Here is a 55,500-nt window from a genome sequence, read left to right as displayed (position 1 = left end):
GCGTGCCCCGCGCACCCTGCGCAGCGACCGCGCGGGCAGCGACAGCAGGTCGACGCCGTCGAGGAGGACCTGCCCGGTCACCGACATGCCCTCGGGGACCAGCCCGAGGACCGCGAGCGCGGTGAGCGACTTGCCCGAGCCGGACTCGCCGATGATGCCGAGGCGCTCACCGGCGTCCAGGCTCCACGTCACGCCGTCGACGACGGCGCGGCCGTCGGCGGTGCGCACGGTGAGGTCGCGGACGTCGAGGAGGGTCATCGGGCCAGCTCCGGGTCGCGTCGCTCACGGATGCCGTCGCCGAGGAGGTTGAGGCCGAGGACGAAGGTGGCGACCCCCAGGCCGGGGAGGACGGCGCTCGTCGGGGCGGTGGCGATGGTGCTCTGCGCCTCGCGCAGCATCCGGCCCCACGTCGGGTCCGGCGGCGGGGCGCCGAGGCCGAGGTAGGACAGCGAGGCCTCGGCCAGGACGGCGCTGCCCGCGAGGAGCATGAGCTGGACGAGGAGCGTGGGCGCGATGTTCGGCAGCACGTGCCGCAGCACGACCCCCAGGTGACCGGTCCCGGCCGCGCGTGCTGCGGTCACGTAGTCCTCGCGCAGCACCCGGGCGGCGTTGACCCGGGTGACGCGCGCGATGACGGCCGAGCCGGCGATCCCGATCGCCGCCACGACCGAGGCCGTCGAGGCGCCGCGGACGGTGACGATGAGCATGGCGAGCAGCAGGGTGGGGAAGGCGATGAGGAGGTCGACGACGGTCTGCAGGGCGGCGTCGAGCCAGCGGGTCGCGCTCGCGGCCAGCACCCCGACCGTCACCCCGATGGCGGCGGCGAGGACCGTGGTGAGGAAGGCGACGACGACGGCGGCACGGGCCCCGAGCATGAGCTGGGTGAGCAGGTCGCGCCCGAGGCGGTCGGTGCCGGCCCAGTGCTCCGCCGTCGGCCCGCTGAGCCGGGGCCCGGAGCCGTCGGTGAGCGGGTAGGGCGTCCACAGCAGGGAGACGAGTGCGACGGCGAGCACGAGCCCGACGAGCACCCCACCGACGGTGAGCGAGCGGGCGGCCCGCGCGCGCCCGCCGCGGGGAGGCGACGGCGCGGCGGGGGCCTGCTCGACGGCGGGCAGCTCGGTGGTCATGCGGCCTCCAGGACGGCGCTCGTGCGCAGGCGCGGGTCGATCCACCGCTGGAGCAGGTCGACGCCGAGGTTGACGACGAGGACGACGGCGGTGATCCCGAGGACGACCGTCTGGACGACGGGCAGGTCGCGTCCCAGCACCGAGCTGAGGAGCAGCGACCCGAGGCCGGGCAGGGCGAAGACCGCCTCGACGACGACGGCCCCGAGCAGGGACGTGGCGAGCTCGATGCCGAGGACGGCGACGACGGGCACCGCGCCGTTGCGCAGGCCGTGCCGCGCCAGTGCCTGGGTGCGGGAGAAGCCGAGCGAGCGCGCCGTGCGGATGTAGTCCTGGCCGAGCACGTCGAGGGTGGCCGAGCGGACGTAGCGGACCATGACGGAGGCCATGGCGATGGCGACGGTGAGGACCGGCAGGACGAGGGCCTGCACGGCCGCGGCCGGGTCGCCCCAGCCGGCGCGGGGGAAGCCGCCGGGCGGCAGCCAGCCGGCCCCGAGGGCGAAGACGCCGATGAGGAGGACCCCCACCCAGAACACCGGCACGGCCACGCCCAGCTGGGACAGCGCCGAGACGGCCACCCCGAGGGGGCTGCTGCGGCGCACCGCGGCGAGCACCCCGACGGGCACGGACACGAGCACGGCGAGGACGAAGGCGCCCAGGCTGAGCGGCACCGTGATGGGCAGCCGGTCGGCGACGAGCTCGCCGACCGGCTGCCGGGACACGAACGAGGTCCCGGCGTCCCCGCCGAGCAGACCGGCGACCCACTGCTGGTACTGGACGAGGACGGGCTGGTCGGTGCCCAGGTCCCGGCGCAGGGTCTCCAGCTGCTCCGCCGTCGTGCCCACGCCGAGCGTGGTCCCCGCGCTGTCACCCGGCAGCAGCCGCAGGATCACGAAGACCACGAGGCTGGCGAGCAGGAGCGAGACGGCCAGGACCGCCAGGCGCAGCGTGAGGTACCGGAACACCGCTCAGGACTCCCGGGTGATGTCCGCGACGTAGAAGCTCTCGGTGGCCTGGTCGACCGGGAACCCGGTGATCCCGGCGGCGGCCACCCGGATCTGCGGCTCGAGGTAGAGCCACGCCGAGGCGGCGTCCTGCGCCATGAGCTCGTTGGCCTGGCGCAGCAGCTCGGTCTGCTCCTCGTCGCTGCCCGCGGCCTCGGAGGCCGCGACGAGCTCCTGGAACTCGGCGCTGTCGTAGCCCCAGTAGAAGTCGGGGTTGGCGTACCAGAAGATGTCGCGCGGGTTGACGTGGCCCATGAGGGTCGTCTCGAAGTCGTGGTCGGTGTAGATGCGCTGGTACCAGGTCGCGTCGTCGATCGGGTTGAGCTCGAGGGTCACGCCGATCTCCGCGAGGTCGCTCTGGAGCAGCTGGGCGATCGTCCCCTCGGTGTCCCCGGCCACGTAGTCGAGGGTGATGGTCAGGTCCTCGACGCCGGCCTCGGCGAGCAGTGCCTGGGCGCCGGCCGGGTCGTGGGCGTGGACACCTGAGAGGTCGGTGAACCACGGGTCGGTGGGCGGCACCATGGAGCCGATGACCTGCCCGCGGCCGGCCCACACGGCGTCGAGGATCGCCTCGCGGTCGATGGCCCGGTACAGGCCCTGGCGCACGCGGACGTCGTCGAAGGGGGCCTCGGCGTCGTTGAAGGCCCACAGGTACTTCGTCGTCGACGTGCCCTCGCTGATGGTGAAGTCCGGGTTGTCCTCGAACTGGACGAGCTGGTCGGGGGAGTCCTCGGCGATGACGAGGTCGAGCCCACCGGTGGCCAGAGCGTTGTTCATCGCGGTCGTGTCGGTGAAGAACTGGAAGGTGACGCCGGGGTTGGCGGCGGCCGCGCCCCAGTAGTCGTCGTTGCGCTCGATGGTGAGGTAGTCGCCCTGCGCCCACTCGACGAAACGGTAGGGGCCGGTGCCGTTGTCCGAGGTGTTCTCGGTGTCCCCCTCCTTGACGATGGTGACGGCCGCGAGGTTGAAGAGCAGTGACCGCGAGGGCTGGGAGAGCACGACCTCGAGGGTCTGCTCGTCGACGGCGGTGATCTGGTCCATGACGGCGAGGTCCGACTTGCGGGCGGCGACCGACTCCTCGGAGATGATCTCGCTCAGCGACCACACCGCGTCGTCGGCCGTGAAGGGCGTGCCGTCGTGGAAGGTGACGCCCTCGCGCAGGTCGAAGGTGTAGGTGAGGCCGTCCTCGCTGACGTCCCAGCTCTCCGCGAGCGTCGGGACGATCTCGCCGTCGACGTCGATGGCGGTGAGCCCCTCGTAGACGTTGCGGGTCATCGTCTGCGAGACGCCGGAGCTGCCGCCCACGTTGCGCTCGAGGCTGGTCGGCTCGTTGGTCGAGCCGATGACGATCTCCTCCTCGGCCGCGGTGGCGCCACCGGTGTCCTCACCTCCCGAGCACGCGGACAGTCCGAGGGCCGCGACAGCGGTGAGCGCGAGGACTCGCGTCAGGGTCTTATCCATGGAGGACCTTTCGTCGTGGCCCGGATCGGCGTGTGTCACCGGCCACGGCCGGACTCACGTCGCCGACGCTCCGGGCCGAGGGGTGGTTCGGCTCAGGAGCAGGACGGACAACACACGAGGGACGCGCGGCACGCCGCGGAGGCGGGGGCGACGTCGGTCATGGTCCTCCCATCGTCCCACAGGGCCGCGCGACTGAGACTGTGCCGATCAGCACGCGGACGAGGGACGGCTCCGGGATCGCCCACGCCGGTCAGTGGCTCGGCCTATCCTCGGGGGCAGGAGCGAGGAGATGGGCAGCAACGCATGAGTGACCTGATCGACACCACCGAGATGTACCTCAAGACGGTCTACGAGCTGGAGGAGGAGGGCGTGGTGCCCATGCGGGCGCGCATCGCCGAGCGCCTCGGCCACTCCGGACCGACGGTGTCGCAGACGGTGGCCCGCATGGAGCGCGACGGGCTGCTCCACCTCGAGGAGGCCCGGCGCATCCGCCTGTCCGACCTCGGCCACGAGCGCGCCACCCAGGTCATGCGCAAGCACCGCCTCGCCGAGCGGCTGCTCACCGACGTCATCGGGCTGGACTGGGAGTACGTCCACGAGGAGGCGTGCCGCTGGGAGCACGTGATGAGCGAGCAGGTCGAGCACCGGCTCGTCGCCCTGCTCGACCACCCGCACCACGACCCCTACGGCAACCCCATCCCCGGGCTCGCCCAGCTCGGCGAGCACGGCCTGGCACCCGTCGACCCGCCGCTGCAGGCCCTCGCCGCTACCGTCGGCCCCGCGAGCGTGGACGTCGTGCTGCGCCGCATCGGGGAGCCCCTCCAGGTGGACGTCGAGCTGCTCTCCCGCTTCTCCGAGGCCGGGGTGCGCCCCGGGGCGCGGCTGAGCGTCCAGCGCGGCGCCGGCTTCGTCTCCCTGCAGGCCGAGGGCTCCGAGCTCGTCCTCGACGTCGCCGAGGACGTCACGCGCCACCTCTTCGTCGACGCTTGAGAAGCCCGGAATCATGCGGTTCTGACCGCCCCACAGGTGTGTCCCGGGCCATGTGACACACATCGTCGTAACCGGAACGTGACAATTGGTGAGGCGCTCGGGTAGTGTCCCACTCGCTGCTCACGCCCTCCAGTGAGAAGCCCATGGACGGAGCCCAACCCTGCCGCCGCCCGTGGTCCCTTGAGAACGACCGTCGGCAGGGGCGGGGGAACCAGGTAGTGGCGGTCGGCTCCGGTCGGCCCCTAGGGGTGAAGCCCGTCCGCAAGGACGGGCCGGGTGATCTCCCACCCGAACCCGACAGCTCACCTCGTCGGCAACACAGGAGAGGCTCTTCGTGACCGTCACCACGCCCGGGGCGCGCCACCGCGCAGCGTGCCGCCCCACCACCCCCCTGACCGCACTCGGTCAGGCCGTCGCCGGCCCCGCCGCTCGCCGTGGCATGCTCGTCGCCGCGTCCTCGGGTCTGGCCCTGACCATGGCCGCCAGCAGCGCCGTCGCCGCGCCGGAGGGCTCCTCCCTCCCGCAGGTCGACGTCTCCGCGCTGTCGAGCCAGGCGCGCACCGCGCTCACGGTCAGCCCGACCGTGTCCGTGCCCGCCCACGTCGACTTCGCCGTCGCCGACCTCGCCGTCGACGCGACCCCGCCGAAGACGACGGTCACCGAGGACAGCGACCCGATCGCCGAGCACATCGCCGAGGAGGCTGCCGCGCAGGAGGCTGCTGCCGCCGCCGAGGCGCAGGCCCTGGCCGCCGCGCGCACCACCGAGACCGCCTCCCGCAGCGGCGCGCCCGCCGCCGTCGCCGGCGAGACCGCCGTCGCCCCCGCGCCGGCCGCCTCCGGCAACGCCATCGTCGACATCGCCTTCCGCTACGTCGGCACCCCCTACGTCTGGGGCGGCGCCAGCCCGGCCGGCTTCGACTGCTCCGGCTTCACCTGGTACGTCTTCCAGCAGGCGGGCATCAGCATCCCGCGCAGCTCGAGCGCCCAGGCCGGCGCCGGCACCGTCGTGTCCGCCGCCGAGGCGCAGGCCGGTGACCTCGTGTGGTGGCCCGGTCACGTCGGCATCTACCTGGGCGACGGCCAGCACATCGCGGCCCGCAACCCCTCCAAGCCCCTGCAGGCCGGTCCGATCTCGGACGTCGGCCGTGGCACCCCCACCTTCATCCGGGTGGGCTGAGCCCAGCAACGCTCGTCGGACGGGCCCGCACCGAGTCGGTGCGGGCCCGTCCGCGTCCCGCCCCGAAGTGCCGCCACGCCGCGCGCGAGGGAGCACAATGGGGGCAACGGCTCCCGACCTGGAGGGTGACATGCCCCGCGAGAACGTCGTCATCGTCGGTGTGGACGGCTCGGAGACGAGCACGGCCGCGCTCGACTGGGCAGCGGCCGAGGCGCGCCGCCTCGGCTGGCGCCTGCACGTCGTGTGCGCCTACGCGGTTCCCGCCTTCACGGTCGCCTCGCTCGACGGCGGCTTCGCGGCCGTCGACGACTCCGCCATCCAGGCAGGTGCGCAGGCCGTCCTCGACGAGGCCGTCCTGCGGGTGGGCGAGGACATCGAGGTCACCTCCGCCCTCGAGCTCGGGGACCCGACCGGTGTGCTCGTCGAGCTCTCCCGCCAGGCCGGGCTCGCCGTCGTCGGCACCCGCGGCGGCGGCGGCTTCGCCGACCGCCTCCTCGGCAACGTCTCCTCCTCCCTGCCCGCCCACGCCCACTGCCCCACCGTCGTCGTGCCCCGCACCCCGGAGGGCCAGCCCGGCTTCACCCCCGTGCGCCGCATGGTCGTCGGGGTGGACGGCTCCGAGTCGGCCACCATCGCGCTGCGCCGCGCGGTGGACGAGGCCGTGCTGTGGGACGCCCACCTCACCGCCGTCGCCGCCGTCCCGATCGGTGGCGGCTCCGGCTCCCTCGCCTGGCTGCCCGCCGCCGTCGACCGCGACGACGTCCTCGCCGACGTCAAGGTCGGTCTCAACGTCGCCGTCGAGCGGGCCGTGGAGGGGCGCGAGGTGCGCATCAGCCAGCACGCCCTCGACGGGAATGCCGCCGCCCTCCTCGCCGAGTTCTCGACGGCGGTCGACCTCGTCGTCGTCGGCTCCCGCGGCCGCGGCGGCTTCGCGGGCCTGCTCATGGGCTCGACCAGCCAGGCCGTGCTCCACCACGCCGTCTGCCCCGTCATGGTCGTCCCCGCCCGCTCCGTGCGCGAGGAGGCGAGCCCCACCGACGTCCCGTGGCGCCGCCGCTGACGTGTCGAGGCTCACGCGCCCACGTCCGCCGCTGCGCCCGGGTGTGCCTAGGCTCTAGGCACACCCGAGACGAAAGGGGCTGCCGTGCGGCCAACCCGCCACGCGACGCCTCGGCACTTCCTCATGTGCCGGCCGACGTACTTCACCGTGAGCTACGAGATCAACCCGTGGATGCACCCCACCGTGCCGACCGACACGGACCTGGCGGTCGCGCAGTGGCAGGAGCTCCACGACACCTATGTCCGGCTCGGCCACCGCATCGAGCTCATCGACCCGATCGAGGGACTGCCGGACATGGTCTACGCCGCCAACGGCGGCCTCGTGAGCGACGGCGTCATGTACACCGCGAAGTTCACCTACCCCCAGCGCATGCCCGAGGGGCCCGCCTACGCGCAGTGGTTCGCCGACCGGGGCTACCGCGTGCACGAGGCCACCGAGACCAACGAGGGTGAGGGCGACATCCTCACCGTGGGGAACTACGTGCTCGCCGGCACCGGCTTCCGCACCTCCACCGCCTCGCACACCGAGCTGCAGGAGGTCATCGGCAAGCCGGTCATCACCCTCCAGCTCGTCGACCCGCGGTTCTACCACCTCGACACCGCGCTCATGGTGCTGTCCGACACGGAGATCGCCTACTACCCGCAGGCCTTCAGCGAGGGCAGCCGCCGGGTGCTCGAGCGGCTCTTCCCCGACGCCGTCATCGCCACCGAGGCCGACGCCGTCGTCCTCGGGCTCAACGGGGTGAGCGACGGCCGCCACGTCATCCACAACCCGCGCGCCGCCGACCTGGCCGCGGCGCTCGCCGAGCGGGGCTTCGAGCCCATCGGCATCGACACCTCCGAGCTGCTCAAGGGCGGCGGCGGGGCCAAGTGCTGCACGCTGGAGATCCGCGCGGCTCAGTAGCCGTCCGCGCCCGTCAGCCCGGCCAGCCGGCCTGGCGGGCGCGGTCCAGCCAGCCGAGGTCGACGGCGGAGGCGGGTGCGCCGGCGGCGACCTCGACCACCCGCCGGGCGTCCTCCACCACGGGGGAGTCGACGACGCCGTCCCACAGCTCGCCGAGCACGGCACGGGCGTCCTCGGCCGCGGAGAGCAGGAAGCTGCGCGCGGCCTCGATCGCGGCGAGGGTCTGCGCCGCGGCGTCCGCGTGCTCGCGCAGCGCGAGGGCGACGTCCTCGACCCGGTCCGCGCCGCGGGTCGTGGCCTCGGCGTGCTCCCCGAGCGTCGCCTCGTACTCCTGCGCCGCGACCGAGCGCCAGCCGATCGTCTCCCGCAGGGCGATCAGCTCGGTGCCGAGCTCGCGCACCTGCCCTGCGACGTCGTCCATCTGCCCGGCGAGGGCGTGCAGCTCCTCGGGGGTCTCAGCCAGTCCCACGGTCCTCCTCCCGGTCCCTCACGGCCGCCAGCCGGGGTCGGCGGCGGGTGGTCCGAAGCGCTCGTACAGGGCGTCCGGCCGTGCCCCCTGGAGGGGCATGCCGAGGTCGCGGGCATCGAGGACGGTCCCGTCGGGTGTGCCGAGCACGGTGCTGACGTCGGTGGGGACGAAGGCCGCGGTGTCCCAGCCGGCGTGGACGAGGCTGTCGAGCAGCGCCAGCTGCTCGGCCGGGTCCGTGCTGGAGGTCTCCGCCTCGATGACGACCTGCCGCCCCCACGTCGCACCCGAGCGCACCTGGGCCTGCGCCGTCGACACGGTGTCCAGCGCACCGAGCTCGGTGGTGAGCCGCTCGCTCTCGGCGGCGAGGTCGACGGCGGGGGAGGGCGGGGCGGGGGCGCTCGTGGCGCCCTCGGCGCAGCCGAGGAGGAGGAGCCCGACCGCGCACGCGGCCAGCAGCCGCCTCACCGGTGCTCCTGGGTGACGTCGTACTGGAAGACCTGCGCCTGCCCCGAGCGCACCTGGGCGAACTGCCCCTCCAGCCCCTCGAGCGCGCGGGCGAGGGCGGGGTCGTGGGCGGCCTGCTCGGTGAGGAGGGCGGCGGTCTCGACGTAGACGGCGCCCATGTGCGCGGTGATGGGATCGCCCTCGGCCACGTCCTGGGCGCCGTGGGCGTCGCGGACGACGGTCGTCCAGCCCGCGCTCGCGGGGTTGGGGCTGCCGTCGAGGCGGGGCACGGGGTCCTGGGTGTGCTCGATGCTGAGGACGGCGACGTCGGGCGGGACGTCCATGCCGGCGATCGGGGAGCCGGCGGTGACGATCTGCGTGACGTTGAGCCCGGTGCCCGGGTCCGCGGCCAGCGCGGCCGCGACGATGCCGCCCTGGCTGTGCCCGGCGAGCGTGACCGGCTGGGACTGCAGCTCGGCGAGCGGCACCCCCTGCTGCTCCGCGAGCTCGCTCATCGCCTGGTGCACGGCCTCGACCACGGCCGCCTCCATCGCGGTGTCGTAACCCGCCATGAGGCGGAGGTTGGTGGCGAGGTTCGAGGGGTTGGTGCCCGACTCCGGTGCCCAGTCCTGCGTCCCGGGGATCTCGACGATCCAGCTGTGCCCGCCCGCGCCGTCGGGCACGGCGGTGACCCGGACCTGGGAGCCGCCCGGGCCGCCCAGCTGCGCGATGTTCCCGAACAGCGACGCCAGGCTGTCGGCGGCGGGGCTGGTCACCGAGGGGGCCGGGGTGACGACGGGCGTGCCGTCGGCGAGGAGCCCGAGCAGCCCGCCGGCGCCGACGACGCCGGCGACGACCTGCTCGTAGGTCAGCGGGACGGGCGGGAAGGTCCACGGGGTGAGCGCGCTGAGGACGAGCGGCACCTCGGTACCGAGCACCCACGGCAGTCCGGAGACGATCGACTCGGTGACCCACGGGTGGTCGTAGAGCTCGCCGAGGACGGCGTCGCCCGGCCGCTCCCCGACCTCCTCGAGCCAGGCGGCGAAGGCGTCGGGCGTGAGGGCGTCGGCGACGTCGTCGGGCAGGGCGTCCAGGGCGGCGGACGTCACGCCGAGCCCCGCTGCCGTGAGGACGGCCCCGTTGAGGAGGACGACGCCGGTCACCGTCTCCCCGAGCTCGGCGAGCCGTGCCAGGGCGGCGTCCGTCTCCTCGTAGGCGGTGGCCGAGCCCCGCAGGAACGCGGCGGCGGCCTCGTACTCCAGCGCCAGCCAGGCCAGCCCCTCCGGCGGCAGCTGCGCCCCGGCCACCTCACCGAGCACCCGTGCCCCCGTCAGCGGGGAGAGCACCTGAGAGGCCAGGACGGCGTGGTGGACCGCGACGGCGGCCACCCGCTCCGCGAGCTCCCTGGCGACGTCGCCCGCGGCGTCGAGGGCGTCGGCGGTGGCGCGCATGTCCTCGACGCGCGCGAGGATGCCGCCCGCCCCTCCGGTGACGGTGAGGGTCACAGCACCTCCTCGGCGTGGAGCAGGCCGGTGAGCGCGGTGAGCAGCGCGTTGCGCACCCGCAGGAGGTCGGTGCGGCGCAGCGTGACGCCGTGGGCGCTCGCGTCGACGAGCTCGACGACGTCCGCGTCGGTCCACAGCCACACCCCGTGGAAGGCGAGGGTCGCGTCGTCGTGCCGCCGCGCCGCGCTCACGCACGCCCCACCGGTGAGCGAGGTGGAGATGGCGCCGAGGACGGCGAGCGCGGAGGCAGGAAGCCCGGACAGGTGGGCGGCGACGTCCGCGCGCCCCGAGCGCAGCGCCTGCGCGATGGCTGCCGACTCCGGCCAGCCCACCCGCACCGGGGACCGGTCGGTGGGCGCGCCGCCGCTCACGTGGGCGGGCAGCGCGCGCATGACCTCGGCGAGCAGCCCACCGGCGGCGGAGAGGGCGACCTCGACGACGGGCTCCTGCTCCAGGGCGGGTTCCCCGGTGGCGGTGCGGGTGAGGCGGCGACGGCGCGCCAGGGCAGCGGTCCGTCCCTCGCTCCACCCGACGGCCTGGTTGACGACGACGTCCCCCGACCACGAGGAGACGTCCACGCGGAGGTCCGGGTCGAGGAGCATGAGCATCCCGAGCACGCACGGCGGCGTGAGCCCGGTGACGTCGTCCCCGTCGGGCACGTGGGTGGCCAGCCCCCGCAGCTGCAGGCTCGCCCAGGCACGGACCCGCTCGTCGGGGGTGAGCGGCTGGTCCGGGTCGAGCCCGAAGGCCTCGGGACCGAAGCCGGCGGGTGCCTGCGCGTCCGGGACGTGGGAGAGGAGGGCCCGCTGCAGCACCGTCCACTCGGCGACGTCGAGGCGGAGGTGAGCGACGCGGCTGCGCCCCTGGCGAGCCTGCTGAACGGTCTGCGCGGACATGGTGCCCCCTTCTCCGACGCGCCCCCGCGCGTCCTGACGCCCATCCTCACGGCGCGCGACCTGCGTGACCATGGGGAGAAGTGCCCATCCGAACGGCCGTCGGCACGATCCCTCGCGCGCCGTCGTCCTGCGAAGGGCGGAGGCCGGTCTCATCCCCGGCGCCTCCGGTGTGCCGTCCCGTCCGACTGGTGGGACCGGCGCCCGCGGCGGGAGCCAGGGCGCGTCCGGCGTGGCTAGCCTCGGGACGACCCATCCAGAGCAGCCGAGAGACCTGGCTCGTCGACGCTGCAGCAACCCGGCCCACGGGTGCTCCCGCCAGGACGCGATGGAGGAACCATGACGACATCGACCACCCGCCCCGCCTGTCCCGGCCCCGGCGGCTATCCGGAGCCCGACCCGGCGTGGGGCAGCGCCACCCGCGCCGTCCACGCAGGCCACGAGCGGACCGGCTTCCACGAGACCTCCGAGGCCCTCTTCCTCACCCAGGGCTTCGTCTACGCGGCCGCCGCCGACGCCGAGGCGGCCTTCGAGGGGGAGGCGGACCGCTTCACCTACAGCCGCTACGAGAACCCCACGGTGCGGACCTTCGAGGAGCGGCTGCGCGCGCTCGAGGGCGCCGAGGCCTGCGCGGCGACGGCCACCGGCATGTCCGCCGTCTTCTCCACCCTCGCCGCGGTCGTGCGCAGCGGCTCGCGGGTGGTGGCTGGACGCGCCCTCTTCGGCTCGACGATCACACTGCTCGAGGACGTCCTCGGGGGCTGGGGCGTGGTCACCGAGTACGTCGACGCGCACGACCTGGAGGACTGGCGCCGGGCGCTGGCGACCCCCGCGGACGTCGTCCTTTTCGAGACACCGTCCAACCCGATGCAGGACATCGTCGACGTCGCCGCGGTGAGCGCGCTCGCCCACGCCGCGGGCGCCGTCGTCGTCGTCGACAACGTCTTCGCCACCCCGGTGCTGCAGCGCACGCTGCCCCAGGGGGCCGACGTCGTCGTCTACTCGGCCACGAAGCACATCGACGGGCAGGGGCGGACGATGGGCGGCGCCGTCCTCGGCAGCCGCGAGTTCGTCGAGGGGCCGCTGCGGCTCGTGCTGCGCACGACCGGCCCCTCCCTCAGCCCCTTCAACGCCTGGGTGCTCCTCAAGGGCCTGGAGACGCTGCCGCTGCGGGTGCGCGCGCAGAGCGACGCCGCCCTCGAGCTGGCCCGCTGGCTGGAGACGCTCCCCGGCGTGGGCCAGGTGCGCCACCCCTTCCTCGACTCCCACCCGCAGGTGGCGCTGGCCCGGGCGCAGATGAGCGGCGGGGGGAGCGTCGTCACCTTCGACCTCGCCGTCGACGGCCGGCCCGCCACCCGAGAGGAGACCTTCACCTTCCTCGACGCGCTGCGCCTCGTCCTCATCTCCAACAACCTCGGCGACGCGAAGTCGCTGGTCACCCACCCGGCGACGACGACGCACCGCCGGCTCGGTCCCGAGGGCCGGGCGCGCGTGGGCATCAGCGACGCGACGGTGCGGCTGTCCGTGGGCCTGGAGGAGCAGGCGGACCTGCGGGCGGACATCGCGCAGGCGCTCGCGGCCGTGAGGGTGCCGGCCACCGTGGCGAGCGTCTGAGTGTCGTAATCCTGCGCACAAGTCCGAGCGCGCCGGCTTGCATCAAGTCCGCAGCCTTGAGGCTCGGCGTGTCGCCGAGCGTGTCGCGGACCTGTGCGCAGATCAGCGGCGGCCGGCCGCGCGGCGGCGGACCGAGCGGTCGATGCGCCACAGCGCGAGGGCGGTCATCGCCTCGAGGGAGGGGCGCAGCAGCGCCCCGGTCAGCCGGCGGGGGAGCGGGCCGCGCAGGTGGACGCCGTCCTCGGCCCAGTCGACGACGGAGCGGCCCGGGCCGGCCGGCCGCACGGTGATGACGACCTCCCCGAGCAGCACCGGGCCGGTCTTGACCAGCCGCAGCTCGTGGGGCGGGTCGGCGCGGGTGACGCGCATGCGGTCGACGAGCGCGAGCGCCGAGCGCCCCACCACCTCGTCGCCCTCCCGCAGGGCCCGCGCCGGGGCGCTCACCCGGGTGAGGGGGATCCAGCGGCCGTGGTGCCGCGCGGCGGTGACGACGGCGTAGGCCCACTCCGGCGGCAGGTCGAGCGTGCGGCTGGCCATGGCCCTGACCCTATGTGCGTGCGGCCCGGCCCGCCGAGTACGCTGGGCCCGCCCCGCCTCCGTAGCTCAGGGGATAGAGCACCGCTCTCCTAAAGCGGGTGTCGGCAGTTCGAATCTGCCCGGAGGCACCGACGTGCGGTCCCCGTCCGGCCCTTCTGAGGTTGTGACAGGGATCACAACCACTTGTACGGAGGTTGGGTCTTGCGCTCCGACGAAAGGTGGAGCATGATACTGCTCATAGGGCGTGACGCCTGCCCCCCGTGTGCGTCACGCCCTATCTTCATGCCTGGGCACTTTTCCGCGCCCCGGCGGGTCGCACGGGCCATCGGCGCCCGGCTCGTTAGCGTGGACGGATGACCCCTTCACCGCTCTTCGCCCGCCCGCCCGGCGGACACCGCCGCGGCGGAGGACAGGGTCCCGTCGGCGTCGTCGGTGGTCAGCCCGCCGAGCCGGACACCGGAACCCGCGCGCGCACCGTCGAGGACGCCGCCCAGCAGTGGCGCGAGCGCCTCGTCGCCCTCAGCGGCGTGAGCGCCCTGTCGGACGTCACCATGCTCGGCGAGGCGGTCATCGACCTCACCGCCGCCCACCCCTCCGGGATCGCCCAGCTGTACTCCGGCCGCGCCACCCGGCTGTCCAACCTCGTCCGCGAGGGCGGTGCGCTCGTCGCGGCCCGCCGCTCGGCCCGCACCGTCGTGGCCCGCACCGACGAGCTCGCCCAGCGCTACGGGGTCGCCCCCACCTACCTCGCGGCCGGCATCGCGACGTGGACGGAGTTCCCGCGGCCCGCACCCGTGAGCGACGACGCCGTCGAGGCGGACGACGCCGAGGACGAGGCCGCCGAGAGCGCGACGTCCGAGAGTGCGGCGCCCGAGCCGCGCACCGTGCGCGCACCCGTGCTGCTGCGCCCGGTGCGGCTCACGAGCCGCGGCGGGCAGGTCACCGACCCCGAGCTCGCGCTCGAGCCGGTGGTCGACGTCAACGCCGTGCTCGTGCGGGCCCTGCGCTCCCGCGGGGTCAGCGCCGACATCCACGCCATCGCGGCCGCGGCCCTCACCTCCGACGGCTTCTCCCCGCGCGTGGCGCTGGGCCGGCTCGCCCTGCTCGGCGAGGAGCACCTGCCCGACTTCACGCTCGAGGAGCGCGTCCTCATCGGCCCCTTCGTCCACCCCGGCCAGGTGCTCGTCGAGGACCTCGAGGCCATGCACGACGACCTCGTCGGCCACGACGTCGTCGCCGCCCTCGCCGGCGACGAGGACGCCCGCGCCGCCCTCGACCGCCCGCTGCCCGAGCGCTCCGGCGCCGACCGCCAGCCGCAGGCCGAGCGCGGGGTGGGGGACCTCGACCCCGACCAGCAGCGCGTCATCGACGCCGTCGCCGCCGGCACGGACCTCTTCATCGACGCGCCCCCCGGGGCCGACGTCCCGGCCACGCTCGCCGCCGTCGTCGCCGACGCCGTCGCCTCCGGCCGCCGGGTGCTCTACGTCCCCGGCACCCGGCGCGTGGCGCACGCGCTCGTCGAGGAGCTCGCGGGGCTCGGGCTGAGCGAGCTCGTTCTCGACCTGTCCACCGACACCGGCTGGCGGGCCGCCGCCCCGGCCGAGCTGCGCGCCGGGCTCGCGGCGCCCGAGCCGCCGAGCGAGGTCGACACCGTCCGCGCCGTCCGGGCCGAGCTCGTCTCGGTGCGCGAACGCCTCGCCGCCTACGTCACCGCCCTTCACACGGCGCGCCAGCCCTGGGGCTGCTCCGCCCACGCCGCCCTGCTCGCCCTGGCCGAGCTGACGGCCGCCCGGCCAGGACCCCGCACCGAGGTCCGCCTGTCCTCCGCCACCGTCCGCGAGCTCACCGGGGAGCAGCGCGAGCACGCCCGCGAGCGGCTCGTCCGGGCCGCCTCGCTCGGTGCCTTCGACCTGCGGCCGCACGACACCCCCTGGTACGGCGCGCGCCTCGACAGCGCCGACGCCGCGCGGCAGGCCCTCGAGCGCACCCAGCGCCTGGGCGCGCTCGAGCTGCCGCGCGTCCTCGAGGACGTCGAGCGCACCACCCGCGAGACCGGGCTGACCGAGGCCGGGACCCTGCGCGGCTGGCTCGAGCAGCTGGAGATGCTCGACGGCGTCCGCTCGGCCCTCGACGTCTTCGTCCCCCAGGTCTTCGAGCGCTCCGCGGCCGACATGGTCATCGCCACCTCGACGAGGGCGTGGCGCAAGGAGCACGGCGTGACGATGCCGATGGGCACCCGCCGCCGCCTGCGCAAGCAGGCCAAGGACCTGCTGCGTCCCGGCCGCCCCGTCGCCGACCTCCACGCCGAGCTGGTCCACGTCCAGGAGCAGCGGGAGGTGTGGCGCCGCCACTGCCCCGGCGGGGGCTGGCCGCGGCTGCCCGAGGGCCTGTCGGAGATGACCCGCCACGCGCGCAGCGTCGAGAAGGACGTCCTGGCTCTCCAGGACGTCGTCGGCGCCGGCGCGGGCAAGCCCGACCTCCTCGACCTGCCCCTCGCCGAGCTCGCCTCGTTCATGGCCGACCTCGGTGGCGACGGCGAAGCCGTGCGCCTCATGCCCGAGCGCACCGCCGTCCTCGCCGAGCTCGAGTCGCTCGGCCTGGGCGAGCTCGTCGCCGACCTCACCGGGCGCCGGGTGGTGGCCGCCGTCGCCGGCGCCGAGCTCGACCTCGCCTGGTGGACCTCGGTGCTCGAGGAGATCCTCCGCACCGACCCGGACCTCGCCGGCTACGACGGCCCGGGCCTCGTCGCCCTCGCCGAGCGCTTCCGGGAGCTGGACGCCGCCCACGTGGCCACCCTGCCCGGCCCGGTGCGCCGCGCCGTCGTCCGCCGGATGCAGGCCCTCGTCCGCGACCGTCGTGACGAGGCCGCCCAGCTCGAGGAGGAGCTCGCCGCCGGGCGCGGCGCCGACCTGCGCCGCATCCACGCGCGCCACCCCGAGCTCGTCGGCGCGATCCGGCCCGGCTGGGTGGTGCCGCCCGTGCTCGTGCCCCAGCTGCTGCCCCCCACCCGCTGCGTCGACCTCGTCGTCCTCGACGGCGTCCACCACCTGCCGACCGAGCAGGCGGTCGGCGCGATCACGCGCGGCCGCCAGGTCGTGCTCGTCGGTGACTCCCGCCGCGGCGGCGACGGTCTCGTCGCCGAGCTCGCCCCGCTGCTCCCCGCCCTCACCCTGCCGACCGACCGCGCCGAGCGCGAGGAGTCGATCGCCGCGTTCCTCGCCGCCCACGGCTACGGCGACGTCATCCAGCCCGTGCCCGACCCGCCCGCTCCCGGCCGGGTCACCCTCGAGCTCGTCGAGGGCTTCGGGATGCCCGCCCCCGGCGCGGACGCCGTCGAGAGCGTCCAGGCGGAGGTGGACCGCGTCGTCGACCTCGTCATCGAGCACGCGCTCACCGCGCCGGACCAGTCCCTCGCGGTCGTCGCGCTCAACGCCCGCCACGCCGACCGCGTGCGCGAGGCGGTCATCTCGGCCGTCTCCGGCTCCTCGGCCGTGGCCGCGTTCTTCGCCGCCGACCGGGAGGAGCCCTTCGTTGTCGTCGACGCCGACGGCGCGGGCGGCCTGCGCCGCGACACCGTCCTCCTCACCCTCGGCTACGCCAAGACCCCGCACGGCCGCGTGCTCCACAGCTTCGGCGCGGTGAGCGGCCCCGACGGCAAGGCGTGCCTCATCGACGCGCTCGACGCCGTGCGCGAGCGGCTCGTCGTCGTCTCGTGCATCGGCCCCGGGGAGATCGACCGCGAGCGGCTCCACACCCCCGGGCCGCTGCTGCTCGCCGACCTCATCGACTGGGCGGCCGACCCCCAGCCGGTCGAGGACAACGGCGCCGCCGTCGCCGCACCCGACCCCCTCCTCGTCGACCTCGCCGAGCGCCTGTGGCGCCTCGGGCTCACGGTCGTGCCCCAGTACGGCGTCGAGGGCGGGGTGCGGATCCCGCTCGCGATCGGGCACCCGGACCTGCCCGGTGAGCTGCTCGTCGCCGTCCTCACCGACGACGCCGCGTACGTCGCCGAGCCCAACCTGCGCCGCCGCGAGCGGCACTGGGTACAGCGGCTCGCCTCCCGCGGCTGGCGCGTCCACATGGCCTTCTCCACCGCCGTCTTCACCGACCCGCAGCGGGAGGCGGAGACGATCGTCGCGCTCGTGCTCGACGTCGTCGACGCCCGCCGCCGCGCCACCGACCCCGTGCGGCCGCCCGCGGCCGCGCTGCCGGTCGAGCTCGCCGACGACGACGCCGCGGTCCCCGCCCCGACGCAGGACGACGCGGCGGCCGAGCCGGAGCAGGGCGACGTGACCGCGGCGCCGGCTGACGCTGCCGACGCGCAGGACGCCGCCGCCACGGGGCCTGCGGACGCTCCGGTGGCCGAGAGCGAGTCGGGCCCGGCCGAGGAGCCGGCGGCCGAGCCGGAGCCGACCGTGCTGGAGCGCGGGCCGCGGCCCCCGGTCACCCCAGGGCTGCCGGTCGGCGCCTACTCCGACGACGAGCTCGACGACCTTGCCGCGTGGATCTGTTCCGACGGCGGGGAGCGGGACGAGGCCGCCCTCGTCGAGGCGCTGCGCGAGGAGCTCGCGCTCACCCGCCGCGGGCTGGAGGTCGACTCCGTGCTGCGGGCCGTCGCCTCCCGCCACCGCTGATGGCGCGCCGCGGCACGCACCGGCGTGTGGTGTCCCCACCGACGCGGCTGGGGGCGAGCGAGGAAGGCGCGCTCGTCCCCACCGAGCCGCCGGCTCGGCCCGTGCGTGCCGCGGACCAGCCGCCGGCGCGCCCGGCGCAGCGCCCCGCCCCGGAACCGGTCCTGCCGGACCGGGCGGCGGAGGACACCGACGCTGCCTGGGGCGAGCTCCCCGAGGGCTCCGACGACGCCCGCTACCTCCGCGACAAGCCCCCGCACTGGCAGTAGCTGCTTACGGGCGCCCGCTCTGCTCCTTGAGGAGGTCGCGGATCTCCTGGAGCAGCAGGACGTCCTCGGCCGGCGCCTGCGGCTCCGGCTCCTTCCCGCGCTTGCGGCGCTCCTGGAACGTGTTCATCGGCATGACGAAGACGAAGTAGACGACCGCCGCGGTGATGAGGAAGACGACGACCGCGTTGATGATCGCCGCGAGGTCGACGAAGGTGTCCTCCCGGCCGGGGACGATCGCGAAGCCGACGGTGCCCTCGACCTGCGTGCCGCCGATCGCGTTGACCACGGGCGTGATGATGCTCGAGACGACCGTGTTGACGATCGCCGTGAAGGCCGAGCCGATGACGACGGCGACGGCCAGGTCGATGACGTTCCCGCGGGTGATGAAGTCCCGGAATCCCTTGAGCACAGCCCACTCCTCCAGTTCCCGGGAACGGCCGTCCCGGCGCACCGCACCCTAGTCCTGCCCCACCTCCTCCCTCTCGCCGGCAGCGTGCGCTACCCCGGCAGGACCACCCGCAGCGGCGCCCACGCGCTGGCCCCGACGACGTCCGGGGCCGCCGCCCGGGGCACCGCGACGAAGACGAGCGAGGCGGGCTCCTCACCTCCGAGCAGGCCGCCTCCGCCGCCCTCCTCCAGGGCCATGACGAGCGCGCCCGCCGCCACGACCCGCGCGCTGCCCTCGCTCGCCGCGGCGTCCGCCGTCGCCGCGAGGAGGTCCACCCGGTCACCCGGGCGCAGCGTGCCCGCCACGGCCGGGTCCGCCAGCCGCACCGGCACGACGACGTCCCCCGCCGGCGTGCCGGCCGCCAGCCCGGGCCCCACCAGCACCTGCGCCGCGAGCGGGAAGCCCTCCGGCAGCCCGACCGCCACCCGCTCCCCGACCGCCTCGGTGGGGGCGCGCAGCATCCGCGCCGCCACCAGCTCACGCGGCAGCCGGGCCGTGACGACGTCCCCCTCGGCCAGCCGGGTGCCCGCGGCCACGTCCCGCGCCGTGACCACGACGGCGACCGTCGCCGGCGGCGGGGGACGCAGCTCGTGGACCACCGTCCCGACCGCGCACACGACACCCGCCGCCAGCAGCGCGTGCCGCCAGCGCCAGAGGGTGCGGCGCAGGCGCACCCGGCGGCGACGGGACGGTGGCAGCGGCGCGGCGGGCATGGCGCGACCGTAGGCCGCGGCCCCGCCCGGCCGCGCCGGGTGGTGGCGACACTGGGGACGGAGGGTGCGCCGCCGTCGCCGGGGGAGGAGCGTCCGCGTGGACGGCCACCGGAAGTCGGCGCCTGCGGATACCCTCGGCACGTGCGTGGCTCCCACCTTCTGCAGCGCCTGGCGATCATCGTCGCGGCCGTCCTCGTCGTCGTCCTCGTCGCCGGCGTGGCGCTCGCCGCCGTCCTCGTGCGGCGCCCGCTGCCGGACTACGGCGGTGAGACGACGCTGCGGGTGCTGTCCTCCGAGGTCGAGGTCGTGCGTGACGAGCGCGGCGTGCCGCACATCTACGCCGACACCGACAGCGACCTCATGCGCGCCCAGGGCTACGTCCACGCGCAGGACCGCTTCTTCGAGATGGACTACCGCCGGCACGTGACCGCCGGCCGCGTCTCCGAGCTCGTCGGTGAGAACGACAGCGCGCTGGCCGCCGACCAGGTCATCCGCACCCTCGGCTGGCGGCGCGTCGCCGAGCAGGAGTGGGATCTGCTCAGCGAGGAGAGCCGGGCGCTGTTCGAGGCCTACGCCGAGGGCGTCAACGCCTACCTCGACTCCCGCGAGGCGAGCCAGCTCGGCGTCGAGTACACCGTCCTCGGTGTCGTCACCGAGCTCGGTGAGATCGCCCCGTGGACCCCGATCGACTCCCTCGCCTGGCTCAAGGCGATGGCCTGGGACCTCGCGGCCAACAACGACGACGAGCTCGGCCGCGCCACCGCCGTGCGGGCCCTGGGCGGGGACGTCGCCCGCGTCGAGGAGATCTACCCCTCCTACCCCGAGGCCCAGAACCTCCCGATCATCCCGCCGCCGGACGCCACCGCCCCCGAGGCGAGCGTCGAGGACGCCTCCTGGACCCCGCCCCCCGGGGCGCTCGACGCCGTCGAGAGCGCCTACGCCGCCGTCCAGGCCACCCCGCGGCTGCTCGGCGAGGGGGAGGGCATCGGCTCCAACTCCTTCGTCGTCTCCGGCGAGCACACCGCCACCGGAATCCCCGTCCTCGCCAACGACCCGCACCTGGGCATCAGCGCCCCGGGCATCTGGCACCAGGTCGGCCTGCACTGCCGCGAGGTCACCACGCTGTGCACCTTCGACGTCGCCGGCTTCGACTTCGCCGGGATGCCGGGCGTCATCATCGGCCACAACGCCGACCTCGCGTGGGGGCTGACCAACCTCGGCGCCGACGTCGTCGACTTCTTCCTCGAGCGCGTGTACGACGACGGCACCTACCTGCGGGGCGGGGAGCGCGTGCCCCTCACCCGGCGCACCGAGACGATCGCCGTCAACGGCGGCACGGACGTCTCGCTGGGCGTCGCGGCCACCGCACACGGCCCCATCGTCTCCGGGATCCTGCCCGAGACGGCGGCCGCCAACAGCTCACCGGTCCCCGACAACGCGCCCTCGCCCGGCTTCGGCGGCTACGCCGTCGCCATGTCGTGGACGGCGCTGACGCCGGGACGCACCGGGGACGCGATCTTCGCCCTCAACAGGGCGACGAACGCCGACGACGTCGCGGCGGCGGCCGCGCTCTTCGAGGTGCCCGCGCAGAACATCGTCTTCGCCACGACCGACGGCGACATCGGCTACCAGGCGCCCGGGCGCATCCCGGTGCGCCAGGACGTCACCGACGGTCCGGTGCCCTCCGACGGCAGCTGGCCGCGGCCCGGCTGGGACGGGCGCTACGACTGGGCTGGCTACGTGCCCGCCCAGGACATGCCGCGCGTGCTCAACCCCGCGGAGGGCTTCATCGTCGCGGCCAACCAGGCCGTGCTGCCCGCCGGGCAGGGACCGTTCCTCACTCGTGACTGGGACTACGGCTTCCGGTCCCAGCGGCTGCGCGAGCTCATCTCCGGTGCGGTCGCCGACGGCACCGCCATCGACGCCGAGTGGGCCAACGCCGCGATGAACGACGAGGCCAGTGCCTACGCCGAGCTGCTCGTGCCCACGCTGCTCGAGGTCACCGTCCCCGACGCCTTTGTCCGGGAGGCCGTCGACCTGCTCGTCGACTGGGCGGAGGCCGACTACCAGCAGGACGACGACTCCGCCGCGGCGGCCTACTTCGCCGCGGTGTGGGCCAACCTCCTCGACCTCACCTTTGCCGACGATCTGCCCGCCGACCTCGCACCCGACGGCGGCAGTCGCTGGCTCGTCGTCGTCGACCGCCTGCTCGAGGACCCGACGAGCGCGTGGTGGGACGACCGCCGCACGATCAACCTCGTCGAGAGCCGGGACGAGATCCTGCTCCAGGCGCTGGTCGCCGCCCGCAACGAGCTCACCCAGACGCTGGGGAAGGACCCCTCCGACTGGCAGTGGTCACGCCTGCACGTCGCCGCACCGGAGCACCCGGTCCTCGGCGACGGCGTCCCGGCGCCCGTCTCGTGGTTCGCCAACCCCAGCCCCGTGGGCGTGGGCGGTGGCTCGAGCATCGTCAACGCGACCGGCTGGAACGCCAGCGCCGAGGTGGACGGGCGGCGGGACTACCGGGTGACGAGCGTGCCCTCGATGCGCATGGCCGTCGAGCTCGGCGACCTCGACCAGTCGCTGTGGGTCAACTTCACCGGCGTCTCCGGGCACCCTGCGGACGCCCACTACGACGACCAGCTCGAGGCCTGGGCGGCCGGCGAGGCCTTCCCCTGGCCCTTCTCCCGTGACGCGGTCGACGAGGCCGCCGAGAGCACCCGCACCCTCCACCAGCCGGGCTGACGGCACCCGCGGCTGCCGGGTCCTCCCGCGGCCGGCCACGGGGGTGTCAGGAGGCCTGGTCGTGCCCGTTGCGCGCGAAGGGCGAGCCGTCGATGAGGAACCAGCGCTCCTCGGTGATGACGGCGTCGACGAGGAGGTCGTGCTCGGCCCGGGGCAGCGGCGCGTCCGTGACGAGCTCGGCCTCGTGGACCATGGCGAACACCGGGGCCTCGGGGGCGCGGTGGAGCAGCGCCCGGTCGTACCAGCCGCCGCCCTGGCCCAGGCGCACCCCGCGCTGGTCGACGGCGAGCGCCGGCGCGATGACGACCTCCGCGTGGGCGAGCGCCTCGGGCGGCAGCACCTCCCCGGCCGGTTCCGGCGGACGGCCCGGGGCGCGGGGCTCGAGCTCGTCGCGGCTGGTGAACTCCCCCCAGCAGCGGGCCAGACCCGGACCCAGGACGGGCAGCAGCACGCGCACCCCGCGCGCGTGGAGCGCGTCGATGAGGGCGCTGGTGTCCGGCTCGGTGGGGACCGAGACGTAGGCGGCCACGCAGCGCGCGTCACCGACGGCCTGGACGGCGTGCTCCGCGAAGGTCGCCGCGGCCTCCTCCCGCTGCCGCTGCGAGCGTGCGGCCCGGGCGGTGCGGACAGTCTCACGCAGGGCCTGCTTGGCGTCCTCCAGCTCCAGTCCGGTCGTGCTGGGGAAGCGGATCGCCGTCGACATGGCTCCAGTGTTCCACGCCGGCCCCGCCGCGTGGGGCTGCACCGCGCTCCTCCGGCGGACGCGCCGGGTGCTCGGTAGCCTTCGACCATGACGCAGCAGAACTTCATCCCGGTCCGCAAGGCAGTCGTCCCGGTGGCCGGGCTCGGTACCCGATTCGTGCCGGCCACCAAGGCGGTGGCCAAGGAGATGCTGCCGGTCGTGGACCGGCCGGCGATCCAGTACGTCGTGGAGGAGGTGGCCGCAGCGGGCATCGAGGACGTCCTGCTCGTCACCGCGCGCGGCAAGTCCGCGATCGAGGACCACTTCGACCGCAACGTCGAGCTCGAGGCGGCCCTCGAGGCCAAGGGCGACGAGGACCGCCTCGCCGAGGTGCGCCGCCCCACCGGCCTCGCCGACATCCACGCCGTGCGGCAGGGCACGCCCAAGGGCCTGGGCCACGCGGTGCTCTGCGGCCGTGAGCACGTGGGCGACGAGCCCTTCGCCGTCCTCCTCGGCGACGACCTCATCGACGCCCGCGACCCGATCCTTCCGACGATGATCGACGTCCAGCAGCGCCTCGGCGGGTCCGTCATCGCGCTGCTCGAGGTCGAGCCCTCGCAGATCAACCTCTACGGCGCCGCCGCCGTCGAGCCGGTCTCCCTGGCCGGCATCCCCGACGGCGACGTCGTCACGGTCACCGAGCTCGTCGAGAAGCCCGCCGTCGAGGAGGCCCCCTCCAACCTCGCCGTCATCGGCCGGTACGTCCTGTCCCCGGCGGTCTTCGAGGTCCTGGAGAACACGGCCCCCGGCCGCGGCAACGAGATCCAGCTGACCGACGCGCTGCAGACCCTCGCGCGCATGCCCGCCGACGAGGGCGGCGGCGTCCACGGCGTCGTCTTCCGCGGCCGCCGCTACGACACCGGCGACAAGCTCGACTACCTCAAGGCCGTCGTCCAGCTCGCCGTCGACCGTGAGGACCTCGGCCCGGACTTCTCCGCCTGGCTCGAGCAGTTCGTCGCCGGCCGCCACGTCGAGCTCAGCTCCGACCCCGCCGCGAGCCACCCCCGGTGAGGAGCGTCCAGGAGCACCTCGCCGCGTGCCTCGCGGCCGTCGGCCCGCAGCCGCCCCTCGAGGTGGTCCTTGCCGACGCCGTCGGGTGCGTGCTCGCCGAGGACGTGCTCGCCTCCCGCGACCTCCCGCTCGCGGACGTCGCCTCGCTCGACGGCTACGCCCTGCGTGCCGCCGACGTCGCGGACGCTACGCCGTCGTCGCCGGTGGCGCTGCGGGTGCTCGACGAGATCCGGGCAGGGAGCGTCGAGCGCACCCGCCTGCCCGCCGGTGCCTGCGTGCGCATCGCCTCGGGGGCTCCGCTGCCGGTCGAGGCCGACGCCGTCGTGCCGGTCGAGCAGACGGACCGGGGGACCGCGAAGGTCGAGGTCCGCACCGCCCCCGCCGTCGGTGAGAACGTCAACCGGCGGGCGCAGGACGTGCGCGCCGGGGAGGTCGTCCTCCCGGCGGGGGAGCGGGTGGGGGCGCGGCAGGTCGCGCTGCTGTCCGCCGTCGGGCGCGGTCGGGTGACGGTGCACCCGCGGCCGCGCGTCGTCGTCGTCTCCGTCGGTGACGAGCTCGTCGAACCGGGACAGACCGCCGCCGCGGGCCAGGTCTACGACGCGAACGGGCACGCGCTGGCCGCCGCCCTCCACGACGCCGGCGCCGCCACCTACCGGGTCGCCGCGGTGCCGGACCAGCGCGGGCCGCTGCGCGAGACCCTCGAGGACCAGCTCGTGCGCGCCGACCTCGTCGTCACGACCGGCGGCCTGAGCCACGGCTCCAACGACACCGTCAAGGAGGTCCTCGCCCCTCTCGGCACGGTGCGCTTCGACAACGTCGCGATGTGGCCCGGGCGCCAGCTCGGCCTCGGGCACATCGGCGAGGGCACCCCGATCTTCGCGCTCCCGGGGGACCCGGTGGCCGCGCAGGTCGCCTACGAGGTGTTCCTGCGGCCGGCGGTGCTGTCGATGGCCGGCTACAGCGAGCTCTACCGCCCGACGGTGACGGCGACGGCGACGTCCGGCTGGTACTCCCCGTCCGGCCGCCGGGAGTTCGTCCGCGTCACGCTCACCGGTTCGCCGCGCGAGGGCTACCGCGCCGCGCCGGTCGGCTCGCCGGGCAAGCTGCTGCTCAGCTCGCTGGCTCGCGCCAACGCGCTGGCCGTCGTCCCGGAGGACCTCACCGACGTCACCGAGGGCACCGCGCTCTCCTGCCTCGTCCTGGACGCCTGATGCTCGAGCACGGCGGTGTCCGGCTGCGCCTCCTGCGCTACGGGGACCGTGCGGCCTGGGAGAGCGTGCGGCGGCGCAACGCCGAGTGGCTGCGGCCGTGGGAGGCCACCAGCCCGGTGCCGGCGGCGCCGGTCGGCTTCCGGGACTACGTCGCGCAGAGCCGTCGGCAGGGCAAGCGGGGTGAGGCGCTGACCTTCGTCATCGAGGCCGACGGCGAGCTCGTGGGCCAGCTCTCGGTCTCCTCGATCACCCTGGGGGCGCTGCGCGGCGCCTCGATCGGGTACTGGGTGGACCAGGCCGTCGCCGGCCGGGGGATCACGCCCACCGCGGTCGCGATCGCCACCGACTACTGCTTCACGGTGCTGCGCCTGCACCGCATCGAGATCAACATCCGCCCCGAGAACACGGCGAGCCTGCGCGTGGTGGAGAAGCTCGGCTTCCGTGACGAGGGCCTGCGCGAGCGCTACCTCCACATCGACGGCGACTGGCGCGACCACCGGACCTTCGCGCTCGTCGCCGAGGAGGTGCCCGAGGGGCTGCTCGAGCGCTGGATCCGCACCCGCGGGAGACACGCCGCCGACGATCCCGGCGGCGGTGCGGAGCGCGGCTAGTTTCGTGTCTGTGGATGTTCAGGGGTGGGTGGTCGTCGGACTGGCCCTCCTCCTGTTCGGGTACCTGGTCCCTCACCTCGTGCACACCCGCCACCAGATGGCGGAGTCACGGGTGGAGGACCGCTTCTCCGGCACGCTGCGGGTGGTCACCACCGGGGCGACGGCGAGACGGTCGTCCGCGGGGGAGCACCACGGCACCCGGGAGAGCAGACCGTACCTCCACGATCCACGACGACGAACGGAGGCACCCGCCGTGAACAGGCCCACCACCCCCAGCGAGCGGGCTGCCGCCGAGGCGCGCCGCCTTGCCCAGCTGCGCGCCGCGCGCGCCGCGGAGATCAGCCGCCGCAAGGCCGCCGCCAAGCGCCGGCTCGTGCTCACGGTTGTCCTGCTCCTCGCGAGCGTCGGTGGCTGGATCGGCTTCGGTCTGGGTGCCGTGTCGGTCGCGCTCGGTGTCGTGCCGACCGTGCTGCTCGGAGCCGTCCTCGTCCTGGGCCGCCGCGCCGCCAAGATCGCCGCCCGCCGCAACGCCGCCGACCGCGCCGCCATGGCGCGCCTGGCCCCGCGGCCGGCCCCGGCACGCACGCGCCCCGCACCCTCCGCGCGCCCGGCGACGGCGCGTCCGGGCGCTTCCGCCGCGAGCGGTGGCTCCGCTGCCGAGCCCGCGGCCACCACGGTCGAGCCGACCGCCACCACCGCCGAGCCCGCCACCACCGCCGAGCCCGTGGAGGCGACGGCGCCCGCCGCGGGGGTCGAGGACCCGTCCGCCGCCGCCGACGCACCCGCTGCCTCCACGGAGGCGGCCGAGCCGGCGCCGGCCGAGCAGGCGCGCGGCTGGACCCCGGTCCAGGTGCCCGCCCCCACCTACACGCTCAAGGCCTCCGCACCCCGCCGGGACATCGCTCCCTACGAGGCGCCCGAGCCGCAGCCGGTGGCCCAGCCCGCCGCCCAGGCGCCCGAGCCGCTCGTCCTCTCCGGCCTGGCGGGATCGCCGTACGCGCCCGTCGCCGACCCCGAGCCGGAGGCGGCGCCCGTCGCCGAGGTCGCGCCCGCTGCCGGCCTGGACCTCGACTCCGTCCTCGCCCGCCGCCGCGCCGTCGGCGCCTGAGGCTCCCCCCGCCGCTGCGTGGGGACGCGCCTTGCGTCGTCCGCGAGGCGGTCGGCAGGGGGTGCGCTGTGAGGGCCTGTCGGCAGAGCGGGAGCGGAGTCGCTTGCAGCGAGCGCTGCGCCCGCTCACCGAGATCGGGTTCGACCGTCGGGACCAGTGATGGGTCAGCGACCGCTGCTCCCGTCTGGCTGGCACGATCCCGCTCAGCCGCCGTCATGTCGCGTTGCCCCGTCACCGGTCCCGCCTAGCACTGTGTCCGCCGCGGTGAGGGCCGCGACCATAAGTGCACTATCGGTGAGGGGGACGAGGACGTCGGTGGACCCGCGTCAGATGCCGTCGCGGATGGTCGGGCAGCTCATGCACCTGGGGCCGCCGCGGCCGCGGCCCAGCTCGGAGCCGGGGACCTCGATGACCTCCACCCCGTGGGAGCGCAGGTAGGCGTTGGTCGTCGTGTTCCGCTCGTAGGCGACGACGACGCCGGGTGCCAGGGCCAGGACGTTGCACGCGTCGTCCCACTGCTCCCGCTCCGCGCTGAGGGAGTCCTGCGCCGGGGTGAGGATGCGCAGGGAGTCCACGCCCAGCGCCTGGGCGATCGACGCGTGCATCTCCTCCGGCGGGTGGTCGGTGATGACGAGCTCGCCCTCGCCGTCCCCGGGCGTGATCCGGTAGGAGGGCAGCGCGCCGAGGCCGGCGTACTCGGTGAAGGTGTGGTCGTCGACCATCGTCATCACGGTGTCGAGGTGCATGAAGGCCCGCTCGTGCGGCATGGCCAGCGCCACCACCTGGGTGGCCGAGCCCGTCTCGAAGAGCCGCTGCGCCACCCGCTCCACGCCCTGCGGCGTCGTCCGTTCGCTCATCCCGACGAGCACCGCGCCGCGGCCCAGGACGAGGACGTCCCCGCCCTCGACGTTGATGCCGGTCCGCCCGCCGGCACCGCTCCACAGGTGGAAGTCCACGCCGCGGAAGTCCGGGTGGAAGCGGTAGATCGCCTGGTAGTGCAGCGACTCGCGCAGCCGGGAGCGCTTGCGCATGTTGCTCACGCCCACGCCGTCGTACACCCACGCGGAGGCGTCGCGCGTGTAGAGGTGGTTGGGCAGCGGTGGGACGACGAAGTCGTCCTCCCCGAGGACGTGCAGCGCCACCGACCGCGGCTCCTCGATCCGCTCGAGGAGCTCGCGCTTGGTGAGGCCGCCGACGAGGAGGGTGGTGAGCTCGCCGTCGTCGAGGGTGTCGACCATGTCCAGGACCGGGGCGACGCCCGCGGTGCCGAGCAGCGCCGGCCCGAAGGTCTGCTCGACGATGAGCGAGCGTGCGGCGGGGACGGCGAGCGTCTCGCGCAGCAGGTCGGTGAAGTAGCGGACGCGGACCCCCTGGTCGCGCAGCGCACCGGCGAAGGCGTCGTGCTCCTCCTCGGCGCGCTCCACCCACAGGACGTCGTCGAAGAGCAGCTCCTCACGGTTCTGCGGGGTGAGGCGGCGCATCTCGAGGCCGGGCCGGTGGAGGACGACCTCGTGGAGGCGGCCGACCTCGGAGTCCACGTGGTAGGTCATGGGGTCCTCGCCGTCGGGGTCAGGGGCGCCACTCAACGTACTGCGAGGAACCGTCTCCGGCCTGTCGACCCTGTGACCCAGGTCAAGGCGGGACCGGGTTCACTCCCTCCCGACGGCGGTGCTAAAGTGGGCACCGCTCGACCGAGCATGGGGCTATGGCGCAGTTGGTAGCGCGTCTCGTTCGCAATGAGAAGGTCGGGGGTTCGAATCCCCCTAGCTCCACCACCGGAAGGCCGCTGGTCCTGCACTACTGCAGGTCAGCGGCCTTCTCGTTCCGGGGACTCCTCACCGACGAGGACGGAGACCCCTGTGATTCCACGCGAGATTCCACGCGAAGCCCGCCTACGGCTGCCCACGAGTGCCCACGTCCCAGCACTGCACGCGGTGATCGGCCCGCACCTCACGAACATGAGCGAGCACACCGACACCCCACTGGATCGCACGCCGCTGTGGACCATGGACGACCTGTGCGCCAAGCTGCGCGTCGCCAAGAGCACGGTCCACAACCTGGCGCAAGCGCGGGACCGCCCCCAGGGCATACCGCATCGGTCGCCACCTGTACTTCGAGGACTCCGACGTGCGGGCATGGCTGGCTGCGCACGACGCGGACGCCGACGATGGCAGCGACGACTCCGAGTCGGGTTGGTGATCGCCGTGGCGCACCAGAAGTTGAAGCCAGGCGAGCACGGCGAGATCTTCATAACGACGCACAGGAGCGGAAGCCGACAGGCACGCGTGCGAATCCGGCTGCTCGACGGTACCGCGACCGAGGTATCCCGAAGCCGCAAGACTGCTCAGGAGGCGCGCGGAAGATCACCCATGGGCGAGGCTGCCATTCGCTAGCCCTCTTCCCCAGAGCGCCCAGGCCCTCAGTTCGCCGGGCGTCCAGGAGCGGCTCGTCGCGGAGGTCCTGGACTTCCAGCGCGAGCACGGCGCCACCATGCTCATTCCGCCCTACCTGTACTCCGCCAAGTTCTGTGACGGGTTCTTCGAGGTCAACCTGCAACTACTCCAGGCGTCGCATCGTTACCTGGACCGCGCTGGGATCGACCTGCCTGTCGTCCCTGTCTTTGCCGCGTCACTGCTCGAGTACGGCCCCCAAAAGGCATGGGCCGACGGAATCGACCGATACCTGGGCGTCACGGACACGCTCAACGCTCGGTTCGTTGCCCTTTCGTGGTCCACGAGCGCACCTGGCGCGGAGAGTTACGCCAAGCTCGCCCACCTCCTCGCCGCCACCCGTCACGCCAGTGCTCGACGGCCGGTCCTCGCCTGGCGCCAAGGCCTGTACGGGCTGGCGCTAGCAGCTGTCGGCGCTATTGGTTACGAGACCGGCGCGGGACAGTCGGAACGCTGCCACTATCCGGATTTTGCAGCAAACCGTCGGCCGCACGTTCGTGACGACGACGAAGAGTCGGGGGGCGGAGGTGCCGCAGGCATCTACTTTTCTACCTTCGGCCGCAGCATCCCTCGGAAGGTTGGAGGTGCTCTTCTCAGCAACCGCCAACTACGCGGCTCTCTGGTGTGCACCGAGCCTGCATGCTGCCCTGACGGTGCGACAAGCATGATCAACGAATGGCGCGAGCACGCGATCTACACCCGTTCGCGGGAGCTCCGCCATCTCGACCAGATCCCTCCGTCACTCCCATGGCGCATGAACCACCTCGCTCGGCAGACGGAACGTTCAGTCGCTGACGCGCGCCTCGCCAACAGCGTGCTCAGCAAGCAAGGTGTCAAGCAAAAGTTGCCAGAGAACACCTTCCGAAGCCTTGCTCGGGTTGCGGATGAACTGCGCGCACAAGCCACGCAGGTTGCGTAGTGCGCCGCTGCTGCCCTCTCAGAAATGATCATCTATGAGACGGCGCAGCGAGGGCGCCAGCTGTGGTCTACGCCGTTAGATGGCGGGGTTCTGTGGGTGGTATGTGGCGGTCAGTCAGTTGACGCCGATGACCAGGGTGCTGGCGGCGGCTTCGATGACGTCGTCGGTGATGGTGTCGAGCTCATTGATCTTCAGGATGCGCTCGACCTGGGGGAAGAGGCGTTCCAGGAGCCGGAAGTTTCCGCGAGTGATGCGGGCGATGGCGGCGATGGCTTGGGTGTCGGTGAAGTCCGCGGGATCGAGTGTCTTGCCGAGGGTTCCCCAGTGCCGTTGCAGGACGAAGAGCAGCTCGTCCTTGCCGAGCGGTCGATACTGGTGGGCGAAGCCGACGCGGCTGTAGAACTGCGGGTAGTGGCGGAACTGCTTCTCCAGGCCCGGCATGCCGATGAGGATGAGGGCGATGCTGTCGCGGTCGTAGCGGTCGCGCAGCAGTTCCAGAGCCGCGGCGCGGAGTCGTTCGGACTCATCGACGATGATCAGCTCCACGTAGTTCTCGAAGCGTCGCTTGCGTGAGGTCACTATCGGGCCCTGACCGACAGGGTGCAGGTGCTGGTCGATGCAGATGTTGGTACGGGTGACGACCTCGTGGAGTTCCTCCTGCAAGATCCGGGGGGTGGTCAGGACGCTGGGGGTGTAGAGCACGGTGCGGCTCTTGGCCAGCGCGGCGTAGACCTTCGCGTCATTCTCGGTGCGCGGGCCCCAGTCGGTCAGCAGGTCGTGGGTCTGGTGCCAGCGGGCGTAGCGGCGGGCGGACAGGGTCTTGCCCACGCCGGCGGGCCCGAAGCACAGGCCGATGGTGCCGCCGCGGCGTACGGCGTTGGCGAACTCGGTGAAGCGGCGGTGTTCCTTGGTCACGATGAAGCGCTGGTTCACCTCAGGTCCTCCTTGTAGACCTTCAACTTCCGTCGCGGTGCCGGCGGCGCCTGGGCCGGTGGGGGCAGGGAGGTGTGGCTGGCCACGACGGCGATGCGTTCGTTGATGCCTTCGCGCAGGGCGCGGCGGCGAGCGTTGCGGGCGGCTTGGATCTCTTTGAGGCTGACCTTCTGGCCGTGGTGGTCCTGGTTGACGGCCTTGCAGATGAACTCGTCGTGGTCGAAGACGCGGATCTCGGTGATGTCCCGGGGGTCGTAGCGGATGAGGACCGATCGGCCGACGTAACCGGCCAGGGTCGGTGAGACGTAGCGCAGGCCCTGGAAGTGGATGCCATCGCGGCGCACGATCCTTGTCTTGGCCACCGTCAGCAGCAGCCCGTCAAGGTCTTCCAGGCTCTCGGGCATGCGCGGCAGCCAGCCCTGCCCGATCCACGCAGCGCGTGGGGAGGTGCCGATCTCGCTGTGGGACCGGTCGTTGTAGATGGTGACGAACGATTCCAGAGCGGTGTCGAGCTCCGCAAGGGACAGCTTCGGCGTGGGCCAACGGTGGCCCTTGGTGATGTGTCCGGCCATGCCTGCCAGGAGCTCGGTGTTCACGGTCCCGAAGAACCTCTCCACCTTGCCGCGACCCTGCGGGCGCGCGACGGCAGAGTGGATGAGCCGGATATGCAAGTCCACGGCGGTGGCGGTGAGCTGGTGACTGATGAAGTCGCTGCCATGGTCGACGTAGAGCACGTCGGGGATGCCGCACATGGGCCAGGCGAGGTCGCTCTTGTGCCAGATCGCCTGCCGCAGCGCCAACGCGGTGTTCATCGCCGAGGGCGCGCCGAGGAAGACGGTGTAACCGCAGATCGCCCGGGAGTGGTCATCGATGATCGTGGTCAGCCACGGCCGGGCAGGGCTGCCGTCGGTGCCCACCACCAGGATGTCGAGCATGGTGTGGTCGGCCTGCCACATCGCGTTGGGGTGCTCGGCACGCCGGCGCAGCGCGAGTTCGTACTTGTCGCGATACGACGACGGACCTTCCAGGGCGAGGGTGACCATCCCCGGGTCAAGGCCGGTGACGATCGCGCGCACCACGCCGTAGGAGGGCACCGGCCATCCCTGCCCCTCGCAGATGGCACTGACCTTGCGGTGCATGGTGATAATCGACGGGCGCGGCTTGCTCAACGCCAGCCCTTCGACCAACGATACGAGCTGGGCGGGCAGGCGATGGCTGCCGGCGTCAGCGCGCCGTCGCGCACCGAGACCGGCATAGCCCTCGGTGCGGTAGCGGGCGTGCCAACGCTCCAGCGTGCGCAGCCCGACACCGGTGTCCCGGGCCAGGGCGGCGAGCGGGATCTGGTCCTCGACGTGAAGCCTGAGGATCTGCCAGCGCCCGGCCGCGTCCATGACCTACACAGCGCTTCTCGACTGCCGTGGATGCACCACTGGGGCGCTGTTGCGGTTCAGCACACGGTAGATGGTGGCGCGGCTGACGCCCAGCACCGCACCGATCTGCGCCACCGTCATCTCGTTCTGCTCATACATCCGCCTCGCCGCCTTGACCTGATCCGGCGACAGAGCGGGCGGTCGCCCGCCCTTGCGGCCACGAGCCCGGGCGGCGGCCAGTCCTGCGTGGGTGCGCTCACGGATCAGGTCCCGCTCGAACTCGGCCAGCGCGGCGAAGACATGGAACACCAGCCGTCCGCCGGAGGAGGTGGTGTCGATCGTCTCCTGCAGGGAGCGGAACCCCACGCCGCGCTCGGACAAGAGCTGCAGCTGGTCGATGAGATGCCGGATGGACCGCCCCAGCCGGTCCAGTCGCCACACGACCAGCGTGTCCCCCGGGCGCAGCTGGTCCATCAACTTCTCCAGCTCCGGTCGGTGGTCCAGGGAGCCCGAGATCGTGTCGACGAAGACCCGGTAGCACCCGGCTGCGGTGAGCGCATCGATCTGCAGCGCAGCGTCCTGATCGGTCGTCGACACACGCGCATAGCCCAGCAGATGCCCCATGGCCCTGACTGTAGCGATACTCATCCAGCATCGGAAGTATCGAGCCATAGAATCCGACACTGAGTTTCGTTACAAACGCCTCGGATCGAGAACCGCGAAGCGTCAAGCATCCTGAGGAGTGCGACGAGCCCTCGGCGTCGCTGTAGCGGAATCGTTCGTTTGCGTACAGCAGACAGCGAGTGGTGTGTCGTGGCTGCCAAGAGTGATCTGCGGCAATCAGAGCCGCACTATCAACGTGATTCAACCTTCAGGAGGTCGAGTGGAGTCTGTGTGCATTTGCCCGGACATCCGGGAGGGTGTCCAGGAGGGGATAGAAGTGCGGCCTCGCTGAGGACTCTGGCCATGCAGACAGTGACGGCTGCCCGAGCGTTGGGTTGATGGGGCGCCAGTGCTCGGTGACGGCCTCGCGCCGCTGGATGCCACCGATCAACTCTCGTTTCGGGCCCCGCGCGCTGCTGGGCGGGCTTTTCACTACGTCACCGACTCCGGGGCCGACTGCGGCCAGGTCATCGCCCTGGTTGGCGACGCCGGGGACTTCACCGGCTGCCACCTGACTACGCCGCCCACATCGACGGCTACGTCTGACGCTCCCGCGCCAAGGCTCCCACCGCAGTTCACACGGTGGAAGGCCAGCACGGGATCCGGTGGCAGCGGGCCGGCATCGACGCAGCCCGCGGATGCCCGGGAGAGGTGGGCGGCTTAGTGTGACGCGGACAGGCGCGGCTACAGCCGGTGACGATCTATGGAGGCATTCTTTGGACCCGGATTTCCCGCTCTGGCTGCGGGCTACACACTTGCTCAACTTCGTCCTAATGGGGATTGTGCTGCGCAGCGGATGGGAGATTCTCGCCTCGCTGCCCCGCTTGTGGTGGCGCAATGACTGCAAGCCGGGCACTGAGTGGATCAAGTTCACTCGCCGGGAGCTGCCGAAGGAGGAGGGGGTTTACACCTCGCTCATGGACGAGCGCAGCGCCAGCCCGCTGCTGACCTTGCCCGGGAAGAAGAACATCGGCTTGGGGCGGCACTGGCACGGATTGGGGGTGACGCTGTGGTTGATCAACGGCCTCCTCTACGTGGCGCTGCTGTTCGGCACCGGTCTGTGGCGGCGGATCGTGCCGACCTCGTGGGATGTGTTCCCGGAGGCGTGGGAGTCCATGCGGATCTACCTCGGCTTCGGCGTGCCGTCGATCGAGCACTTCCAGCCCTACGACGCGCTGCAGATGCTCACCTACACCGGCGTCGTCTTCATCTTGGCGCCGTTGCTGATCTTGACCGGAATCGCCATGTCGCCGGCCGTCCGCTCCCGCTTCCCCTGGTACGTGAAGATGTGGGGCGGCCACCAGGGAGCGCGATCACTGCACTTCATCGGCATGGCGCTGATGAGCATTTTCATCGTGATGCACATCGGTCTGGTGTTCTTGGTCCACGCCGAGTACAACCTCCCGCACATGGTCTTTGGCGTGACCGACACCGCCCGCTACGCGCAGGCGTTCACGATTGCCATTGCCACGATCGTCGTCGTGATCGGCCTGTGGATCGGGCTCAGCTATCTCACGCTGGCCGACCGCGCACGCTCCCAGCGGGTTCTCGTCGCACTCACCGAGCCGATCCGCAAACTCACGCTGAACTGGATGAAGCCCCGCATGGGACGCCAGAGCACCTACACCGAGAAGGACCTCTCCGAGTACCACTGGACCAACGGGCTCCCGCCGACCGCGGACGAGTCCACGGAGTGGCTCGCGTACCGGGACGGCGACTTCCGGGACTGGCGCCTCGAGCTCGGTGGCGAACTGAGCGGTAAGACACTGCTGCTGAGCCTGGGGGACTTGCGTCAGCTCCCGAAGACGGAATACATCGCGGTCCACACCTGCATGCAGGGCTGGTCGGCCACCTCCAAATGGGCCGGCGTCCGGCTCCGTGACCTCCTCGAGGTCCTCGGACCGCGTCCGGAAGGTGCCAACTACGTGATGATCACCTCCCACGGCCTGGCCCAGGAGATGTGGGACCACCGGCCGCGGGAACCGTTCTACGCGGTGCTGGACCTCGACACGGTAGCCGAGGACGACACGATCCTGGCGTACGAGCGCAACGACCACCCGCTGGAGGTGCATCTGGGCGCGCCGCTGCGGCTGCGGGTGGAGTCGAACCATGGGTACAAGATGGTCAAGTGGATCAAGTCCATCGAGTGGATCACCGACTACGCCGCGTACGGTGACGGTCGTGGCGGCACCCGTGAGGACGGCGCGATGCAGGCGTTCAACGGCCGGATCTGACCAAGGGGGCAGGGCATGATCAGCACTATCTACACCGTCGTCGGCATGACCACAGCCGAGGATGCGCGGACCATCAAGGACAGCCTCTATCTCGTGGCAGGTATCGGTGCCGTCGCCACCGAGATCATTCCCGACGGCGACTCGCGCATCATCCTCAAGCACAAGGACAACGTCGAGCTGGACCGCTCGACTATCGAGGCAGCCGTGCAGGAGGCCGGCGACTACACGCTCGCCTGACCATTACGGCTACCAATAATGAGACGAAGCAAGTGCTCATTCGTCTCGGCGTATCTAGCATCACTTGCAGGAGGGAATCGTGAGCAGCGAACCAGGCTCCGCGGCATCGCAGGCTGCATCCTCGCCGGTCAACTTCGTTACCGGCGCACCTGGCCGACGGCGAGTCCCGCTGCGGACTACCTGCGCCCAGCCCCATCACTGTCCATTGCCGGTACGCATGAAGGTTCTCGGCCAGGTGCCGCTCTTCGCCGGTCTGTCCCACGAGGATCTTGTCGGTATCGACCACCGCATGGTCTCGCTGTCCTGGGCTGAGGACGACCCGCTCTACACAGCCGGCGACGTGGCCGAACATCTCTACGTCATGGCAGCTGGGCGCGCCAAGGTCTCCCGCCCGACCCCGAACGGCCAGGACGTCGTCGTCGATCTCCTGGCCCCTGGCGACCTCTTCGGAGGCATGCACACCCTGGGCCAGCCCACCTACCCCGAAACCGTTCGCGCCCTGACCACCACCTGCGCGTTACGCATCGACACACGCGCTTTCCGCGATGTCATGACGCAACACCCCGAGGTCGCCCTACGGGTGGTGGACGACGTCACCGCGCTGCTAGCGCAAGCGCGTGCGGACGTCACCGCGCAATCCACCGCCACCGTCGCCCAGCGGGTAGCGACCACGCTGCTGCGCCTGGCAGAGAAGTTCGGGCAGGACAGTGCCTCTGGTGGCACCTTGATCCAGCTACCGCTGTCTCGCACTGACCTGGCCGGCATGACCGGCTCGACACCGGAGTCCGTCTCCCGGGTAATGAGCCAGCTCCGCAAGGACGGCATCATCGACTCCGGACGCAGATGGACCGCCATCCTGGACGGCGACCGTCTGCTCGCCACCGTGGCCGCCAGTGCCTGAGGGGCGAGGACTCTCTCACGTCTGCTGCGGTTGATTGATGCACGTCATGGTTCGGTTCCTGGCCCGCTCGTAACGTCGTAGTCAGCACCCAAGAAGGGTGAGACCTCGTCAGAGAAGGAAGGGACACACCATGAGCACCACCGCTCCCACCACCACCCACACGACCCTGCGCGCCGAAGGCTTCTCCTGCCCCTCCTGCGTGGCGAAGATCGAGAAGCGGGTCGGGCGCCTGGACGGCGTCAGCGCCGTGAAGGTCCAGTTCGCCTCTGCGCGCATCGAGGTCGACCACGACCCGGCCAAGGCCAGCGTCGAGGACCTGATCGCCGCTGTGGGCAAGGCCGGGTACGTCGCCAAGCCTGCCGCGTTCTGACGCCCGCCGCGCCAAGGAGAAGGACAGTGAGCGTCATGGCACAGGCGGCGCACCTGCAGCTGCGCCTGGGTGAGCTGTTCTGCCCCTCGTGCGCCACCGACATCAACCGGCACCTGAAGCGGTCTTCCGGGTGTGCAGGCCGTGCACATCGATCTGCACTCGCACCGGGTTGACGTCGACTACGACCCCCGACGCTTGGACGTCGAGGACATCCTGGTGACCGTCGGCGGTGCCGGCGTTACCGCAAGCGTTATCTCGGAGGACAGGTAGGACCGCCTCCACTAGGGCGACCGAGGACGTCGAGGCGGTGCCCAGACCAAGCGCGAGCGCACTGCCCGGGCGTCATCCCGCCACCCATCAGGGCCGGACCGGGCCGCCGGGCCCGTCAATGATCAGGGGAAGCCCGCCCGCTGCATTCTCACGTGTGAACCGCTGGTAGACCCACGTCCCAAGAACTCAGGAGAGATTGCTATGAGCGTCAAGCTTCACCATGTCCCGCCGCGCCTGGCGAGCGGGGCCTTCATATTGAACACCGGAATCACTAAGCGGTCATTGGACGTCGACGGGGCAACGGGGTTGCGGGACCAGGCCGCCAACGCGTTCCCGTTCTTGAAGAAGATGGACCCGGTCCGCTTCGGGAAGGCGTTGTCGACCTTCGAGATCGCTCTGGGCACGGCGCTGCTAGCCCCGGTGGTACCCACCCGGGTGGCCGCGGCCGGCCTGAGTGGATTCTCGGCCGCATTGATGGCCGTGTACCTCAAGACGCCAGGATTCACCCGTGATGACGGAATCCGACCAGCGCCGGCTGGTATGGGGATCGCTCGGGACGTCTTCATGCTCGGTAGCGGTCTGGGCCTGATGGTGGAGGAACTGGCAACCAGGCGAACCTGACGGGGCCGTCCCGCCATGCGCGTGACACCCGGCCCCACGGGCCCCGCGGACTGGGGTGTGGTCATGGGCGCCCGCGGGCCGAGGCTACGTGGCTCGTCCGCCCGCATTCTGAGCCAGACCAGCTGAGCGTCACCGCCGATCAACTCGGCGGTGACGCTCTTCATTGTGCCAGCAGGCTGGAGCAGCCCCGGCGGCGGTGCACGGACGGGTGTGCGGTTGATTGACGCCGGTCATGGTTGCCCGGTGCCGATCTTCGTAACGTCGTTGTCAGCACCCCGAACTGGGGTTGGACAGCTATAGGAAGGTCGAACAGCCATGAACAAGCTGCAGCAGTGGTGGTACGGCAGGTGGGCGATCCCAGTGGTCTCCGGGGCGCTGATCCTCATCTCCTTCTTCGTGGCCCGCGGCCTCGGTTCCGATGCGTGGAGCAACGCCTTCATGGTGGCCGCCGCCGTGGTCGCGGGTACCCCGATCGTGACCAAGGCAGCCCGGGCGCTCATGGCCCGGGTCATCGGCATCGACCTGCTGGTCTCGGTAGCCGCGATCGGCGCGGTCATCATCGGGGAATACTGGGAGGCCGCCGCGGTGACCTTCCTCTTCGCCATCGGGCACGCCCTGGAGTCCGCAACGCTGAACAAGACCCGCTCGGCACTGGCCGAGCTGGTCGCCGTCGCCCCCGACGTCGCCGTCGTCATGCGCGACGGCGAACAGGTCGAAGTCCCCGCCGCCTCGGTGGCCATGGGCGAGATCGTCCTGGTCAAGAACGGCGCCAAGGTCCCCGTCGACGGCGAGGTCGTCGCCGGCACTGGCGCCCTGGACGAGGCCTCCATCACCGGGGAGTCCATCCCCGTGGAGAAGTCCAAGGGCGACCACGTCTTCGCCGGCACCGTCGCCAAGGGCGGGTTCCTCCAGGTGCTCGCCACCGGCATCGGCGCCGACACCACCCTGGCCCGCATCATCCACCGCGTGGAGGACGCCCAGGACGCCAAGGCCAAGACCGCCCAGTTCATGGACCGGTTCTCCGCCTGGTACACCCCGGCCATCATGGTCCTGGCCCTCGTGGTCGGACTCATCACCGGTGACGTCGTCCTCGGGCTGACCCTGCTGGTCATCGGCTGCCCCGGGGCGCTGGTCATCTCCATCCCCGTCTCCATCGTCGCCGGCATCGGCCGGGCCGCCAAGGATGGCATCCTCATCAAGGGCGGGGAGTACCTGGAGACCTCCGGCAAGATCACCGCCGTCGCGGTGGACAAGACCGGCACCTTGACCAAGGGCCGCCCCCACCTGACCGACGTCGTCGTCCTGGACCCGGCCCTGGACCGCAGTCAGGTGCTGACCTGGGCCGCCCGGGCGGAGGCCGGCTCCGAACACCCCCTCGCCCGTCCCATCCTGGACGCCGCAGCCGCGGAGGGGATGGCCACCCCGGGCCTGCCCGAGGTCACCGAGCCCGTGCCCGGCAAGGGCATCACCGCCACCACCGGCGGACGCCGGGTCCTCATCGGCAACCTGGCCCTGCTCGGGCAGTACGGCATCGCCGACACCGTCGGCGCCGGGCAAGTGGCTGATGAGCTCGCGGCCGCCGGGCGTACCGCGATGATCGTGACGCTCGACGAGACGGTGGCCGGTGTGGTCGCCGTCGCCGATGAGGTGCGCGCCGACGCCGCGGAAATGGTCACCCGCCTGCACGAGGCCGGGGTGAAGAAGGTGGTCATGCTCACCGGCGATGCCCCGCTCGTGGCGAACGCGGTGGGTGAGGCCACTGGCGTCGATGAGGTTCGCGCCGGCCTGCTGCCCGAGGACAAGCTCGACGCGGTCGCGGACCTGCAGCGTCAGGGTCACGTCGTGGCCATGGTCGGTGACGGCGTCAACGACGCCCCCGCTCTGGCCACCGCCAACATCGGCGTAGCCATGGGTGCGGCCGGCTCGGCCGTGGCCGTAGAGACCGCAGACATCGCCCTCATGGGCGACAACCTGCTCAAGCTCCCCGAAGCGATCGGCCTGGCCCGGCGCACCGTGAACAACATGCGCCAGAACATCACCATCGCCCTGATCACCGTGGCCGTGCTGTTGGCCGGAGTGCTGCTCGGAGGGGTGACCATGTCCATCGGGATGCTCGTCCACGAGGCCTCGGTCCTGGTCGTGATCGTCAACGCCATGCGCTTGCTGCGCCGCCACCAGGACAGCACCAGCACCACGGCGACACCTTCCGCGCCAGTTACCGCCGTACCGATCCCAGCCTCGGCCCGGTCCTGAACCACCACCTCGGCCAGAACAGCCCATCCGGCGTCCCGCCCAGGGTGGGTGCATCACCGCCGGGTAAGCCCGGCACAACCACAACAGGAGGATTCATGAGTAACGAAGAGCACTTCACCATCGAGGGCAACGTCGAGCACTTCACCATCGCGCGGGTCGCCCAGGACAATCCCGACTTCCGCCGGGTGCTGTGGACCGGGCAGCACGCCCAGATCGTCATCATGACGATCCCCGCCGGTGGCGAGATCGGTGAGGAGGTCCACGAGCACACCGACCAGATCCTGACCTTCGTCAGCGGGGCCGGTCAGGCCGACCTCAACGGCCATACCCACCCGATCGAGGCCGGTGACCAGTGCGCCGTCCCCGCCGGCGCCCGGCACAACTTCCGCAACACCGGTGACGAGCCGCTCGTGCTCTACACCATCTACTCCCCGCCCGAGCACGCGGCCGACGGCGCCTACCCCACCAAGGAAGAAGCCGACGCCGCCGAGGCCGCTGGCCAGGACGAACCTCCCACCGCCGCCTGACCGGCCATCCCCGCGCAGCGAACTCAGCGGCTGTTGGCCGCACCTGTCTCACCCGCTTCGAACACACAGCAGAAGGAGAAGAACCCCATGTCCAAGGTGTACGTATTCACCGACTTCGGCGGCCCCGAGACCCAGGCACTCATCGACCGTCCAGCGCCGCAGCCCGGCCCCGGTGAGCTCGCCGTCCGGGTCCGCGCCGCCGGTGTCAACCCCGTCGACTACAAGATCCGCACCGGCCGCTACCGTCGGGACCAGCCGTTGCCGGCCCCCATGGGTCAGGAGGTCTCCGGTGTCGTCACCGCCCTCGGTGAGGGAGTCGAGAGCTTCGCCGTGGGCGACGAGATCCTCGGCCCTGTGGTCCCGGACTACGGCGCCTTCGCCGAGGACACCCTCGTGCGCGCCACCGATGCCGTGGCAAAGCCTGAGGAGATCGCCTTCGCCGACGCGGCCACCATCCCCGTCGCCGGGGCCACCGCCTACGACGGCACCCACCAGATCGAGCTCGAGCCCGGTCAGCAGCTCCTCATCCTCGGGGCCGGCGGCGGTGTCGGACTCATGGCCGCCCAGATCGGCAAGGTCCACCAGTTCACCGTCATCGGCATCGCCTCGCAGGCCAAGCGCGAGATCGTTCAAGCCACCGGAGCAACGTTCGTCCCCTCCGGTGAGAACGTCGCCGACCGGGTGCGCCAGATCGCCCCCGAGGGGGTAGACCTGATCCTGGACCTCGTCGGTGGCGATGCCCTGCGTCAGGTCGCCGGACTCGTCACCGACCCGGCCAGGATCATCTCCGCCGCCGACCCCGACACCGTCACCGAGCTCGGCGGCAGTCCCCTGCAGCGCACCACCGAGGCACTGGAGAAGATCACCGGCGTCATCAAGTACAACCTCGTCGACCCCAACGTCTCGGCCCTCTACCCGCTGGAGGACGCGGGCGAGGCCATTGCTGCGGTCGAGAGCGGCCACGCCACCGGCAAGATCGTCATCCAGCCTCACAACGCCTGACGCGGGTTGACCGGTTGCGTATGTGAAGCACCTGGGCCGGGCCTGGTAGCACCGCGAGTACCTTCGTCATCGGCGTCAGTTGACCCGGCCGCCACACAACTCCGATAGAACCCCGCCATATAACGGCACAAGCCACACGTCGCGCCGCCGCCATTGCGTCCACAACGCATCTCAAAACCGTCCGTGCCGCTACGTGGTTCTGGGACCGTTTCTGAGACGCTTGGGTGGTGGCACGGAACCTCGTCGGCCTCGTGCGCGTGTCCACCAGCGCGCAGGACGCTCAACTCCAGCGTGACGCCCTCCAGTTGGCTGGCTGCATCAAGATCTTCGAGGAGAAGATCAGCAGCCGATCGAGCCATCGCCCAGGGCTGGCCGCCGCGCTGGACTACATGCGCGACGGCATCGACACGCTGGCGGTGTGGAAGCTCGATCGGCTGGGTCGCTCCACCAAGGACATCCTCACGGTCGCGGACGACCTCAGTGACCGGGGGGTCGGCCTGCGCGTGCTCACAGGAACCCTCGCCGGTAGCTACAGCCCGACGGGGGAGGGCAACTTCTTCTTCACCATGATGGCCGCCTTCGCCGAGCTCGAGCGTGACCTCATCCGCGAACGCACACCATGGCCGGCCTCGCGGCCGCCCGGGCACAGGGGCGGATCGGAGGTCGGCCCAGGGTGATGGGCCCCGACAAGCTCGCCGCCGCCCGGGCGCGCCGCGCGAACGGTGAGAGTCCGACCCAGATCGCCCGGGCGCTGGGTGTCTCGCGGGCCAGTGTCTACCGCTACCTGTCTCGTGATCGCACCGAGGAGGCGTGACTGGGAACATGTCAGCGCTCGGGGCGCAACCCGGCCAGCGTGACACTGACGAGTCGGTGGACCGCAGCCTCGGACGGCAGGCTGCTCGCCGCAGCTAGTGCGTGGAGGCAGTAGCTTCCAAGCTCCGCGGGGGCGACATCGCCGCGGACGCTGCCCTCCTTCGCGGCCTCGGTCAGCAAGTCTCGCAGCAGATTGCCGAGCTGCTGCTGCGCCTGGCCGACATGCTCACCGCGATGCAGCAGCACCCCGAGTCCTTCGGCGCCATGGTGCTCGCGATAGTAAGAGATGCGCGCGTAGGCCTCCAGCACCACCTCCAGTCGCTCGCCGGCCGAGCCGCCTTGGTCCCGGAGCGCGGTTAGCTGTTGAAGGTGACGGCTGACGTGACGTTCGTGGCTGGCGAGCAGGACCGCCTCGACGTCGGGGAAGTACTTGTACAGCGTCGCCCGTCCGATGCCGGTCCTCTCGGCGATTTGCGACATCGTCACCGACAGCACCCCGCGCTCGGTCACCAGCGCCCAGGTGGTCTCCAGAATCGCGTCACGCACCGCATGGCGGTGCGCCTCGACCGTCTCGTTCCACAGCTTCGGCATCAGGCAAGGATACAGATCGACGCGGCCAGTACGGAGTGTCTTACACTAGACACACTGTCTCGATGGAGTGGAAAACTGCTGCGCATGAAGAAGGGTTCCCCATGACTAACGTGCCCCCTGCCGGCGCGCAGCCGGAGCGCACGTCGAACGCCGGCATGCCCCGGTGGGTCAAAGTGTTCGGATCTATCGCGATCGTCGTTCTGCTCTTGCTTCTCGCACTTGCACTCCTGCTCCCCGGCGGCCACGGTCCCGGAATGCACGCACTCTCCGTCGTAGACGGTGAAACCACCACCCCGAACATCACCCAGGTCCTCGCACCGACCGACACCTGATCGCCATGGGACCCCGTCTGCGCAAACTCGTGCTCACTGCACATGTCACCACCACGGCGGGCTGGCTCGGCGCCGTCGTGGTGTTCCTCGTGCTCGCGGTCATCGGACTCACGAGCCAGGACGCGGAGGTGGTCCGTGCTGTCTACCTGGTGATGGAGCCGGCCGCCCGTCTGACCCTGGTGCCGCTGGTCCTTGCCTCACTGCTCACCGGGATCGTCCAGTCACTCGGAACCCCATGGGGCTTGTTCCGTCATTACTGGGTCCTGTTCAAGCTCGCGATCACCGTCGCGGCCACCATCGTGCTCTTCAACTACCTGCAGACATTCGGCGTGATGGCAGACGTCGCAGCAGGTGCGACGTTGACGGGTAGGGATCCCGGGACGCTACGGAACGCATCACCGCTGTTGCACGCCATCCTCGCCCTGGTGGTACTGCTCATGGCCATGGTCCTGGCCTTGTACAAGCCGCGCGGCATGACCCCATACGGGCAGTGGAAGCAGCACAAAGCAAGAACAGCCCAGGCCGAGAGGACCCGGCAACCTCGCCGCTAGCGGGCACGCGCGAGCGGTAGTCCACCCAGATCGCCCGGTTGCTCACGTCTCGCCGCCGAGTGTCTACCGCTACCTGTCGTCCGATCTGTCCGGCGAGAGACGACCGCAACAGGCAGACTCAGTGGTCATGTGTGGCCGCTACGCAAACGCCCGGCGCGATTCCGACCTGATCGACGCCTTCCACGTGGAGGACGTGCGCGATCCCAGGTTGGAGCCATCGTGGAACGTTGCGCCGATGCAGGACGTCCGGATCGTGCTCGAGCGGCTGACCAAGGACGAGCCAGAGGAGCCGGCGAGGCGACATCTGCGGACAGCTCGGTGGGGACTGGTGCCGTCATGGGCGAAAGACCCCGCCATCGGCTCCCGGCTGATCAACGCCCGCTCAGAGACCATCACCGAGAAGCCGTCGTTCAAGGCTGCCGCCGCCAAGCGGCGCTGCATTGTGCCGGCGGACGGGTACTACGAATGGCAGAAGCTCGACGAGACCGGCAAGAAGAAGCAGCCGTACTACCTGCACGCCCAGGACGAGGCTCCGCTTGCGTTCGCTGGCCTTTACGAGTGGTGGAAGGACCCTGAGCTACCAGACGACCACCCCGACAAGTGGCGATGCACCACCACGATCCTGACCGCCACCGCCTCCGACGCGCTCGGTCACGTGCACGACCGCTCCCCGGTCATCGTCCCGCCTGACATGCTCGCGGACTGGCTCAACCCCAGCATCACCGACCTCGTCGACATCCGCGAGATCGTCGCTGCCATGCCCGAGCCGCACCTGGTGCCGCGAGCGGTCGGCAAGGCAGTCGGCAACGTGCGGAACAACGGCCCACAGCTCATTGAGCCCCTCGAACCATCCTGACGGCGGTGGCCTACCGTCCGTTGTGAGCGGGACCGGAGTCACCGCCCTTATTTCACGAGCCCGTGTGGGAGCATCCTGGTTGCGATGGGATCCCCAAGCGGCGATGACCGCGCTTGTGACTCAGCCCTTCGGGGGGTGGGGGTCGTTGCCGTATTAGTTGCGCTCTCCGACCGTGCCGTCCTTCTTGTGAATCAGGTGCTCGACGCCATCCTTCTTCGCAGCCGTGCGGCCGGCCGCCTGCGCCTCAGCCTTCGTGTCGTGCGTGCTCGAGGCGCGCTTCGCACCCTCACGACGGTTGGCCCACCCATCGTCGGTGGGCACCGTGTGAATGTTCTTCTTCTCGGCCATCACAATTCCCCTTCCGGTCCCTCGGTGAGGGAGCCGCAGGGCGTCATCATCTCAGTTTGCGGCGAATCCGCTGGGGATCTGCTTGCGGAACCGAAGATCCTCTAGGAGAACATCAGCAGCCGGTCCACTGACGGCTTGGACACGCTGGTGGTGTGGAGCTCGACCGTCTCGCCCGGTCCAAGGACCTCCTGACCGAGAGATCGGGCAACGCATGCTCACAGGAACGCTGGGCCTAGAGCTCGCCGACGTCCACAGCTTCGTGTTCCTGGAGCCAGCTGAGCGGGTTCACCGTGGAGAGCTGGTCGTCGGTGTGGACCTCAAGATGCAGGTGCGGGCCGGTGGAGTTCCCGTTGCTTCCCACCCCGGCGATCACCTGGCCGGCTTCCACGGTTTCCCCGGGCTCGACGTACAGACCAGAGGCGTACATATGGTTGTACCAGGTGTAGACCGTCTGATCCTCGATCTCGTGCTTGATGATGATGAGCATGCTCGACCTCCCGGCGCGTCCCTGGCCCACATAGGTCACGACGCCGTCGGCCACGGCGTGGATAGGGGTGTCCAGGGGTGCCGCCAGGTCGACGCCGTAATGGGACTGCGCGGCTCCGCCGAACGGGTTCTGCCGCGTGCCGTACCTCGAGGTGATCCGGTAACTGCCTTCGGCCAATGGCATGACGACCTTTTGGCGTGCAGGTACGAGCGCCGCGGCCATACCATTGGCGCTGGGGCTGCGGTCGGTTGCGAGCTGTGACCGTTCTGCGACGCGAGAGGCTCGGACCGCCGCCGCCATCTCTCGAGCGGCGGGCCGGTCAAGGATTGCCGAAGTGGCGCTGGCTGACTCCAGCTCGAAACGGTCTGCGGCACCGTGAAGGGCTTCCAGGGCACTTGTCTCCGCGGGCACGACAACGGGGACGGACATGACCTCGGCCTGGGGGGATGACACGCTCACCGGAGCAGCCAGGAGCGCCACGGCCCCGTAGCCGAGACAAGTGTGAGCGCACGTCGCCGCCCACGAGATCGGGGACTAGTGCGCAGGTCTTTCCTACGGATCTGCTGTGACGGTTGGGAGCTGACGGGTTGCGCCCGGACCGCGTGGGGACCACTGCGCAGGTCCCGCCTGCGCGGATGCTTCACCACCCCTGCGGCGATCGCCCGCTCGAGGTCCTCCGCTCCGCCGGTCGCCTGGTGGCTGGCCTGGCGCAGCTCACGGCGAGTAGGCCGCAATGCCTGCGGTGGCACGTGAGGCACGCTCAAGGAGGCTCCTTCTGCGGATACAGCACGGCCGCAGAAGGCCGGGCAAGATCTCAGGGACCATTCGGTCAAGGACCACGCTACGTCCGGTTCGATCCCCGAAGTGACAAACACCTGGTCTCTTCATTGAACCTTCATGGATCCACCACGGTCCGTCACACGCCAAAGACCTAGCCACGGACTCGTTCCACCGCCTACCCCCAGTCACCTCCTGCAGGGGCACAGCGGCTTACACACCTCTGAACCGCCCCGGGTTTAGTGGCGGCTCGGTTCTCTGGTTTCGGCCGTCGTGGTGACGGGGTTCTGACGGTAGTGGTTGGCCTCGTGCTCGGCGGGTGGAATGTCACCGAGCTCGGAGTGCAGGCGGCTGTTGTTGAACCAGTCGACGTACTCCAGGGTGGCGATCTCGACGTCCTCGAGGTTGCGCCAGGGGCCGCGGCGGCGGATGAGCTCGGTCTTGAACAGGCCGATGGTGGACTCGGCCAGGGCGTTGTCGTAGGCGTCACCCACGGTCCCGATCGAGGGCTGGACACCGAGCTCGGCGAGCCGCTCGGTGAAGGCGATGGAGGTGTACTGCGAGCCGGCGTCGTTGTGGTGAATGAGCCCGGCAAGGTCGGTGACCCCGGCGCGCCCGCGGGACCAGGCCGCCATGTTCACCGTGTCGGTGACCAGGTCGGCGCGCATCGTGGTGGAGGCTTTCCAGCCCACGATCATCCGGGAGAACACGTCGATGGTGAACGCGACGTAGACGAACCCGGCCCAGGTCGCGACGTAGGTGAAGTCCGCGACCCACAGCTGGTTCGGTGCACTTGCGGTGAAGTCGCGGTTGACCAGGTCACCGGCCCGTATCCCGTCCTTCGCCGGGATCGTGGTGCGCCGCGTCCTGCCGCGGACCGCGCCCTGCAGGCCGGCGTTACGCATCAGGCGTTCGACCGTGCAGCGCGCCACCGGCCGGCCGATCCGGTTCAGGTGCTTCCACATCTTCCGCGCGCCGTAGACCCCGTAGTTGGCCGCGTGCTCGGCACTGATGACCTCACCGAGCTCGGCGTCGGCCACCGCCCGGGCCGAGGGTGAGCGCTTCTTCGCGGCGTAGTAGGTGCTCGGGGCGACCTGCAACTGGGTGCAGATCGGCTCGACCCCGAACTCCTCCTTGTGCTCGTCGATGTACTTCACGATCACCGATGTGGGCGGTCGAGCTCCGCCGCGAAGAAAGCCGAGGCGCTCTTGAGGATCGCGTTCGCCCGCCGCAGCTCGCGATTCTCCCGTTCCAGCTCGGCCAACCGCTGGGCATCACTGGTCGTGGTGCCCGGCCGGTCCCCGGCATCGACCTCAGCCTGGGCAACCCAGCCACGCAGCGTCTCGGGGTTGATCCCGAGCTGCTCTCCCACCCGCCGACACGCCCCCACACGTGACTCGGGATCCTTCTTCGCTTCGAGCACCAGCCGCACGGCCCGCTCACGCAGCTCGTCGGGGTACTTCCTCGGTGCGCTCATAGCTCTCATCCTCCGTGGACTGAGAGCCTCCATGGAACCCGGGGCGGTTCACCTCTTCCACTCCTAATGAGGCTGAGTACCGTTGGCGGCATCGCACCGGCCAGTGGGGGAGGTGAGCGGTCATGATGACCGTCCACGTCCTGCACGCCGGGGATGGGTACACCTACCTCACGCGCCAGGTGGCCACCGGTGATTAGCAGCGCGCAGCGGGGGAGTCGTTGGCGGACTACTACGCCCACGAGGGCAACCCACCGGGACGGTGGATCGGTGCCGGTATGGCCGGCGTGGGAGTCACCGGCCGCGTCTCGGAGGACCAGATGCGGGCCCTGTTCGGGGAGGGCCTACACCCCGACGCGCAGCGCCTCATCGGGGAGGCCGTCGAGCGGGGGATGGCCCCGGCCGCGGCCGTGGAGAGCGTTCGGCTGGGGCGGCGGTTCCCGCGGTTCGCGGCGGTGGAGAGTGACCGAGAGTGGCGCGCCACCGTGGCCGAGGCCTACGCCGAGTTCACCCTCGAGCAGGACCGGGCACCGGAGCCGGGAGTGGAGCGCGACCTCATCCGCTAGGATGTCGCCGGCCGGCTGCTCAGGCAGGAGCTCGGGCGGGAGCCGGGGGATGAGGCGCGGGCCAAGTTCCTCGCCTCGCGGGGCAAGCAGCAGCGCCAGCCGGTGGCGGGGTATGACCTGGTGTTCACGCCGGTGAAGTTGATCAGCACGCTGTGGGCCTTGGGTGGGGTGGAGATCCGGCACGAGGTCGCCGCGGCGCACGAGGCCGCATGGCAGGTCGCGTTCGCGTGGGTCGAGCGGGAGGCCGGGGTGACCCGGGTGGGCAAGGGTGGGGCCGCGCAAATTGACACGCGCGGGCTGCTGGCCGCGGCGTTCGACCACGCCGACTCGCGCACCGGGGACCCGAACCTGCACACCCACGTGGCCGTATCGAACAAGGTCCAGGGCGCCGACGGGCGGTGGCGGGCGCTGGACGCGCGGGTGCTGCACGCGCTGGGGGTGGCCGCCCTCGGAGCGGTACAACACGCTCATCGAGCAGGAGCTGCGCCGCCGCCTGGGGGTGGAGTTCGTCGAGGAGGCCCTCGGTGCCGGGAAGCAGCCGGTGCGGGAGGTCGCCGGGATCGACAAGCAGGTCCTGCGGGCGTTCTCCTCCCGGCGCGCGGCGATCGAGGACACCTACCTCGAGCTCGTGGCCCGTTACCGAGCCCAGCACGGGTATGAGCCCCCCAAACGGGTCCAGCTGCATATCGACAAGCCTCGATATGTTGTGTGGGTGTGCTGTCCCCGCCTCACCGGTGTTGTCGACGTGCGAGGTCAGCGCCGCCCGGCGGCGTCGGGCGGCGTGGAGTGACCCGCGCTACCGCTCTCCTCACGCTCTGCGCGACGCAGGTGGTGAGCTGGGGAGTGCTGTACTACTCCTTCCCCGTCGCGCTGCCGCGGATCACCGCGACCACCGGGTGGTCCGCCACGAGCGTCATGCTGGCGATCTCGGTCTCCCTCATCGTCGCTGCGGCGGGTGGCGTGCCGGTGGGGCTATGCATCGACCGGCGAGGGCCGCGCCCGGTCATGACCGCAGGCTCGGTGGCCGCGGTCCTGGGGGTGGTCGGTGCGGCGGCTTCGCCGTCGCTGGGCTGGTTCATCGCGGCGCTGGCCGTGGTCGGTGCCGCCCAGTCGTTGACGCTCTACGCGCCCGCGTTCACGGCGATCACCCGCTGGTACGGGGCCGATCGGGTGCGGGCGCTGCTGGCCCTGACCCTAGTCGGGGGCCTGGCCAGCACGGTGTTCGCGCCGGTGACCGCGGCGCTGGTCGAGCGCGCCGGATGGCGGGGGGCCTACCTGGTGCTGGCGCTCGTGCTCGGCGTCATCACGATCCCCGCGCACGCCTTGGGGCTGCGGGCCCCGTGGCCCCAGGACAGCGCCGCAGCCAGGGCGACGGGCAGTGAGGGCTGGCGCACGATAGCGCGGTCACGGCCCTTCATTGCGCTGACGGTGGCCACCTCACTGACCGCTTTTGCGGTGTCCGCGGCCACGATCCACCTGGTGCCGATGCTGACCTGGCGTGGGCTGACGACCACCGCCGCGGCGTGGGCGCTGGGCCTGTCCGGTGCGGGACAGCTGCTGGGGCGGATCGGCTATGCGCCGCTGGCAGCGCGGACCGGCCCGGTCTCGCGGGCGTCGTTCATCCTGACCGCGCTGGCGGCTTCGATCCTGCTCGTCGGGCTGCTGCCCGGGCCCGCGCCGGCCCTAATCGGTGCAGCCATCGCGCTGGGGGTTGCGCGCGGCGCGCACACGCTGCTGCAGTCCACTGCGGTCAGTGACCGCTGGGGTCTGGACGGGTTCGGCACCCTGTACGGGATCCTCAACGTCCCCACCACCCTGGCCATGGCGCTGGCGCCCTGGGTCACCGCGGCCATGGCCGAGGCGACCGGGTCCTACCCCGCGACCTACGTCCTCCTGGCGGTGGCCGGCGTGGCCGCCGCGCTGGTCGTGCGTGCCAGCGGCCCGCGCCCGCTCATCGGTCAGCACGGGCCGCCAGTGCGACGTCGCTGACCCGTCCCTGCTGTCGCCTACAGCGCGAGGGCCCCCTGCGGGGTCTGCGAGGCGGTGGCGTCGGGCTCGACGGCCTCGCCGAGGGCGGCGAGGTAGCGCTCGGCGTCCAGGGCGGCGGCGCAGCCGGTCCCGGCGGCGGTGATGGCCTGGCGGTAGGTGTGGTCCACCGCGTCGCCGCAGGCGAAGACGCCCGGCACGCTCGTGGCGGTCGAGGGCGAGGTGACCACGATGTAGCCGTTGGCGTCCAGCTCGACCTGGCCGGTGAGCATCTCGGTGCGCGGCACGTGCCCGATCGCGACGAACACCCCGGTGGCGTCCAGCTCGCGCTCCGCACCGGTCCGCGTGTCGCGCAGTGTCACGCCGCTCACCTTGTCGGTGCCGTGGATCGCGGCGACCTCGCTGTTCCAGGGCGAAGTCGATCTTCTCGTTGGCGAACGCGCGGTCGGCCATGATCTTCGAGGCGCGCAGCTCCTCACGGCGGTGCACGACGGTGACCTTGGCAGCGAACTTCGTCAGGAAGGTGGCCTCCTCCATCGCGCTGTCCCCGCCGCCGACGACGATGATGTGCTGCTCGCGGAAGAAGAACCCGTCACAGGTCGCGCAGTAGGACACCCCGCGCCCGGTCATCTCGCTCTCGCCGGCCAGGCCCAGTTCCTTGTAGGCCGAGCCGTTGGCCAGGATCACCGCGCGGGCGCGGTAGACGTGACCCTCGGCGGTGGTGACGGTCTTGACCTCGCCGGTGAGGTCGAACGAGGTGGCGTCGTCGTAGATGACGGTGGCGCCGAACTTCTCGGCCTGGGCCTGCATCTTGTCCATGAGCTCGGGGCCCATGACGCCCTCGGGGAAGCCGGGGAAGTTCTCCACCTCGGTCGTGTTCATCAGCGCGCCGCCGGCGGTGACGGCGCCGGCGATGACGACCGGGGCGAGGTTGGCGCGCGCGGCGTAGATGGCGGCGGTGTAACCGGCCGGGCCCGAGCCCACGATGAGGACCTCTTGCAGCTCGCCCGGGTCGGTCTGCGGCGTGGCAGTGGTGAGGGGGGTCAGCTCGATCATGGGTTCAGGCCTTCGCGGGGAGGAGCTCGGCCAGCAGGCCCTCGATCCGGCCGCGGATGTCGTCGCGGACCTGGCGGACGGTCTCGATGCCCTGGCCGGCGGGGTCGGTCAGCTCCCAGTCCTCGTAGCGCACACCCGGGAAGAAGGGGCAGACGTCCCCGCAGCCCATGGTGATGACGACGTCGGAGGCCTCCACGGCGTCGGGGGTGAGGATCTTGGGCTTGTTGGCGGTGATGTCGATGCCGACCTCCTTCATCGCCTCGACCGCGACGGGGTTGATCTGGTCGGCCGGGGCGGACCCGGCGGAGCGGACCTCGACCTGCCCCTCGGACAGGGCGGTCATGAAGCCGGCGGCCATCTGGGAACGGCCGGCGTTGTGGACGCAGACGAACATGACGCTGGGGCGATCGGACACGGGGGTCTCCTTCAGTGGGTGGGGGTCAGGCGGGGGGCCAGGGTGGTGACCCGGCGGGTGAGGTCGGCCAGCGCCTCGTCGAAGGCCGCGGCGTCGCCGGCGGCGACCGGGTCGGGCACCGACCAGTGGATGTCGATCGGGGTGGTGAGCTCCTCATGGGCGCGGTCGCACACGCTGATGACCAGGTCACCCGCGCTCAGCACGCCGTCGACGTGCTGGGGTGCGACGCGGGGCAGGTCGAGGCGGTGGCGGCGGGCCACCTCGAGGGCGACCGGGTGGATCGCCTCGGCGGGGTGGGTGCCGGCGGAGGTGGCGGGCACCGCACTGGCGCGGCGCCACAGCGCCGCGGCCAGGTGAGAGCGGGCGGAGTTACGGGTGCAGACGAACACCACGCGGGCCACCGGCCGCTGGTCGCGCGGGGCGATGTGGTCCAGGGCGCCGGGCACGAGCTGGACGTAGTTGCGCCGACGGTCGGCCTCGGACCGCTTGCGGCTCACGATGCCCTCACGCTCCAGGACGCCCAGGTGGTGGGCCACCAGGTTCGAGGGCGCGGTGAGGATCTCGGCGAGCTCGGAGGGTGAGGCGTCCCCCAGGCTCAGCACGTCCACGATCCGCAGGCGGGCAGCGTCGGCCAGCGCGGCGTGCAACCGTGCCCGCCCCTCCACGTCACTCCAGTCAGCGTTCATTGACTCAATGATGACTGACTGGAATCCGATTGTCTAGCCTTCCCGTCGGCTCAGGGGCCGAGGAGGGTGAGCCAACCGGCCAGGGCGAGCAGCGTGACCGCAAGAACGGGGATGGTCAGGATGATGCCGACCTTGAAGTAGGTGCCCCAGCCGATGTGCATGCCCTTGCGGTCCAGGACCGAGAGCCACAGCAGGGTGGCCAGGGAGCCGATCGGGGTGATCTTGGGGCCCAGGTCGGCGCCGATGACGGCGGCGTAGGCCATCATCTGCTCGGTCAGGCCGCTGGTCCCAGCGGCCTCGATGCCCAGGGCGGCGATCAGGGTGGTGGGCATGTTGTTCATCACCGAGGACATCCCCGCCACCAGGAAGCCGGTGCCGGTCGCGGTGGCCAGGTCCCCGTGCTGCGCGATGCCCACCAGGAGCTGACCGAGGTAGTCGGTCAGGCCCTCGTTGCGCAGGCCGTAGACCACCAGGTACATGCCCAGGCTGAACAGCACGATCTGCCACGGCGCGGACCTGACCACTGACCACACCGCGATCGTCGGCTCGGCAGTGGTGACGGTCCCCGCCCGAGCGGAGAAGGCCCCGCCGCCTGCAGCGGAGGTGGCGCCGGGCGCCGGCCGGCCGCCACCACTCACCGGGACCGCCACCAGGTCGTCGTCCCTTGCGGCGGGACGAAGCTGCGCGCCGAGGCGCCGGAACAGCGGGCGTGGGCGGCGAGCGGCGATGAGCGCAAGCACGGCCGCGCACAGGGAGGCGACCAGCGCGACCGGCACCCCGATGGCGTCGGCGGCGAAGTAGCCGACCAGCAGCGCGCCCAGGACGACGACGCCCGCGCGGAACGTCGTCGGGTCGGCCACCGCCTCCGCGGGGCGGCGCAGCGCGCTCACGTCGTAGCGGCCGGGGATGGACTTGCGGAAGAACAGGCGCAGCACCACCAGGCTCGCGCCCAACGAGACCAGCGCCACGGGCACCATCACCAGGGCGTAGCGGGCGAAGCCGATGCCGAAGAAGTCGGCGATGACGATGTTGACGAGGTTGGACACCACGAACGGCAGGCTGGTCGTGTCGGCGATGAAGCCGGTGGCGATGACCAGCCCGAAGGCCACCGCCGGGGAGAACCTCAGGGCCAGGATCATCTGGAAGACGATCGGGGTCATCACCAGGGCCGCGCCGTCGTTGGCGAACAGGGCCGCCACCGCCGCCCCGAGCACGACGATGAGGTTGAACAGGGCGCTGCCATTTCCCCGCGCCCAGCGCGCCACGTGCAGGGCCGCCCACTCAAAGAAGCCCGCCTCGTCCAGGATCGAGCAGATGATGATGACCGCGACGAACGTCAGCGTCGCGTTCCGCACGATGTCCCACACCACCGGGATGTCACTGAGCTGGACCACCCCGGCGATGAGCGCGACCACCGCCCCACCCAGCGCGCTCCACCCGATGCCCAGCCCCTTGGGCTGCCAGATCACCAGGACCAGGGTGGCGAGGAAGATCCCCACGGCTAGCAGCACGGCGCACCCCCGACCGCGAAGCGGGAGATCCCGGTCGGCTGGGCGCCGGGTGCCTCATGTCGGGGGGCCAGTAGCAGTGTCACCGTCTGGTGTCCTTCCGTCGCGCGTGGTTGAGCCCTGCCCTCGCGGGGGAGGGCAGGGCTCAACCTGGGGGTGTGGTGGGTCAGAGGGCGGTGCGGCCGTGGGCGAAGCCGGTGGGGAAGCCGATGAGCGCAGGCTCGGCCGGCGCCCCGCAGCAGCCGCCGGCCGCCTCCGCGGCGATGCTCAGGCTGCCGTCGGCCTCCACCACCGGGGTCGCGGTGGAGCACACCCCGGTCTCGGGCAGCTCCAGCTCCAGCGTGGACGCGGCGGCCGTGTCACCGGCCAGCTCGGCGACGATCGAGCGGACCTGCTCATAGCCGGTGGCCAGCAGGAACGTGGGGGCGCGGCCGTAGGACTTCATCCCGGCGATGTAGAAGTCAGGCTCCGGGTGGGCCAGCACGTCCGCGCCGTGCGCGGGAACCGTCCCACAGGAGTGGAACTCCGGGTCGATCAGCGGAGCGAGCCGGCTGGGCGCCTCGACTCCCGCGTCCAGCTCCAGGCGCAGCTCACGCAGCATCGCCAGGTCCGGCCGGAACCCCGTCGCGCCCGCGACCCCGTCCACCACCAGGCGGCGCTCACCCCCGGGCGTGGCGAGCGTCAGCTCCAGACCGTCCCCGACCGGGCGCATGGCGGTGATCGTGGCCGACGCCATGAGCTCGACCTCGCCCGCCTCCACCGCCCGCCGCAGCTGGGAGCCGAGCATGCCGCGGGCCGGCAGCCCATCGGCGTCACCGCCGCCGTAGGCCCGCTCGACCGAGCCTCCCCGCACCAGCCAGGTCACCCGGGTGCCCGGCTCGCCGCGACGCAGCTGGGCCAGGGACAGCAGCGTGTTCGCCGCCGAGTGCCCGGCGCCCACGACCACCACGTGCTTGCCGGCCACCCGCTCCCGGTCCCGCCCCAGCACGTCGGGCAGCGCACCGAGGAGGAAGGCGGCGGCCTCGGCCTCACCCGGGGCCGGCAGCCCGGCCGTGCCCAACGGGTTGTTCTGGGACCAGGTCCCCGAGGCGTCGATCACGGCCCGGGCCCGGTAGTCCACCACCTCGCCGTCGACCGTGGCGCGCACAAGGAACGGGCGCTCGGCACGGCGCCGGCCATGGGTCTTGTCCAGGCCATCGCGGCTCACCGCCACCACCCGCGCCCCGGTCACGATCCGCCCCTGCAGGGCGGCCGCGCCCGCCAGTGGCTCGAGGTAGTCACTGACGAGCTCACCACCGGTGGGCAGGCGCTTGGGGGCCGGCTCCTGCCAGCCCTCCGCCTCCAGCAGGCGGCGCGCGGCGCCGTCGACGTTGAACTGCCACGGCGAGAACAGCCGCACGTGGGCCCACTGCCGCACCGCCGCGGCGACGGAGTCCCCGGCCTCCAGCACCAGCGGCTCCAGGCCGCGCTCGGCGAGATGAGCGGCGGCCGCCAAGCCCACCGGGCCGGCACCAATCACGATCACCGGCAACGACGTCGTTGTAGTCGAGGACATGGCTGGTCCCTCCCAGAGAGCGCGACCCGCACCCTCACATTGATGGTTCTCGATGAGACCAGCGCAGCATGCCAGATCA

Annotated in this window: 52 protein-coding genes, 2 tRNA genes, 4 pseudogenes, 1 riboswitch and 1 other annotated feature (1 of these 60 cut by a window edge); of the genes and pseudogenes, 33 read left to right on the top strand and 25 right to left on the bottom strand. The window is 71.8% G+C overall.

The genetic code is table 11. The features are described 5' to 3' along the window. The 4 genes in view from AA0005_RS17345 to AA0005_RS17330 are tightly spaced (at most 3 nt apart) and all read right to left on the bottom strand, a layout consistent with a single transcriptional unit that may run on beyond the window. A protein-coding gene (locus AA0005_RS17345) for an ATP-binding cassette domain-containing protein (protein WP_413451333.1) crosses the window boundary here: on the bottom strand, positions 1-258 show its beginning. Its footprint begins 534 nt before the window's first position; 258 of the gene's 792 nt are visible here — the first part of the coding sequence; its start codon is at positions 256-258; the stop codon falls past the left edge of the window. Continuing rightward, positions 255-1,127 carry an ABC transporter permease gene (locus tag AA0005_RS17340; protein WP_413451332.1) on the bottom strand — a complete coding sequence of 291 codons (873 nt, stop codon included), beginning with the start codon at positions 1,125-1,127 and terminating at the stop codon, positions 255-257. The genes AA0005_RS17345 and AA0005_RS17340 overlap by 4 nt, the downstream gene beginning before the upstream one ends. Beyond that, positions 1,124-2,089, bottom strand: a complete 966-nt coding sequence (locus tag AA0005_RS17335; RefSeq protein ID WP_413451331.1) for an ABC transporter permease — start codon at positions 2,087-2,089, stop codon at positions 1,124-1,126. The genes AA0005_RS17340 and AA0005_RS17335 overlap by 4 nt, the downstream gene beginning before the upstream one ends. Positions 2,090-2,092: 3 nt before the next feature. Continuing rightward, the gene (locus AA0005_RS17330; RefSeq protein WP_413451330.1) at positions 2,093-3,589 is read right to left on the bottom strand and encodes an ABC transporter substrate-binding protein; all 1,497 of its coding nucleotides are present in this window, start codon (positions 3,587-3,589) and stop codon (positions 2,093-2,095) included. 303 nt (positions 3,590-3,892) lie between these two features. Between AA0005_RS17330 and AA0005_RS17325 the strand changes: the two genes are divergently transcribed. From AA0005_RS17325 to ddaH, 4 genes are all read left to right on the top strand, one after another. After that, entirely contained in the window at positions 3,893-4,579 is a 687-nt protein-coding gene (locus AA0005_RS17325) for an iron dependent repressor, metal binding and dimerization domain protein (protein WP_413451329.1), read from the top strand. A gap of 151 nt (positions 4,580-4,730) precedes the next feature. Further along, positions 4,731-4,911: riboswitch (cyclic di-AMP (ydaO/yuaA leader) on the top strand. Between the two features lie 2 nt (positions 4,912-4,913). Then, a complete protein-coding gene (locus AA0005_RS17320) occupies positions 4,914-5,756 on the top strand; it encodes a C40 family peptidase (protein ID WP_413451328.1) in 843 nt (280 codons plus the stop codon). Between the two features lie 130 nt (positions 5,757-5,886). After that, positions 5,887-6,816 (top strand): universal stress protein, encoded by a 930-nt coding sequence (locus AA0005_RS17315; protein ID WP_413451327.1) that lies wholly within the window; start codon positions 5,887-5,889, stop codon positions 6,814-6,816. An 84-nt stretch (positions 6,817-6,900) separates the two neighbouring features. Next, a complete protein-coding gene (gene ddaH, locus AA0005_RS17310; RefSeq protein ID WP_413451326.1) occupies positions 6,901-7,719 on the top strand; it encodes a dimethylargininase in 819 nt (272 codons plus the stop codon). 13 nt (positions 7,720-7,732) lie between these two features. On the opposite strand, the gene AA0005_RS17305 is transcribed toward ddaH, so the two are convergent. From AA0005_RS17305 to AA0005_RS17290, 4 genes are read right to left on the bottom strand one after another with little or no spacing between them, the layout of a single operon-like run. Beyond that, positions 7,733-8,188 (bottom strand): hypothetical protein, encoded by a 456-nt coding sequence (locus tag AA0005_RS17305; RefSeq protein WP_413451325.1) that lies wholly within the window; start codon positions 8,186-8,188, stop codon positions 7,733-7,735. An 18-nt stretch (positions 8,189-8,206) separates the two neighbouring features. Beyond that, positions 8,207-8,653 carry a hypothetical protein gene (locus AA0005_RS17300; protein ID WP_413451324.1) on the bottom strand — a complete coding sequence of 149 codons (447 nt, stop codon included), beginning with the start codon at positions 8,651-8,653 and terminating at the stop codon, positions 8,207-8,209. Further along, positions 8,650-10,137, bottom strand: coding sequence for a hypothetical protein (locus AA0005_RS17295; RefSeq protein ID WP_413451323.1), 1,488 nt, complete (start codon positions 10,135-10,137; stop codon positions 8,650-8,652). Before AA0005_RS17295 ends, AA0005_RS17300 begins: the two co-directional genes overlap by 4 nt. Continuing rightward, positions 10,134-11,033, bottom strand: a complete 900-nt coding sequence (locus AA0005_RS17290; protein ID WP_413451322.1) for a hypothetical protein — start codon at positions 11,031-11,033, stop codon at positions 10,134-10,136. The genes AA0005_RS17295 and AA0005_RS17290 overlap by 4 nt, the downstream gene beginning before the upstream one ends. Before the next feature lie 336 nt (positions 11,034-11,369). Here AA0005_RS17290 and AA0005_RS17285 point away from each other — a divergent pair, with 336 nt between their 5' ends. After that, positions 11,370-12,644 carry an O-succinylhomoserine sulfhydrylase gene (locus AA0005_RS17285; protein ID WP_413451321.1) on the top strand — a complete coding sequence of 425 codons (1,275 nt, stop codon included), beginning with the start codon at positions 11,370-11,372 and terminating at the stop codon, positions 12,642-12,644. 102 nt (positions 12,645-12,746) lie between these two features. Here the strand turns inward: AA0005_RS17285 and AA0005_RS17280 are convergent, their stop codons facing one another. Next, positions 12,747-13,181, bottom strand: a complete 435-nt coding sequence (locus AA0005_RS17280) for an SRPBCC family protein (protein ID WP_413451320.1) — start codon at positions 13,179-13,181, stop codon at positions 12,747-12,749. Positions 13,182-13,236: 55 nt separating this feature from the next. Between AA0005_RS17280 and AA0005_RS17275 the strand changes: the two genes are divergently transcribed. The 3 genes from AA0005_RS17275 (at position 13,237) to AA0005_RS17265 (ending at position 18,081) form a co-directional block, all read left to right on the top strand. Further along, positions 13,237-13,309 (top strand) — tRNA-Arg (locus AA0005_RS17275). A gap of 225 nt (positions 13,310-13,534) precedes the next feature. Then, positions 13,535-17,815 (top strand): hypothetical protein, encoded by a 4,281-nt coding sequence (locus tag AA0005_RS17270; protein ID WP_413451319.1) that lies wholly within the window; start codon positions 13,535-13,537, stop codon positions 17,813-17,815. A gap of 29 nt (positions 17,816-17,844) precedes the next feature. Beyond that, on the top strand, positions 17,845-18,081 hold the full coding sequence (locus AA0005_RS17265) for a hypothetical protein (protein ID WP_413451318.1): 237 nt from the start codon (positions 17,845-17,847) through the stop codon (positions 18,079-18,081). A 4-nt stretch (positions 18,082-18,085) separates the two neighbouring features. On the opposite strand, the gene mscL is transcribed toward AA0005_RS17265, so the two are convergent. Both mscL and AA0005_RS17255 read right to left on the bottom strand, forming a co-directional pair. Then, on the bottom strand, positions 18,086-18,490 hold the full coding sequence (mscL, locus tag AA0005_RS17260; RefSeq protein ID WP_413451317.1) for a large conductance mechanosensitive channel protein MscL: 405 nt from the start codon (positions 18,488-18,490) through the stop codon (positions 18,086-18,088). An 89-nt stretch (positions 18,491-18,579) separates the two neighbouring features. Then, entirely contained in the window at positions 18,580-19,242 is a 663-nt protein-coding gene (locus AA0005_RS17255; RefSeq protein WP_413451316.1) for an RcpC/CpaB family pilus assembly protein, read from the bottom strand. Between the two features lie 141 nt (positions 19,243-19,383). Between AA0005_RS17255 and AA0005_RS17250 the strand changes: the two genes are divergently transcribed. After that, positions 19,384-21,987: a penicillin acylase family protein gene (locus tag AA0005_RS17250; RefSeq protein WP_413451315.1), complete on the top strand. Its 2,604-nt coding sequence runs from the start codon at positions 19,384-19,386 to the stop codon at positions 21,985-21,987. Between the two features lie 46 nt (positions 21,988-22,033). Here AA0005_RS17250 and AA0005_RS17245 read toward each other — a convergent pair whose 3' ends face one another. Continuing rightward, positions 22,034-22,690, bottom strand: a complete 657-nt coding sequence (locus AA0005_RS17245) for a 5-formyltetrahydrofolate cyclo-ligase (RefSeq protein WP_413451314.1) — start codon at positions 22,688-22,690, stop codon at positions 22,034-22,036. Positions 22,691-22,777: 87 nt separating this feature from the next. Between AA0005_RS17245 and AA0005_RS17240 the strand changes: the two genes are divergently transcribed. The 4 genes from AA0005_RS17240 to AA0005_RS17225 are packed head-to-tail and all read left to right on the top strand — an operon-like array spanning position 22,778 to position 26,670. Beyond that, complete coding sequence (locus AA0005_RS17240; protein ID WP_413451313.1) at positions 22,778-23,740, top strand: UTP--glucose-1-phosphate uridylyltransferase; 963 nt, start codon at positions 22,778-22,780, stop codon at positions 23,738-23,740. After that, on the top strand, positions 23,737-24,951 hold the full coding sequence (glp, locus tag AA0005_RS17235; RefSeq protein ID WP_413451312.1) for a gephyrin-like molybdotransferase Glp: 1,215 nt from the start codon (positions 23,737-23,739) through the stop codon (positions 24,949-24,951). The genes AA0005_RS17240 and glp overlap by 4 nt, the downstream gene beginning before the upstream one ends. Then, a complete protein-coding gene (locus AA0005_RS17230; RefSeq protein ID WP_413451311.1) occupies positions 24,951-25,562 on the top strand; it encodes a GNAT family N-acetyltransferase in 612 nt (203 codons plus the stop codon). The genes glp and AA0005_RS17230 overlap by 1 nt, the downstream gene beginning before the upstream one ends. Positions 25,563-25,572: 10 nt before the next feature. Further along, positions 25,573-26,670, top strand: coding sequence for a hypothetical protein (locus tag AA0005_RS17225; RefSeq protein ID WP_413451310.1), 1,098 nt, complete (start codon positions 25,573-25,575; stop codon positions 26,668-26,670). A gap of 326 nt (positions 26,671-26,996) precedes the next feature. Here the strand turns inward: AA0005_RS17225 and AA0005_RS17220 are convergent, their stop codons facing one another. Further along, positions 26,997-28,220 carry an arginine deiminase gene (locus AA0005_RS17220; RefSeq protein WP_413451309.1) on the bottom strand — a complete coding sequence of 408 codons (1,224 nt, stop codon included), beginning with the start codon at positions 28,218-28,220 and terminating at the stop codon, positions 26,997-26,999. Between the two features lie 149 nt (positions 28,221-28,369). Here AA0005_RS17220 and AA0005_RS17215 point away from each other — a divergent pair. Both AA0005_RS17215 and AA0005_RS17210 read left to right on the top strand, forming a co-directional pair. Then, positions 28,370-28,445 (top strand) — tRNA-Ala (locus AA0005_RS17215). A gap of 715 nt (positions 28,446-29,160) precedes the next feature. After that, positions 29,161-30,039: a hypothetical protein gene (locus tag AA0005_RS17210; protein WP_413451308.1), complete on the top strand. Its 879-nt coding sequence runs from the start codon at positions 29,161-29,163 to the stop codon at positions 30,037-30,039. A gap of 114 nt (positions 30,040-30,153) precedes the next feature. On the opposite strand, the gene AA0005_RS17205 is transcribed toward AA0005_RS17210, so the two are convergent. From AA0005_RS17205 to AA0005_RS17195, 3 genes are read right to left on the bottom strand one after another with little or no spacing between them, the layout of a single operon-like run. Beyond that, complete coding sequence (locus AA0005_RS17205; protein WP_413451307.1) at positions 30,154-30,972, bottom strand: AAA family ATPase; 819 nt, start codon at positions 30,970-30,972, stop codon at positions 30,154-30,156. Next, positions 30,969-32,363, bottom strand: a complete 1,395-nt coding sequence (locus AA0005_RS17200; RefSeq protein WP_413451306.1) for a Mu transposase C-terminal domain-containing protein — start codon at positions 32,361-32,363, stop codon at positions 30,969-30,971. Before AA0005_RS17200 ends, AA0005_RS17205 begins: the two co-directional genes overlap by 4 nt. 3 nt (positions 32,364-32,366) lie before the next feature. Beyond that, a complete protein-coding gene (locus AA0005_RS17195) occupies positions 32,367-32,966 on the bottom strand; it encodes a recombinase family protein (RefSeq protein ID WP_413451305.1) in 600 nt (199 codons plus the stop codon). Between the two features lie 812 nt (positions 32,967-33,778). Between AA0005_RS17195 and AA0005_RS17190 the strand changes: the two genes are divergently transcribed. The 11 genes and pseudogenes from AA0005_RS17190 to AA0005_RS17140 all read left to right on the top strand — a co-directional run bounded on the left by AA0005_RS17190 (position 33,779) and on the right by AA0005_RS17140 (position 42,234). Then, positions 33,779-35,239: a molybdopterin-dependent oxidoreductase gene (locus AA0005_RS17190; RefSeq protein WP_413453122.1), complete on the top strand. Its 1,461-nt coding sequence runs from the start codon at positions 33,779-33,781 to the stop codon at positions 35,237-35,239. A 15-nt stretch (positions 35,240-35,254) separates the two neighbouring features. Then, complete coding sequence (locus AA0005_RS17185; RefSeq protein WP_345045675.1) at positions 35,255-35,476, top strand: hypothetical protein; 222 nt, start codon at positions 35,255-35,257, stop codon at positions 35,474-35,476. Positions 35,477-35,693: 217 nt separating this feature from the next. Then, positions 35,694-36,377: a helix-turn-helix domain-containing protein gene (locus AA0005_RS17180; RefSeq protein ID WP_154796902.1), complete on the top strand. Its 684-nt coding sequence runs from the start codon at positions 35,694-35,696 to the stop codon at positions 36,375-36,377. Positions 36,378-36,507: 130 nt separating this feature from the next. Next, positions 36,508-36,747 (top strand): heavy-metal-associated domain-containing protein, encoded by a 240-nt coding sequence (locus tag AA0005_RS17175; protein WP_154795784.1) that lies wholly within the window; start codon positions 36,508-36,510, stop codon positions 36,745-36,747. Between the two features lie 129 nt (positions 36,748-36,876). Beyond that, positions 36,877-37,017: pseudogene (locus tag AA0005_RS17170) on the top strand (hypothetical protein); the annotation flags it as partial. A gap of 201 nt (positions 37,018-37,218) precedes the next feature. Then, a complete protein-coding gene (locus AA0005_RS17165; protein WP_413451304.1) occupies positions 37,219-37,638 on the top strand; it encodes a hypothetical protein in 420 nt (139 codons plus the stop codon). 315 nt (positions 37,639-37,953) lie between these two features. After that, complete coding sequence (locus AA0005_RS17160; protein WP_413451303.1) at positions 37,954-39,891, top strand: heavy metal translocating P-type ATPase; 1,938 nt, start codon at positions 37,954-37,956, stop codon at positions 39,889-39,891. 95 nt (positions 39,892-39,986) lie between these two features. Continuing rightward, positions 39,987-40,418, top strand: a complete 432-nt coding sequence (locus AA0005_RS17155) for a cupin domain-containing protein (RefSeq protein ID WP_154795780.1) — start codon at positions 39,987-39,989, stop codon at positions 40,416-40,418. A gap of 87 nt (positions 40,419-40,505) precedes the next feature. Beyond that, a complete protein-coding gene (locus AA0005_RS17150) occupies positions 40,506-41,420 on the top strand; it encodes an NADP-dependent oxidoreductase (protein ID WP_413451302.1) in 915 nt (304 codons plus the stop codon). A 227-nt stretch (positions 41,421-41,647) separates the two neighbouring features. Then, on the top strand, positions 41,648-42,097 hold the full coding sequence (locus AA0005_RS17145) for a recombinase family protein (RefSeq protein ID WP_413451301.1): 450 nt from the start codon (positions 41,648-41,650) through the stop codon (positions 42,095-42,097). After that, positions 42,040-42,234, top strand: coding sequence for a helix-turn-helix domain-containing protein (locus AA0005_RS17140; protein ID WP_413451300.1), 195 nt, complete (start codon positions 42,040-42,042; stop codon positions 42,232-42,234). Before AA0005_RS17145 ends, AA0005_RS17140 begins: the two co-directional genes overlap by 58 nt. Positions 42,235-42,245: 11 nt before the next feature. Here the strand turns inward: AA0005_RS17140 and AA0005_RS17135 are convergent, their stop codons facing one another. Then, positions 42,246-42,824, bottom strand: a complete 579-nt coding sequence (locus tag AA0005_RS17135; protein ID WP_413451299.1) for a TetR/AcrR family transcriptional regulator — start codon at positions 42,822-42,824, stop codon at positions 42,246-42,248. A 101-nt stretch (positions 42,825-42,925) separates the two neighbouring features. Here AA0005_RS17135 and AA0005_RS17130 point away from each other — a divergent pair, with 101 nt between their 5' ends. The 3 genes from AA0005_RS17130 (at position 42,926) to AA0005_RS17120 (ending at position 44,563) form a co-directional block, all read left to right on the top strand. Then, on the top strand, positions 42,926-43,156 hold the full coding sequence (locus tag AA0005_RS17130; protein ID WP_413451298.1) for a hypothetical protein: 231 nt from the start codon (positions 42,926-42,928) through the stop codon (positions 43,154-43,156). Positions 43,157-43,161: 5 nt separating this feature from the next. After that, the gene (locus tag AA0005_RS17125; RefSeq protein ID WP_413451297.1) at positions 43,162-43,707 is read left to right on the top strand and encodes a DUF2269 domain-containing protein; all 546 of its coding nucleotides are present in this window, start codon (positions 43,162-43,164) and stop codon (positions 43,705-43,707) included. Positions 43,708-43,834: 127 nt separating this feature from the next. Then, positions 43,835-44,563 carry an SOS response-associated peptidase gene (locus AA0005_RS17120; protein WP_413451296.1) on the top strand — a complete coding sequence of 243 codons (729 nt, stop codon included), beginning with the start codon at positions 43,835-43,837 and terminating at the stop codon, positions 44,561-44,563. Positions 44,564-44,716: 153 nt separating this feature from the next. On the opposite strand, the gene AA0005_RS17115 is transcribed toward AA0005_RS17120, so the two are convergent. The 3 genes from AA0005_RS17115 to AA0005_RS17105 all read right to left on the bottom strand — a co-directional run bounded on the left by AA0005_RS17115 (position 44,717) and on the right by AA0005_RS17105 (position 47,652). Next, positions 44,717-44,911: a DUF2188 domain-containing protein gene (locus tag AA0005_RS17115; protein ID WP_413451295.1), complete on the bottom strand. Its 195-nt coding sequence runs from the start codon at positions 44,909-44,911 to the stop codon at positions 44,717-44,719. A 232-nt stretch (positions 44,912-45,143) separates the two neighbouring features. Then, a complete protein-coding gene (locus tag AA0005_RS17110) occupies positions 45,144-45,857 on the bottom strand; it encodes a M23 family metallopeptidase (RefSeq protein WP_413451294.1) in 714 nt (237 codons plus the stop codon). A 557-nt stretch (positions 45,858-46,414) separates the two neighbouring features. Next, a protein-coding gene (locus tag AA0005_RS17105; RefSeq protein WP_413451243.1) for an IS3 family transposase occupies positions 46,415-47,652 on the bottom strand; the annotation gives its coding sequence in 2 pieces (ribosomal slippage) (positions 46,415-47,373 and positions 47,373-47,652; 1,239 coding nt in all). Then, positions 47,261-47,374 (bottom strand) — a sequence feature (AL1L pseudoknot). Its footprint overlaps the gene before it by 114 nt. Positions 47,653-47,870: 218 nt before the next feature. On the opposite strand from AA0005_RS17105, the gene AA0005_RS17100 reads away from it, so the two are divergent. From AA0005_RS17100 to AA0005_RS17085, 4 genes and pseudogenes are all read left to right on the top strand, one after another. Further along, positions 47,871-48,215 carry a relaxase domain-containing protein gene (locus AA0005_RS17100; RefSeq protein ID WP_413451293.1) on the top strand — a complete coding sequence of 115 codons (345 nt, stop codon included), beginning with the start codon at positions 47,871-47,873 and terminating at the stop codon, positions 48,213-48,215. A 15-nt stretch (positions 48,216-48,230) separates the two neighbouring features. After that, positions 48,231-48,650 (top strand): annotated as a pseudogene (mobF, locus tag AA0005_RS17095) (MobF family relaxase); the annotation flags it as partial. 25 nt (positions 48,651-48,675) lie between these two features. Then, positions 48,676-49,005, top strand: a pseudogene (locus AA0005_RS17090) (relaxase domain-containing protein); the annotation flags it as partial. A gap of 53 nt (positions 49,006-49,058) precedes the next feature. After that, entirely contained in the window at positions 49,059-50,204 is a 1,146-nt protein-coding gene (locus AA0005_RS17085) for an MFS transporter (protein ID WP_413451292.1), read from the top strand. Positions 50,205-50,221: 17 nt separating this feature from the next. Here AA0005_RS17085 and trxB read toward each other — a convergent pair. The 5 genes and pseudogenes from trxB to AA0005_RS17060 all read right to left on the bottom strand — a co-directional run bounded on the left by trxB (position 50,222) and on the right by AA0005_RS17060 (position 55,421). Further along, positions 50,222-51,257 (bottom strand): annotated as a pseudogene (trxB, locus tag AA0005_RS17080) (thioredoxin-disulfide reductase). 4 nt (positions 51,258-51,261) lie between these two features. Then, positions 51,262-51,651 (bottom strand): arsenate reductase ArsC, encoded by a 390-nt coding sequence (locus tag AA0005_RS17075; RefSeq protein WP_413453121.1) that lies wholly within the window; start codon positions 51,649-51,651, stop codon positions 51,262-51,264. A gap of 32 nt (positions 51,652-51,683) precedes the next feature. Further along, on the bottom strand, positions 51,684-52,358 hold the full coding sequence (locus tag AA0005_RS17070) for a helix-turn-helix domain-containing protein (RefSeq protein WP_413451291.1): 675 nt from the start codon (positions 52,356-52,358) through the stop codon (positions 51,684-51,686). 50 nt (positions 52,359-52,408) lie between these two features. Next, complete coding sequence (locus tag AA0005_RS17065; RefSeq protein ID WP_413451290.1) at positions 52,409-53,869, bottom strand: arsenic transporter; 1,461 nt, start codon at positions 53,867-53,869, stop codon at positions 52,409-52,411. A gap of 163 nt (positions 53,870-54,032) precedes the next feature. Continuing rightward, positions 54,033-55,421, bottom strand: a complete 1,389-nt coding sequence (locus AA0005_RS17060; RefSeq protein ID WP_413451289.1) for an FAD-dependent oxidoreductase — start codon at positions 55,419-55,421, stop codon at positions 54,033-54,035. Positions 55,422-55,500: the final 79 nt, after the last annotated feature.

The sequence above is a fragment of the Georgenia phoenicis genome (assembly GCF_047302425.1).
GTDB lineage: Bacteria > Actinomycetota > Actinomycetes > Actinomycetales > Actinomycetaceae > Oceanitalea.
This window is presented reverse-complemented; position numbering and strand designations above follow the sequence as displayed.

Bases quoted from the DNA above. Each gene is read 5' to 3' on its own strand.
- AA0005_RS17240 (WP_413451313.1), top strand. From the start codon at position 22,778: ATGACGCAGCAGAACTTCATCCCGGTCCGCAAGGCAGTCGTCCCGGTG.
- AA0005_RS17230 (WP_413451311.1), top strand. From the start codon at position 24,951: ATGCTCGAGCACGGCGGTGTCCGGCTGCGCCTCCTGCGCTACGGGGAC.
- AA0005_RS17120 (WP_413451296.1), top strand. From the start codon at position 43,835: ATGTGTGGCCGCTACGCAAACGCCCGGCGCGATTCCGACCTGATCGAC.
- AA0005_RS17075 (WP_413453121.1), bottom strand. From the start codon at position 51,651: ATGTTCGTCTGCGTCCACAACGCCGGCCGTTCCCAGATGGCCGCCGGC.
- AA0005_RS17245 (WP_413451314.1), bottom strand. From the start codon at position 22,690: ATGTCGACGGCGATCCGCTTCCCCAGCACGACCGGACTGGAGCTGGAG.
- AA0005_RS17200 (WP_413451306.1), bottom strand. From the start codon at position 32,363: ATGGACGCGGCCGGGCGCTGGCAGATCCTCAGGCTTCACGTCGAGGAC.
- AA0005_RS17115 (WP_413451295.1), bottom strand. From the start codon at position 44,911: ATGGCCGAGAAGAAGAACATTCACACGGTGCCCACCGACGATGGGTGG.
- AA0005_RS17165 (WP_413451304.1), top strand. From the start codon at position 37,219: ATGAGCGTCAAGCTTCACCATGTCCCGCCGCGCCTGGCGAGCGGGGCC.
- AA0005_RS17270 (WP_413451319.1), top strand. From the start codon at position 13,535: ATGACCCCTTCACCGCTCTTCGCCCGCCCGCCCGGCGGACACCGCCGC.
- AA0005_RS17130 (WP_413451298.1), top strand. From the start codon at position 42,926: ATGACTAACGTGCCCCCTGCCGGCGCGCAGCCGGAGCGCACGTCGAAC.
- AA0005_RS17125 (WP_413451297.1), top strand. From the start codon at position 43,162: ATGGGACCCCGTCTGCGCAAACTCGTGCTCACTGCACATGTCACCACC.
- AA0005_RS17325 (WP_413451329.1), top strand. From the start codon at position 3,893: ATGAGTGACCTGATCGACACCACCGAGATGTACCTCAAGACGGTCTAC.
- AA0005_RS17180 (WP_154796902.1), top strand. From the start codon at position 35,694: ATGAAGGTTCTCGGCCAGGTGCCGCTCTTCGCCGGTCTGTCCCACGAG.
- AA0005_RS17195 (WP_413451305.1), bottom strand. From the start codon at position 32,966: ATGGGGCATCTGCTGGGCTATGCGCGTGTGTCGACGACCGATCAGGAC.
- AA0005_RS17160 (WP_413451303.1), top strand. From the start codon at position 37,954: ATGAACAAGCTGCAGCAGTGGTGGTACGGCAGGTGGGCGATCCCAGTG.
- AA0005_RS17155 (WP_154795780.1), top strand. From the start codon at position 39,987: ATGAGTAACGAAGAGCACTTCACCATCGAGGGCAACGTCGAGCACTTC.
- AA0005_RS17140 (WP_413451300.1), top strand. From the start codon at position 42,040: ATGGCCGGCCTCGCGGCCGCCCGGGCACAGGGGCGGATCGGAGGTCGG.
- AA0005_RS17315 (WP_413451327.1), top strand. From the start codon at position 5,887: ATGCCCCGCGAGAACGTCGTCATCGTCGGTGTGGACGGCTCGGAGACG.
- AA0005_RS17185 (WP_345045675.1), top strand. From the start codon at position 35,255: ATGATCAGCACTATCTACACCGTCGTCGGCATGACCACAGCCGAGGAT.
- AA0005_RS17285 (WP_413451321.1), top strand. From the start codon at position 11,370: ATGACGACATCGACCACCCGCCCCGCCTGTCCCGGCCCCGGCGGCTAT.
- AA0005_RS17280 (WP_413451320.1), bottom strand. From the start codon at position 13,181: ATGGCCAGCCGCACGCTCGACCTGCCGCCGGAGTGGGCCTACGCCGTC.
- AA0005_RS17150 (WP_413451302.1), top strand. From the start codon at position 40,506: ATGTCCAAGGTGTACGTATTCACCGACTTCGGCGGCCCCGAGACCCAG.
- AA0005_RS17340 (WP_413451332.1), bottom strand. From the start codon at position 1,127: ATGACCACCGAGCTGCCCGCCGTCGAGCAGGCCCCCGCCGCGCCGTCG.
- AA0005_RS17060 (WP_413451289.1), bottom strand. From the start codon at position 55,421: ATGTCCTCGACTACAACGACGTCGTTGCCGGTGATCGTGATTGGTGCC.
- AA0005_RS17220 (WP_413451309.1), bottom strand. From the start codon at position 28,220: ATGACCTACCACGTGGACTCCGAGGTCGGCCGCCTCCACGAGGTCGTC.
- AA0005_RS17210 (WP_413451308.1), top strand. From the start codon at position 29,161: ATGCTCATTCCGCCCTACCTGTACTCCGCCAAGTTCTGTGACGGGTTC.
- AA0005_RS17290 (WP_413451322.1), bottom strand. From the start codon at position 11,033: ATGTCCGCGCAGACCGTTCAGCAGGCTCGCCAGGGGCGCAGCCGCGTC.
- AA0005_RS17330 (WP_413451330.1), bottom strand. From the start codon at position 3,589: ATGGATAAGACCCTGACGCGAGTCCTCGCGCTCACCGCTGTCGCGGCC.
- AA0005_RS17255 (WP_413451316.1), bottom strand. From the start codon at position 19,242: ATGCCCGCCGCGCCGCTGCCACCGTCCCGTCGCCGCCGGGTGCGCCTG.
- AA0005_RS17135 (WP_413451299.1), bottom strand. From the start codon at position 42,824: ATGCCGAAGCTGTGGAACGAGACGGTCGAGGCGCACCGCCATGCGGTG.
- AA0005_RS17175 (WP_154795784.1), top strand. From the start codon at position 36,508: ATGAGCACCACCGCTCCCACCACCACCCACACGACCCTGCGCGCCGAA.
- AA0005_RS17070 (WP_413451291.1), bottom strand. From the start codon at position 52,358: ATGAACGCTGACTGGAGTGACGTGGAGGGGCGGGCACGGTTGCACGCC.
- AA0005_RS17190 (WP_413453122.1), top strand. From the start codon at position 33,779: ATGGGGATTGTGCTGCGCAGCGGATGGGAGATTCTCGCCTCGCTGCCC.